General features: G+C 59.5%; 53 protein-coding genes, 2 tRNA genes and 3 pseudogenes. 26 read left to right on the top strand and 32 right to left on the bottom strand.

Translation table 11 applies throughout. The annotated features are described in order from the left end of the window. Positions 1-339, top strand: a pseudogene (locus ACIP8I_RS07975) (hypothetical protein); the annotation flags it as partial. Between the two features lie 165 nt (positions 340-504). On the opposite strand, the gene ACIP8I_RS07970 reads toward ACIP8I_RS07975, so the two are convergent. From ACIP8I_RS07970 to ACIP8I_RS07950, 5 genes and pseudogenes are all read right to left on the bottom strand, one after another. Next, positions 505-777: a type II toxin-antitoxin system RelE/ParE family toxin gene (locus tag ACIP8I_RS07970; RefSeq protein WP_367082510.1), complete on the bottom strand. Its 273-nt coding sequence runs from the start codon at positions 775-777 to the stop codon at positions 505-507. Beyond that, on the bottom strand, positions 777-1220 hold the full coding sequence (locus ACIP8I_RS07965) for a hypothetical protein (RefSeq protein WP_367082512.1): 444 nt from the start codon (positions 1218-1220) through the stop codon (positions 777-779). Before ACIP8I_RS07965 ends, ACIP8I_RS07970 begins: the two co-directional genes overlap by 1 nt. 155 nt (positions 1221-1375) lie before the next feature. Beyond that, a pseudogene (locus tag ACIP8I_RS07960) lies at positions 1376-1675 on the bottom strand (hypothetical protein). 347 nt (positions 1676-2022) lie between these two features. Next, positions 2023-3165: a hypothetical protein gene (locus tag ACIP8I_RS07955; RefSeq protein ID WP_400760046.1), complete on the bottom strand. Its 1143-nt coding sequence runs from the start codon at positions 3163-3165 to the stop codon at positions 2023-2025. Positions 3166-3257: 92 nt separating this feature from the next. Further along, positions 3258-3533 carry a hypothetical protein gene (locus ACIP8I_RS07950; protein ID WP_003220660.1) on the bottom strand — a complete coding sequence of 92 codons (276 nt, stop codon included), beginning with the start codon at positions 3531-3533 and terminating at the stop codon, positions 3258-3260. A gap of 302 nt (positions 3534-3835) precedes the next feature. On the opposite strand from ACIP8I_RS07950, the gene ACIP8I_RS07945 reads away from it, so the two are divergent. From ACIP8I_RS07945 to ACIP8I_RS07930, 4 genes are all read left to right on the top strand, one after another. Next, positions 3836-4339 (top strand): polysaccharide deacetylase, encoded by a 504-nt coding sequence (locus ACIP8I_RS07945; protein ID WP_367082515.1) that lies wholly within the window; start codon positions 3836-3838, stop codon positions 4337-4339. 182 nt (positions 4340-4521) lie between these two features. Continuing rightward, positions 4522-6450 (top strand): ATP-dependent DNA helicase RecQ, encoded by a 1929-nt coding sequence (locus ACIP8I_RS07940; RefSeq protein WP_400760043.1) that lies wholly within the window; start codon positions 4522-4524, stop codon positions 6448-6450. A gap of 207 nt (positions 6451-6657) precedes the next feature. Continuing rightward, positions 6658-7881, top strand: coding sequence for a 3-hydroxyacyl-CoA dehydrogenase NAD-binding domain-containing protein (locus tag ACIP8I_RS07935; protein WP_400760040.1), 1224 nt, complete (start codon positions 6658-6660; stop codon positions 7879-7881). A gap of 30 nt (positions 7882-7911) precedes the next feature. Continuing rightward, positions 7912-8343, top strand: a complete 432-nt coding sequence (locus ACIP8I_RS07930) for an acyl-CoA thioesterase (protein WP_400760038.1) — start codon at positions 7912-7914, stop codon at positions 8341-8343. Positions 8344-8446: 103 nt separating this feature from the next. On the opposite strand, the gene ACIP8I_RS07925 is transcribed toward ACIP8I_RS07930, so the two are convergent. From ACIP8I_RS07925 to fdhD, 3 genes are all read right to left on the bottom strand, one after another. Next, positions 8447-8929, bottom strand: coding sequence for a glycine zipper domain-containing protein (locus ACIP8I_RS07925; protein WP_367082522.1), 483 nt, complete (start codon positions 8927-8929; stop codon positions 8447-8449). Positions 8930-9274: 345 nt separating this feature from the next. Beyond that, entirely contained in the window at positions 9275-11623 is a 2349-nt protein-coding gene (locus ACIP8I_RS07920) for an FdhF/YdeP family oxidoreductase (RefSeq protein ID WP_400760035.1), read from the bottom strand. Next, positions 11620-12459, bottom strand: coding sequence for a formate dehydrogenase accessory sulfurtransferase FdhD (gene fdhD, locus ACIP8I_RS07915; protein ID WP_400760033.1), 840 nt, complete (start codon positions 12457-12459; stop codon positions 11620-11622). Before fdhD ends, ACIP8I_RS07920 begins: the two co-directional genes overlap by 4 nt. Before the next feature lie 188 nt (positions 12460-12647). Between fdhD and lysM the strand changes: the two genes are divergently transcribed. Then, on the top strand, positions 12648-13088 hold the full coding sequence (gene lysM / locus ACIP8I_RS07910; RefSeq protein ID WP_008080501.1) for a peptidoglycan-binding protein LysM: 441 nt from the start codon (positions 12648-12650) through the stop codon (positions 13086-13088). A 102-nt stretch (positions 13089-13190) separates the two neighbouring features. Here the strand turns inward: lysM and yrfG are convergent, their stop codons facing one another. Further along, the gene (gene yrfG, locus ACIP8I_RS07905; protein WP_400760030.1) at positions 13191-13853 is read right to left on the bottom strand and encodes a GMP/IMP nucleotidase; all 663 of its coding nucleotides are present in this window, start codon (positions 13851-13853) and stop codon (positions 13191-13193) included. Between the two features lie 88 nt (positions 13854-13941). On the opposite strand from yrfG, the gene nudE reads away from it, so the two are divergent. Next, a complete protein-coding gene (nudE, locus tag ACIP8I_RS07900; RefSeq protein WP_400760027.1) occupies positions 13942-14508 on the top strand; it encodes an ADP compounds hydrolase NudE in 567 nt (188 codons plus the stop codon). Positions 14509-14519: 11 nt separating this feature from the next. Beyond that, entirely contained in the window at positions 14520-15347 is an 828-nt protein-coding gene (gene cysQ / locus ACIP8I_RS07895) for a 3'(2'),5'-bisphosphate nucleotidase CysQ (RefSeq protein ID WP_400760024.1), read from the top strand. Between the two features lie 84 nt (positions 15348-15431). Here cysQ and ACIP8I_RS07890 read toward each other — a convergent pair whose 3' ends face one another. From ACIP8I_RS07890 to rfbC, 4 genes are read right to left on the bottom strand one after another with little or no spacing between them, the layout of a single operon-like run. Continuing rightward, positions 15432-15887, bottom strand: coding sequence for a YiiD C-terminal domain-containing protein (locus ACIP8I_RS07890; protein WP_400760022.1), 456 nt, complete (start codon positions 15885-15887; stop codon positions 15432-15434). Further along, positions 15884-17269 carry a sigma-54 dependent transcriptional regulator gene (locus tag ACIP8I_RS07885; protein WP_367082529.1) on the bottom strand — a complete coding sequence of 462 codons (1386 nt, stop codon included), beginning with the start codon at positions 17267-17269 and terminating at the stop codon, positions 15884-15886. The genes ACIP8I_RS07890 and ACIP8I_RS07885 overlap by 4 nt, the downstream gene beginning before the upstream one ends. Then, positions 17266-19074, bottom strand: a complete 1809-nt coding sequence (locus ACIP8I_RS07880; RefSeq protein ID WP_400760020.1) for an ATP-binding protein — start codon at positions 19072-19074, stop codon at positions 17266-17268. The genes ACIP8I_RS07885 and ACIP8I_RS07880 overlap by 4 nt, the downstream gene beginning before the upstream one ends. A 42-nt stretch (positions 19075-19116) precedes the next feature. Continuing rightward, the gene (gene rfbC / locus ACIP8I_RS07875; protein WP_007961846.1) at positions 19117-19662 is read right to left on the bottom strand and encodes a dTDP-4-dehydrorhamnose 3,5-epimerase; all 546 of its coding nucleotides are present in this window, start codon (positions 19660-19662) and stop codon (positions 19117-19119) included. Between the two features lie 147 nt (positions 19663-19809). Between rfbC and ACIP8I_RS07870 the strand changes: the two genes are divergently transcribed. The 3 genes from ACIP8I_RS07870 (at position 19810) to ACIP8I_RS07860 (ending at position 24452) form a co-directional block, all read left to right on the top strand. Continuing rightward, positions 19810-22722, top strand: a complete 2913-nt coding sequence (locus tag ACIP8I_RS07870; RefSeq protein WP_400760018.1) for an aminotransferase — start codon at positions 19810-19812, stop codon at positions 22720-22722. Positions 22723-22887: 165 nt separating this feature from the next. Next, positions 22888-23994 carry an agmatine deiminase gene (gene aguA, locus ACIP8I_RS07865; RefSeq protein WP_400760016.1) on the top strand — a complete coding sequence of 369 codons (1107 nt, stop codon included), beginning with the start codon at positions 22888-22890 and terminating at the stop codon, positions 23992-23994. Positions 23995-24239: 245 nt separating this feature from the next. Then, positions 24240-24452 carry a hypothetical protein gene (locus ACIP8I_RS07860; protein WP_007961849.1) on the top strand — a complete coding sequence of 71 codons (213 nt, stop codon included), beginning with the start codon at positions 24240-24242 and terminating at the stop codon, positions 24450-24452. A gap of 173 nt (positions 24453-24625) precedes the next feature. On the opposite strand, the gene ACIP8I_RS07855 is transcribed toward ACIP8I_RS07860, so the two are convergent. Next, positions 24626-26719, bottom strand: coding sequence for a TonB-dependent receptor (locus ACIP8I_RS07855; RefSeq protein WP_400760013.1), 2094 nt, complete (start codon positions 26717-26719; stop codon positions 24626-24628). 253 nt (positions 26720-26972) lie between these two features. On the opposite strand from ACIP8I_RS07855, the gene ACIP8I_RS07850 reads away from it, so the two are divergent. The 6 genes from ACIP8I_RS07850 to ACIP8I_RS07825 all read left to right on the top strand — a co-directional run bounded on the left by ACIP8I_RS07850 (position 26973) and on the right by ACIP8I_RS07825 (position 31669). After that, positions 26973-27641 carry a DsbA family protein gene (locus ACIP8I_RS07850; protein ID WP_400760011.1) on the top strand — a complete coding sequence of 223 codons (669 nt, stop codon included), beginning with the start codon at positions 26973-26975 and terminating at the stop codon, positions 27639-27641. A gap of 296 nt (positions 27642-27937) precedes the next feature. Then, positions 27938-29224 carry an OprD family porin gene (locus tag ACIP8I_RS07845; protein WP_400760010.1) on the top strand — a complete coding sequence of 429 codons (1287 nt, stop codon included), beginning with the start codon at positions 27938-27940 and terminating at the stop codon, positions 29222-29224. A gap of 232 nt (positions 29225-29456) precedes the next feature. Next, a complete protein-coding gene (locus ACIP8I_RS07840) occupies positions 29457-30203 on the top strand; it encodes a 2OG-Fe dioxygenase family protein (protein WP_007961854.1) in 747 nt (248 codons plus the stop codon). A gap of 79 nt (positions 30204-30282) precedes the next feature. Next, positions 30283-30660: a GNAT family N-acetyltransferase gene (locus ACIP8I_RS07835; RefSeq protein WP_003220700.1), complete on the top strand. Its 378-nt coding sequence runs from the start codon at positions 30283-30285 to the stop codon at positions 30658-30660. Continuing rightward, entirely contained in the window at positions 30657-31373 is a 717-nt protein-coding gene (locus ACIP8I_RS07830) for an AzlC family ABC transporter permease (protein WP_003220701.1), read from the top strand. Before ACIP8I_RS07835 ends, ACIP8I_RS07830 begins: the two co-directional genes overlap by 4 nt. Beyond that, entirely contained in the window at positions 31352-31669 is a 318-nt protein-coding gene (locus ACIP8I_RS07825; RefSeq protein ID WP_003220702.1) for an AzlD domain-containing protein, read from the top strand. Before ACIP8I_RS07830 ends, ACIP8I_RS07825 begins: the two co-directional genes overlap by 22 nt. Here the strand turns inward: ACIP8I_RS07825 and ACIP8I_RS07820 are convergent. Further along, entirely contained in the window at positions 31586-32512 is a 927-nt protein-coding gene (locus ACIP8I_RS07820) for a LysR family transcriptional regulator (RefSeq protein WP_007961685.1), read from the bottom strand. The genes ACIP8I_RS07825 and ACIP8I_RS07820 overlap by 84 nt on opposite strands. A gap of 442 nt (positions 32513-32954) precedes the next feature. On the opposite strand from ACIP8I_RS07820, the gene ACIP8I_RS07815 reads away from it, so the two are divergent. The 3 genes from ACIP8I_RS07815 (at position 32955) to ACIP8I_RS07805 (ending at position 34860) form a co-directional block, all read left to right on the top strand. Further along, positions 32955-33464 carry a PBECR2 nuclease fold domain-containing protein gene (locus ACIP8I_RS07815; RefSeq protein ID WP_167797058.1) on the top strand — a complete coding sequence of 170 codons (510 nt, stop codon included), beginning with the start codon at positions 32955-32957 and terminating at the stop codon, positions 33462-33464. Positions 33465-33772: 308 nt separating this feature from the next. Beyond that, a complete protein-coding gene (locus ACIP8I_RS07810; RefSeq protein ID WP_007961687.1) occupies positions 33773-34183 on the top strand; it encodes an MbcA/ParS/Xre antitoxin family protein in 411 nt (136 codons plus the stop codon). Further along, a complete protein-coding gene (locus ACIP8I_RS07805; protein ID WP_400760008.1) occupies positions 34180-34860 on the top strand; it encodes an RES family NAD+ phosphorylase in 681 nt (226 codons plus the stop codon). The genes ACIP8I_RS07810 and ACIP8I_RS07805 overlap by 4 nt, the downstream gene beginning before the upstream one ends. A gap of 311 nt (positions 34861-35171) precedes the next feature. Here ACIP8I_RS07805 and ACIP8I_RS07800 read toward each other — a convergent pair. From ACIP8I_RS07800 to ACIP8I_RS07775, 6 genes are all read right to left on the bottom strand, one after another. Then, positions 35172-35247, bottom strand: a tRNA-Thr gene (locus ACIP8I_RS07800). 419 nt (positions 35248-35666) lie between these two features. Next, positions 35667-36902, bottom strand: a complete 1236-nt coding sequence (locus ACIP8I_RS07795; RefSeq protein ID WP_400760006.1) for a methyltransferase — start codon at positions 36900-36902, stop codon at positions 35667-35669. Next, positions 36883-37572, bottom strand: a complete 690-nt coding sequence (locus ACIP8I_RS07790) for an ABC transporter permease (protein WP_007961692.1) — start codon at positions 37570-37572, stop codon at positions 36883-36885. Before ACIP8I_RS07790 ends, ACIP8I_RS07795 begins: the two co-directional genes overlap by 20 nt. After that, positions 37569-38264: an ABC transporter permease gene (locus ACIP8I_RS07785; protein ID WP_007961693.1), complete on the bottom strand. Its 696-nt coding sequence runs from the start codon at positions 38262-38264 to the stop codon at positions 37569-37571. Before ACIP8I_RS07785 ends, ACIP8I_RS07790 begins: the two co-directional genes overlap by 4 nt. A gap of 77 nt (positions 38265-38341) precedes the next feature. Next, positions 38342-39091 carry an ABC transporter substrate-binding protein gene (locus ACIP8I_RS07780; protein WP_007961694.1) on the bottom strand — a complete coding sequence of 250 codons (750 nt, stop codon included), beginning with the start codon at positions 39089-39091 and terminating at the stop codon, positions 38342-38344. 13 nt (positions 39092-39104) lie between these two features. Continuing rightward, the gene (locus ACIP8I_RS07775) at positions 39105-39878 is read right to left on the bottom strand and encodes an ABC transporter ATP-binding protein (protein ID WP_007961695.1); all 774 of its coding nucleotides are present in this window, start codon (positions 39876-39878) and stop codon (positions 39105-39107) included. A 552-nt stretch (positions 39879-40430) separates the two neighbouring features. Here ACIP8I_RS07775 and gabP point away from each other — a divergent pair. Then, positions 40431-41822, top strand: coding sequence for a GABA permease (gene gabP / locus ACIP8I_RS07770; protein ID WP_007961696.1), 1392 nt, complete (start codon positions 40431-40433; stop codon positions 41820-41822). 96 nt (positions 41823-41918) lie between these two features. Here gabP and ACIP8I_RS07765 read toward each other — a convergent pair whose 3' ends face one another. From ACIP8I_RS07765 to ACIP8I_RS07745, 5 genes are all read right to left on the bottom strand, one after another. Further along, on the bottom strand, positions 41919-42086 hold the full coding sequence (locus ACIP8I_RS07765; RefSeq protein ID WP_179294949.1) for a hypothetical protein: 168 nt from the start codon (positions 42084-42086) through the stop codon (positions 41919-41921). Between the two features lie 44 nt (positions 42087-42130). Then, positions 42131-42583 carry a hypothetical protein gene (locus tag ACIP8I_RS07760; protein ID WP_003220723.1) on the bottom strand — a complete coding sequence of 151 codons (453 nt, stop codon included), beginning with the start codon at positions 42581-42583 and terminating at the stop codon, positions 42131-42133. A 6-nt stretch (positions 42584-42589) separates the two neighbouring features. After that, complete coding sequence (locus tag ACIP8I_RS07755; RefSeq protein ID WP_400760000.1) at positions 42590-43003, bottom strand: hypothetical protein; 414 nt, start codon at positions 43001-43003, stop codon at positions 42590-42592. 28 nt (positions 43004-43031) lie between these two features. Next, positions 43032-44006 carry an alpha/beta fold hydrolase gene (locus ACIP8I_RS07750; protein ID WP_400759998.1) on the bottom strand — a complete coding sequence of 325 codons (975 nt, stop codon included), beginning with the start codon at positions 44004-44006 and terminating at the stop codon, positions 43032-43034. A gap of 67 nt (positions 44007-44073) precedes the next feature. Further along, positions 44074-45132 carry a YhcG family protein gene (locus tag ACIP8I_RS07745; RefSeq protein ID WP_400760240.1) on the bottom strand — a complete coding sequence of 353 codons (1059 nt, stop codon included), beginning with the start codon at positions 45130-45132 and terminating at the stop codon, positions 44074-44076. A 258-nt stretch (positions 45133-45390) separates the two neighbouring features. On the opposite strand from ACIP8I_RS07745, the gene ACIP8I_RS07740 reads away from it, so the two are divergent. Further along, entirely contained in the window at positions 45391-45840 is a 450-nt protein-coding gene (locus ACIP8I_RS07740; protein WP_400759995.1) for a carboxypeptidase regulatory-like domain-containing protein, read from the top strand. Positions 45841-45890: 50 nt separating this feature from the next. Here the strand turns inward: ACIP8I_RS07740 and ACIP8I_RS07735 are convergent, their stop codons facing one another. The 6 genes from ACIP8I_RS07735 to ACIP8I_RS07710 all read right to left on the bottom strand — a co-directional run bounded on the left by ACIP8I_RS07735 (position 45891) and on the right by ACIP8I_RS07710 (position 50625). Then, on the bottom strand, positions 45891-46241 hold the full coding sequence (locus tag ACIP8I_RS07735; RefSeq protein WP_400759994.1) for a hypothetical protein: 351 nt from the start codon (positions 46239-46241) through the stop codon (positions 45891-45893). 166 nt (positions 46242-46407) lie between these two features. Further along, positions 46408-46483 (bottom strand) — tRNA-Phe (locus tag ACIP8I_RS07730). A 103-nt stretch (positions 46484-46586) separates the two neighbouring features. Beyond that, positions 46587-46859: an oxidative damage protection protein gene (locus ACIP8I_RS07725; protein ID WP_003220737.1), complete on the bottom strand. Its 273-nt coding sequence runs from the start codon at positions 46857-46859 to the stop codon at positions 46587-46589. Further along, positions 46856-47923 carry an A/G-specific adenine glycosylase gene (mutY, locus tag ACIP8I_RS07720; protein ID WP_400759993.1) on the bottom strand — a complete coding sequence of 356 codons (1068 nt, stop codon included), beginning with the start codon at positions 47921-47923 and terminating at the stop codon, positions 46856-46858. The genes ACIP8I_RS07725 and mutY overlap by 4 nt, the downstream gene beginning before the upstream one ends. Continuing rightward, positions 47920-50142: an AsmA family protein gene (locus tag ACIP8I_RS07715; protein WP_400759991.1), complete on the bottom strand. Its 2223-nt coding sequence runs from the start codon at positions 50140-50142 to the stop codon at positions 47920-47922. The genes mutY and ACIP8I_RS07715 overlap by 4 nt, the downstream gene beginning before the upstream one ends. A 78-nt stretch (positions 50143-50220) precedes the next feature. Continuing rightward, positions 50221-50625: an acetyl-CoA sensor PanZ family protein gene (locus tag ACIP8I_RS07710; RefSeq protein ID WP_400759989.1), complete on the bottom strand. Its 405-nt coding sequence runs from the start codon at positions 50623-50625 to the stop codon at positions 50221-50223. A 223-nt stretch (positions 50626-50848) separates the two neighbouring features. On the opposite strand from ACIP8I_RS07710, the gene ACIP8I_RS07705 reads away from it, so the two are divergent. The 4 genes and pseudogenes from ACIP8I_RS07705 to ACIP8I_RS07690 all read left to right on the top strand — a co-directional run. Further along, positions 50849-52513 (top strand): OFA family MFS transporter, encoded by a 1665-nt coding sequence (locus ACIP8I_RS07705; protein WP_103368307.1) that lies wholly within the window; start codon positions 50849-50851, stop codon positions 52511-52513. A gap of 273 nt (positions 52514-52786) precedes the next feature. Then, a complete protein-coding gene (gene hisB / locus ACIP8I_RS07700) occupies positions 52787-53380 on the top strand; it encodes an imidazoleglycerol-phosphate dehydratase HisB (protein ID WP_007909204.1) in 594 nt (197 codons plus the stop codon). Beyond that, the gene (gene hisH, locus ACIP8I_RS07695) at positions 53380-54018 is read left to right on the top strand and encodes an imidazole glycerol phosphate synthase subunit HisH (protein ID WP_007961712.1); all 639 of its coding nucleotides are present in this window, start codon (positions 53380-53382) and stop codon (positions 54016-54018) included. The genes hisB and hisH overlap by 1 nt, the downstream gene beginning before the upstream one ends. Then, positions 54019-54207 (top strand): annotated as a pseudogene (locus ACIP8I_RS07690) (DUF2164 family protein); the annotation flags it as partial. It abuts the gene before it with no gap. Positions 54208-54342 lie beyond the last annotated feature (135 nt).

Here is a 54342-nt window from a genome sequence, read left to right as displayed (position 1 = left end):
AGCGGGTTCTGCGAGAACTTCTACCTGTTCAACACCGTATCGACACTCGCAGCAATCCGCTTCTTGTAATTCGTACAGAGGCGCACCTGTCCATCCTAGATCTCAGCCTACGATAGCGGTTCGCTGATCGGTGCCGCCACCGAGCACCTGGACACCATCAACCTCGACGTGCCACTGGCCGTACCGGGCGTTGAAACCAACCTGCTCAACCCGCGCAACACCTGGGCTGACAAGGCTGCCTACGACGAAGCTGCCAAGGCGCTGGCCGGTCTGTTCATCGAGAACTTCAAGAAGTTCGAAGTGAGCGACGCGATCAAGGCGGCGGGTCCGAAGTTGTAAGATTGGTTTGTAGTAACGAGAAAGCCGCCTCTAGAGGCGGCTTTTTTGTGGGTGCTGGTTTAGCTGCCGTTATCGGCTTGACTGCCATTATTCCCGCAGAAGTTGGGGTAAGCGGCCAGAATAATGCCACCTGGGAGCAAGACGCTCCCAGAATCTACTTCTTCTTTATGGCCATCGCCGCTTGGTATGCACCACTCGCAAAATCTCTACAAAATCGTCTTTGATCGTGTAAATGATCATGTAGTTTGGAGTTGCAACTATTTCACGGGTGCCTCCTGCAATCCCCCTTCTATATAAAAACGGACGCTGGCGGGCTCTCTCTCCTTTCAACTCGAAGATCTCATCGAGATCAACTGCTGCATCAGGATTGTCCAGACTGATGTGCTGTAGGATTTCCTCTCGGTCATCAAGCGCCTCTTGGCGCCAGACGAGCCTCATCAACGCACTCGTTGACGAAGTGCTTCACGTTTGGCGGCAAATATTCGACGGGCCTCTTCATCGCTGACACTTGGTCTCGGGTCATCAATGCTGATCTGCACCTGCTTCTTGACCCACTCTTCATAGGCTGCCGCTTCGTGGGCCAGCTTCATTGCGTCGGCACGGTCAGGCCGGGTGTAGGTTCTTATTTGAAGGGGGTCGTAGTCAGAGGTATCCACATCAAAATGCTCGATTCCCAGCTCTCGCAAATAGGCCACCAATGTTTCCAGGCGCTTGAACAGGCGCACTTGGCGACTGCGCTGAGCAGTCAGCACGCTTTCATTACCTCCATGTCGAATCTGTATGGACCATCCACCCGGCTTGGCGGCGATATGAGTGCTGCTTACCGAACCGCTTTCTAAAAGTCGCGACAAAGTGCTGTGGTCGATGGTTTCGGTAGTCATGAAGTCAAGCTCCTGATTGAACAGTGGCTGATATCGTACGCAATCAATAATAGTTTGCAAATTTCAACTCCTAGCTGGATGCCGGATGCCCAGCGTCAATGATGTTTGGTCAGGCAGGTTATTCTCGGTGTCAGTGCGCCTGCTTCAGTGCATTGTCAGGCCGGTGCTTTCCAGCCGAGCATCTGCTGCTGCGCGACCTGCAGCAGGTCACAGCCATCCTGCGTCAGCAGATAGAGGGCGTGGGTGATATGGGGGATGTCTTCGACGTCGGCTTGTTTGAAGCTGAGGCAGTAGAGGGTTTTCAGCAGGTCGCTGGAGGCGCGCAGGCGTTGGACGGCGCATTCGAGGATGTCTTGCGGGTTGGCCGCTGTGTCGATGATCAGGGGCTAGGTGTCGGTGAGGTTGGATTCGAGTGAGCGGTAGCGATCAGCGGGTAATTGATTCCATGTTTTCATTTTGTTGATCCTCAAATGCTTCAAGTGAAGCCACCACATCGTGACCAAGCGACAGGAGGCGACTGTGTTCGGGTTGGTCAACCGGTGAGGATCGTGCGCAGATCCGGCACACCCGAAGGTGTCCCAAACACAGCCACCATAAAACTGCAGGCAATTGAGTGCCGGCAGCATACAGCGGACGCGTATGCACGATCCATTCAGGTGACCAAGCCCGAGCCGCTGATTTGCCAGCGACATTCTCGACTATAGATCTGTGCCCTCAAGCCGCGATAGGCGACAAAGAGTCGTGGCGTGTAGGAACGGGATGAAGATTTCATCGGATGTTCCTACCGGTCTTTCATCATTTTTCAACGCAAATGCTGATACGCCGAAATATCCAGCAAGCTGGTTGCCAAACCGGTCGCCGGCTTGTAGATCTCGCCCTTCACGCTGGTGAACGGTACACCTTTGCTGCCCAGCGAAACGTAGCGCTCGCCTTGGTCCAGCTCGGTGAAGTAGGTGTAGGAATGTTTGTGCATCAGTGTGTATTTGGCTTTATCGCGTGCGATGCCGTTGGTGAGGTTTTCCAGATCGGCCTGGGTCAGATTCAACGTTTTTTGCAGTTGCACGCCCCAGCGTTTGAGACAGGTTTCGGCGAGGTGGCGCACGATGCGTCCGGGCTCGGACAGCGTTTTCAGATCATTGGCGCCGGTCGGGACGCCGCCGCTGCTGGTGGCATTGCCGGCCATGGTGGCGTGGCGGCCAGCCATAGGATAGATGTAGGTTTTAGTGCCGGTAGCGGTCTGCGGGATGACGCAGCTGAAACCTTTGGAGCGTTCGTCACGAGCATAGAACGCTACATACTCTTTGACGTTGGCCGCGAGTTTGACCCGCTCTTCCTGAAAGTTACCAATGCCTGGTACGGGATCAAGAGCAAAGATATTGACCGGGATGTTTTTCAGCAGACTGTCCTTGAACATTGCATTGGCCAACATATGGCAACTGATGCCGCCTCGGCTCCAACCGACGAGATTGACTTGAGTAGGAATAACACCATCCTTGCGGTGGGTTTTGATAATTCCTTCCTGTAATTGCTGCTGGGTAATGCTGCGATTACCATAATTATATTTGCGCCAGAACCAGGAACCCTCGGCTTTTACATCTTCGATCGGAATGCCGGCCGCTTTCAGCCGATTGTATTCGGCTTCAGTCAGTTGCTCGCGTTGCCAGTCGCACTTGCCCTTGATGATATTGAGCGCATGCAACACGTTTTCTTCCCAGCCCTTGCCGAACAAGGTGCCGCTCATGCCGTATTCCTTGGTCTTGGTGAATAGATCGTCGGCCTGCATGTTGCCGCTGCCGGGGCCATCGACCACGATCCATTCGGCGAACTCGTAACCCGTATGATTGGCAGCCAAGGTGGAAATCAGTTCGCCGTCCCAGAAGTTTTCGTGGGTAACGTCGAATTTATTGGAACCAGTGCCGCAAAAAAATATAGTTAAAACAGTCATTGTGTTGCTCTCGGTTGAAGTAAGAGTCAACAACTTAGGTCTTCTTGGATTGTTTATTAAAGCATTCTGTTGTTTCTGGATTTTAGTTGTTTTCAGTGTGGGTCTGGTTGTTGCGGTTTATGTTTTGCTACTTCGAGCAAATCACAGCCGTCCTGCACTAATAAATAAAGAGCATTAACGATGTTAGGTATATCTTTAACATCAGCCTGTTTGAAACATAAACAGTAAAGGGTTTCCAGCAGATCGCTGGCGGCACGCAGTCGCTGGTCAGCGGCATCAAGCAGATCGCGATGGCTGGAGTGAGTATCGATGACCAATACGGGATTTTCGTTGTAGCAAGTCTTCAAGGGGCGATAGCGGGTAATCATGGTGAGGCTTGTCCTTTACAAAGGCACTCGGGCGGGGCTGATTCAGTGGTCAGTCGCGCCGGCCACTATAGAAGTGCGTGGCGAGCACTCACAAGAGCGCCGCAATGGACGGCGTTCGTAGGGGATTTTCCGAGGGCCGGGCATATGCCCTACAAGGTTTTGCGGCTTTTTTGCGGTGAAACCCCTAGCGCAGAAATTTCCCACTGGATTCACAGGCGTTTCTTGGCAAATCTATGTATGGTGCGCGCCAGAATTTGTAGGACGTTTCCAAGCGTCCGATACGCGCTTAAAGGGAATTGAGTATGCAGTGGCTACGTATGGCCTCGATTTTATTGCTGTGGGCCAGTGGTTGCCGTTTGGCCATGGCGTCTGATGCCGGCAACGGCTGGATGTTTGCCGACCTTGAACGCACCGGTTGGCCCGATGCGCTCTCCAGCCAGACCGGCATCGATACCGCCTCGCGCGCCGAGGTGTTGATGTTCGGCAGGGCCTTGCTCGCCAGTGAAGCGCTGGACGAGGTGGGGCTGGAGCAGCGACTGGGTGTGCCGCATGTGCAGCTCAAGTCAATCAGGCAGGTGCGTGACGGTCTGTGGGATCGTTTGTTGAGCACCTATCGCAACGCCAGTCTGGACTGTGACGGACAACCGTTCTGCCCACGCGTGCGCAGTGTCGCGGAACTGCGGCAGTTGGCGGCAGCTTTCACCGGTGACATCAGCCCGGCCCATGCAACGTGGGCGAGCAAGAGCCAGGGCGTGCATGAGCTGGTGTTGAACGAGCAGTTGCGAGTGGCGGTTTTAAAGCCGTGAATTGTTTGTTTTTGTTTTGTTCTACGGGGCCTCTTCGCGAGCAGGCTCGCTCCTGCAGTGGACCGAGTTGTCTGCGCCATTGGCTGTATCATCCCGAATTGAATTGACCCCGGCCTTTTCTCGACTCGCTGCGATCGCCCGCTAGGCTGTTGGCATCACAGCGGTCAACGGAGTGACAGCGCATGCACAACACCCTGGAACAGGTTTTCGGTTATCCACAGTTTCGACCCGGGCAGGAAGCCGCGATCAGCGCGGTACTGGCGGGACGTTCGGCGGCAGCGATTTTCCCCACCGGGTCCGGCAAGTCGCTGTGCTATCAAGTGCCGGCGCTGTTGCTGCCGCATCTGACCCTGGTGGTCTCACCACTTTTGGCGTTGATGCAGGATCAACTGGCATTCCTCAAGCATCACGGCATCAGTGCCGGCAGCATCGATTCGGCACAAAGCCGCGATGACGCCAATGATGTGATGGCGCGCGCCCGTTCGGGTGAATTGAAGATTCTGATGATCTCGGTGGAGCGCCTGAAGAACGAGCGTTTCCGCAACTTTTTGCAGCAGGTGCCAATCTCGCTGCTGGTGATTGACGAAGCGCATTGCATCTCGGAATGGGGGCACAACTTCCGCCCTGACTATCTGAAACTGCCGGACTATCAACGCCAGTTCAACATCCCGCAAACCCTGCTGCTGACGGCCACGGCGACGCCGAAAGTCATCGCCGACATGCAAGCCAAATTCGCCATCGCCGCCGAAGATGTGGTGATCACCGGTTTCTATCGCCCCAACCTCAATCTGCTGGTGGAGCCGGTGCGTGGCCTGGACAAGCGCCGGCGCCTGGTGGATTGGATGAGCGAGCGCCCGGGCCAGCCGAGCATCGTCTACGTCACGTTACAGAAAACCGCCGAGCACATCGCCGAGCATCTGGGGCGCAACGGCATACAAGCCGAGGCTTATCATGCCGGGTTGCCCAACGATCAGCGCGAGGCGATCCAGAAGCGCTTCATGGCCGGGCAGTCCAATTGCATTGTCGCGACCATTGCCTTCGGTATGGGTATCGACAAGAGCGACATCCGCAACGTGGTGCATTTCGACCTGCCGAAATCCATCGAGAACTACAGCCAGGAGATTGGTCGCGCCGGACGGGACGGACAGCCGTCGGATTGCCTGGTGCTGGCCAACCGCGACAGCCTCAACGTGCTGGAAAACTTCGTCTACGGCGATACCCCGGAGCGCGAAGGGATTCGTTGTGTGCTGGAGGAAATGCAGGCTGCCGCAGCCGAAGGGCAGTGGGAGTTTCTGCTCGGGCCACTGGCTGATCAGAGCAACATTCGCATGCTGCCGCTGAAGACTTTGCTGGTGCAAATGGAGTTGCGTGATTTGATCGCGCCGCGCTATGCCTATTATGCCGAGTACCGTTTTAAATACCTGCTGGAACCGGAAGCGTTGCTTGAGCGTTTTGAAGGTGAGCGCAGGGATTTTGTCGCAGCGATCATCCAGACTTCCAGCCGCGCACGTACCTGGGCCACGGTGAATTTCGAGGCGATGTACACGCAGTATTCGGCTGAGCGCAATCGGGTGGTGACGGCGCTGGATTATTTTCAGGAGAAGGGCTGGGTCGAGCTTGAGAGCAAGCAGATGACCGAGGTCTACAACGTGCTGCACAGCGATTTCGACAGCGCTGTGCTGAGCGCCGAGTTGCACGAGTACTTCACCCGGCATGAACAGACTGAAGTCGCGCGGATTCACGCCATGCTCGAACTGTTCGCCACTGAGCGCTGCCTGGGTTATCGCCTGGCCGAGTACTTTGGCGACCACAATGCGCCCGAGCTCTGCGGGCACTGTTCGGTGTGCCACGGTAATGTCGCGCGGCTGCCGGCACCTCCCGGGTTGCCAGCGCTTGTGGATAAGAACTTCGCGGCGTTGTGCGGTGATTTTATCCACAAGCACCAGCAGCACACCGGCAGTTTGCCAACGGCCGAGCGCCTGACGCGGTTCCTGTGCGGAATCAGTGTGCCGTTGTTTACAAGGCTCAAGGCGCGGACGATTGGCGGGTATGCGGCGCTGGAGGAGTATCCGTACGCGCAAGTCCGCAGTTGGGCTCAAGAGCATCTCTGATCTGTCTGCAGGAGCTGCCGAAAGCTGCGATCTTTCAAAATCAAGATCAAAAGATCGCAGCCTTCGGCAGCTCCTACGGGGAGCGGTCTCAGGGCGATCAGGGCTTATCCATGCGCTGAATGCCGATCATCACGGTAATAAACTTCAAAAACGTCCAGTGCCTGACTATGGTGAAGGCTGTCTTCGGATCGCCAACAAGAGAACAACATGAGCCAGACAACTTTCGATATTCAGCGAGCTGCCGTGATTGGTGCGGGCACCATGGGCCGTGGCATTGTCATGTGCCTGGCGAATGCCGGTATCGCCGTGCAATGGGTCGATAACAATCCACAGATGCTTGAACAGGCGCTGGGCACGGTGGCCGACACGTATGCACACAACGTGCGCCAGGGCCGGATCGATCAGGCCGAGGCAGACGCGCGTATCGCGCGGGTCAGCGTGGCGGCGGATTACGCAGCGATCCGCAATGTCGATCTGGTGATCGAAGCGGTGTACGAAAACCTTGAGCTCAAGCAGAAGATCTTTCGCGAGCTGGATGGCCTGCTCAAGCCTGAGGCGTTGTTGGCAAGCAATACGTCGGCGCTGGACATCGACGCGATTGCCGCCGCAACCAGACGTCCATCGCAAGTGCTCGGCCTGCATTTCTTCAGCCCGGCGCACATCATGAAACTGCTGGAAATCGTCCGTGGCGCGCAGACTTCACCGGCGGCGCTGGAAGCAGCCCTGGCGCTGGGCAATCGCATGGGCAAGGTCAGTGTGGTGTCGGGCAACTGCCACGGCTTTATCGGCAATCGCATGTTGCATCCGTATGTGCTGGAGGCGCGCAAGATGTTGCTCGAAGGCGCTTATCCACAGCAGGTCGATGCGGCCTTGCAGGGCTTCGGTTTCGCCATGGGGCCGTTTCGCATGTACGACGTGGTTGGCATCGATCTGGAATGGCGAACCCGTGAGCTGGCCGGCAAGGGGCAGGATGCGCCAGAGGTTCAAGTCGACAACCGGTTATGCGAGTTGGGGCGTTTCGGGCAGAAGTCCGGCAACGGTTACTACCACTACGAGCCGGGCAGTCGCCAGGCCGAGCATGATCCCGAGGTCGATGCGCTGATATTGCGCGTCACCGAAGGCCTCGGCTTTCAGCGCCGGGAGATTGGGTCCGAGGAAATCCTCGAACGGTGCCTTCTGGCGCTGGTCAACGAGGGCGCGAAAATTCTGCAGGAAGGCATTGCCGATTCGGCGCATGACATCGATCAGGTTTACCTCAATGGCTACGGCTTCCCGGCGGACAGGGGCGGCCCGATGGCCTGGGCGGACGATCAGGGGCTGGCAGCCATTCACCAGCGCTTGCTGGCGCTGGAGGCGCGACAGGGCGATCAATGGCGGCCGGCGCCACTGATTGGCGAGCTGGCGGCGCGAGGCAAAGGTTTTTACCTTTAGACTGGGCAGAAACTCAAGGAATCGACACCGATGTCCAGCACCATGGCGCAACGCACCGACTACCCGCATTTCCAGCCGATCACCACCCGCTGGCACGACAACGATGCTTATGGGCACATCAACAACGTTACCTACTACAGCTTTTTCGATACCGCGGTGAACACTTACCTGATTCAGGTCGGTGGCCTGGATATCCACGACGGCGAGGTGGTGGGTTTCGTCGTGAGTTCATCTTGCGATTATTTCGCCTCGATCGCGTTCCCGGACCTGATCGAGATCGGTCTGCGGGTCGGCAAGCTGGGTAACAGTTCGGTGCAATATGAACTGGCGGTGTTCAAGGTCGGTGAAAGCGAGGCGTGTGCGGCGGGGCGTTTTGTTCATGTGTTTGTGGATCGGACGAGCAATCAGCCGGTACCGATTCCTGGCCGGTTGCGTCAGGCTCTTGAGCGTTTGCTGGTGTGATAACGCAAAAAAGATCGCAGCCTGCGGCAATTCCTACAGGGTTCGACTGTAGGAGCTGCCGCAGGCTGCGATCTTTTGATCCGTTGCCCGCCAGGCTCAGCAATCAGCGGTGGTTGTAATACCGGTGATGCTTGCGATGGCCGTAGGCATGGCCGCGACCACGGTGGTCGTCGCGGTAGTAGCGACGGTGATCACGATCGCGATCGTAATGACGGTCGTCGTCGTTGCTCTTGTTGCCCATGTAGTTGCCCAGCGCGCCACCGGCGCCGCCACCTGCTGCGGCGCCGATCAGGCTGCCGGTGGTGCCGCCCATGCTGCGGCCGACCACGTTACCGCCGGCTGCGCCCAACGCACCGCCAATGGCCGCTTCGCCACGGCTGTGTTTGTTGGCGCCGACCGCGCTACCACCCGCGCCGCCCAGGGCTGCGCCAATGGTTGAACCTGTGCTGCCGCCTAAAGACTGACCGACGACCGAGCCAAGAACCCCGCCCAATGCGCCGCCCACACCTGCTTCGGTGGTGCCTCCGGCAGAAGCGAAGCCACTGACCAGGCCAAGGGACAACAAGAGAATCGAGGAGAACTTCATAGAGGAGCCTCAAAGGGATGACGGCGCGATCCTGAGGCTGTGTAACAAGGCTGACAATCGAAATCCGACGAATAACACGACTTGTATACAATTATGCAAGTTACTGTTTTGTATGCGGAACTTAAGCGATTTTCGCCGGTCTTTAGCTGCTTCGGACAGGCCGCTTTGTTAAAAAGCGGCCTTTTTTGTGGGCGTTTGAAAGTTTCAGGAAACAGAGACTCAACACAAATTCTGTGGCGAGGGAGCTTGCTCCCGCCGGGCCGCGAAGCGGCCCCAAAAAATGCAAACGGAGGCAGTCCTGCGGCCTCCAGCGGGAGCAAGCTCCCACGCCACAGGGCAGCGTCTTTAAGCGGACTTGGCCATGATCAACCCGGTCTCACTCGCCGCCTCAAGGCGGATCGCAATGAACTTCGATGTCGGCGTATGACTGCCATCCCCGGTGCTTTCCAGCGGCACCAGCGGATTCACCTCAGGGTAATAAGCCGCGGCCTGCCCCGCCGGGATATCAAACGCGAGCAAGGTAAAGCCCTTCACCCGACGCTCACGACCATCGTCCCAGATCGACACGATGTCGGCCTTCTGTCCCGGGCGGAAGCCCAGGCGAATGATGTCGGCCTCGTTGGCAAACAGCACATCGCGCTGACCCTTGACCCCACGATAACGGTCGTCGAGACCATAGATCGTGGTGTTGTACTGATCGTGGGAGCGCATCGATTGCAGGATCAGATCCGGCAGTTGCCCGGTGGCGCGGGTGCGTTCATGCACCAGATCCTTGGGCAGCAGGTTCGCGCGGAAGTTGGCCCGGCCTGAAGGGGTGTTCCACTTGCGCGCACCAGCGCTGTTACCGAGGTAGAAACCGCCTGGGTTCTTGACCTTTTCGTTGAAGTCCTTGAAGCCGGGAATGGTGTCGGCGATCAGGTCGCGGATGCGCCCGTAGTCGGCCACCAGCCAGTTCCAGTCCACCGGTTTGCTCCCCAGCGTGGCGGCGGCGATGCCGGCGATGATCGCCGGTTCCGAGCGCATCTGGTTCGACAGCGGCTGCAACTGGCCATTGGAGGCGTGGACCATGCTGAACGAGTCTTCCACGGTGACCGCCTGCGGGCCTTCGGTCTGGATATCGATGTCGGTACGGCCCAGGCACGGCAGGATCAGCGCGTCTTTACCGTGGGCCAGATGGCTGCGGTTGAGCTTGGTGCTGATCTGCACCGTGAGGTCGCAATTGCTCAGCGCCGCGAAGGTGCGCGGGCTGTCCGGTGTGGCCTGGGCAAAGTTGCCGCCCAGACCGATGAAGACCTTGGCGCGGCCCTCGGCCATCGCATGGATCGCCTCGACCACGTTGTGCCCGTTGTCACGCGGGACCTTGAACTGGAAGCGCCGCTCAAGTGAATCGAGGAACGCCACCGGCGGACGCTCGTTGATGCCCATGGTGCGGTCGCCCTGCACGTTACTGTGACCGCGCACCGGGCACAAGCCGGCGCCGGGTTTGCCGACGTTGCCGCGCAGCAGCATCAGGTTGGCGATTTCCTGGATGGTCGGCACCGAGTGGCGATGCTGGGTGATGCCCATCGCCCAGCACATGATCACGTTCTTGCCTTTGGCGTACATGCGCGCCGCTTGCTCGATCTCGACCAGGGTCAGGCCGGATTGCGCGACGATTTGCTCCCAAGGCGTGTCATCGACCACGCCGAGATACTCCAGCACGTTGGTGCTGTGGGCATTGAGAAAGTCGTGATCGAACACCGCAGGTTCACCGGCCTTCTGCGCATCGCGCTCCCACTGCAGCAGGAACTTGGCCATGCCGCGCAGCACCGCCATGTCGCCGCCCAGTGCTGGACGGAAGTACGCGGTGTTGGTCGGCTTGTCGCCGTTGGTGAGCATTTCGATCGGGTGCTGCGGGTGTTGGAAGCGTTCCAGACCGCGCTCTTTCAGCGGGTTGATGCACACCACTTGCGCGCCGCGCTTCACCGCTTCACGCAGTGGTTCGAGCATCCGTGGATGATTGGTGCCGGGGTTCTGGCCCCAGACGAAAATCGCGTCGGCGTGTTCGAAGTCGTCGAAGGTCACGGTGCCTTTGCCGACGCCAACGCTTTGCGCCAACGCCACACCGCTGGCCTCGTGGCACATGTTCGAGCAGTCGGGGAAGTTGTTGGTGCCGTAGGCGCGCACAAACAGCTGATACAGGTATGCCGCTTCGTTGCTGGCACGGCCCGAGGTATAGAACTCGGCTTGATCGGGGCTCGACAACGCTTGCAGGTGTTTGCCGATCAGGGCGAAGGCATCGTCCCAGGCGATGGGTTTGTAGCGGTCGGTCTCGGCGTCGTAGACCATCGGCTCGGTCAGGCGGCCCTGGTATTCAAGCCAATAGTCGCTCTGCTCCAGCAACGACGTGACGCTGTGTTTGGCGAAGAACTTGCCGTCCACCCGACGCTTGGTCGCCTCCCAGTTCACCGCTTTGGCGCCGTTCTCGCAGAACTTGACCATGCCGCTCTCCGGCGAATCGCCCCAGGCGCAGCCCGGGCAGTCGAAGCCGCCGTTCTGGTTGGTCTTGAGCATCATGCGCAGGTTCTTCAGCGCGTTGTCGCTGGTCAACCACGCCTGGGCCACGCTGATCAGCGCACCCCAGCCGCCGGCTGCACCTTTGTAAGGTTTGTAGCGCGGGACAGGTTTCTGGTCGGCTTGATGATGTTGGCTCACGCTTGATTCTCCATCGCTGGGCTGTAGACCCGCGGCGCATTCTTCTGCGGCAGGTGGATGAGATTGAGGTTGTGGCGACGGGCCCATTGCACGGCAAGGCCCGTGGGCGCGGACAGGCTGACCAGGGTCTGGATGCCGGCGCGTAAAACTTTCTGAATCAATTCGAGACTGCAGCGACTGGTGACAATCGCCAGACCGCCTTCGGTGGAAATCTTCTGGCGGATCAGCCCGCCGATCAGTTTGTCGAGGGCGTTGTGCCGGCCAATGTCTTCACGGCCCAGCAGCAATTCACCGCTGGCGTTCATGAACACCGCCGCGTGGACCGCGCCGCAGTGCTGACCAAGCGGCTGGAACGCGCCGATGCGCTGGCGCAGGCCGTCGAGCCATGCGGCGGGCGGTAACGGTGCTCCGGGCAGGACGTTCAGATCGGGCAACGCTTGCTCGACGGCTTCAACGCCGCACAATCCGCAGCCGCTGGTGCCGGCCAGTTGTCGGCGCTGCTGCTTGAGGTTCCAGAACGCGCGGTTGGCGATAGTCACTTGCGCGTATTGCGCGGAGCCTGCGCCGGTCAGTTGCAGGTCATAGATGTCGCTGGCGTCTTCGATGGTGCCGCTGCCGAGGCTGAAACCGACGATGAAATCTTCCAGATCCGTCGGCGTTACCAGCATCACCGCCTGACTGATGCCGTTGTAGGCGATTGCCAGCGCGACTTCCTCGGCGAGCGCGGTGTTGGCCGATTCCACAAGGGGCAGGTCACTGTAACTGTAAGTCTGGCTGGCGGCGGGCGCGGGCGTTTCGAGTGCAGGCGCCGCGCAAGTTGGGCGCTTGGCGTTCATGGCATCACCGACGGATTGATCAACGCTAAGACTAGGCGCGGCAACTTGTCGCGTCTAATCGGTACTGTCGATCTATTGATAGATGGCGTCGATCAAGCGGCTACCGGGTCATTGGTCGGCCCGGAACCGGGTTGCTCTGGTGTGGTCTAGGCTTGGACGTCTGGAACCCAAATCAAGGAGTGTGCGCTATGAGTCTGTTGAGCTTTGTGAAAGAAGCCGGTGAAAAGCTGATCGACCTGCTGACCCCGGGCAATGCCAATGCCAGTGAGCAGTTGAAGGAACATATCAGCAAGGTCGGGTTGGGCAACCCGAATGTTCAGGCCACCGTGGACGGCGACAAGGTGACGGTCACCGGTGAAGTCGCCAGCCAGGAGGAGAAGGAAAAGATTTTGCTGGCGGTGGGTAATATCGAAGGCGTGGGCAGCGTTGATGATCAGATCACCGTGACCGGGCCGGTGGTGGCCGCCGCGCGTTTTGTCGTGGTGAAAAAGGGCGACACCCTCAGCGCGATTTCCCTGGCGGTGTATGGCAACGCCAACCAGTACAACAAGATCTTTGAGGCCAACAAACCACTGCTCAAGGATGTAAACAAAATCTACCCGGGCCAGACCCTGCGTATCCCCGAGTAACACATAACCCGTGTAGGAGCTGCCGCAGGCTGCGATCTTTTGATCTTGTTTTTTTAAAATCAAAGTCAAAAGATCGCAGCCTGCGGCAGCTCCTACAGGGAGTCAGAGGCCGACAATCAAATCGCGGTAGTCTTCAACCGCCGCGAACTCGGCCGTGTCCTTCGGCCCCTTGCGACTGTCCGGCTCCTTCACCGCCAACAGATGCGCCACGCCGAAATCCCGGGCGCTGCGCAGAATCGGCAACGTATCGTCGATGAACAGACTGCGCGCCGGATCAAAATCGATATCCGCCTGCAAAGCATCCCAGAACTGCGGATTCTCTTTAGGGAAACCGTAATCGTGTGAGCTGATCAGCCGCTCGAAGTACGGCGCCAGTTCGATCCGTTCCAGTTTCAACGACAGTGAATCGCGGTGGGCGTTGGTGATCATGATCACCCGTTTGCCGGCTTTTTTGATCGCCTGCAGAAAGGTGTCGGCATCCGGACGCAGCGCGATCAGGTGCGCGGTTTCCAGTTTGAGTTCACGCACCGAGAGCTTCAGCTCGGCACTCCAGAAATCCAGGCAGTACCACTGCAGTTGCCCGGCATGGCGCTCGAACAGCGGCTGCAATTCCATCTCGGCCATGGCCCGGCTCACACCGTGCAGTTCGGCGTAGCGTTGCGGCAGGTGTTCCAGCCAGAAATGGTTGTCGAAGTGCAGATCCAGCAGGGTACCGTCCATGTCCAGCAGGACGGTATCGATGTCAGACCACGGTAAAGAAGGCATGGCAACGTCTCGAGCGGTAGAAAGATATCCGACACAAACAATCGGGAAAGCCGCGTTATAGTAGCGCGTTCACGCCAAGGAGCTTTGCATGCGCCAGAAACCCACTGTACTCGCCCGCGAGATCGTCGCCACCAGTCGTCTGTTTTGCGTCGAAGAACTGAAGCTGCGTTTTTCCAATGGCGTGGAACGCACTTACGAGCGTCTGGTCGGCAAAGGCGCGGGTTATGGCGCGGTGATGATTGTGGCGATGCTCGACAGCGAGCACGCGGTGCTGGTCGAGGAATACTGCGGCGGCACCGACGAATACGAACTGTCCCTGCCCAAAGGCCTGATCGAGCCGGGTGAAGATGTGCTGGCAGCGGCCGAGCGCGAGCTCAAGGAAGAGGCCGGTTTCGGCGCGCGCCAGCTGGAACATCTGACCGAGTTGTCGCTGTCGCCCGGTTACATGAGCCAGAAGATCCAGGTGGTGTTGGCCACCGACCTCTACGAGGAGCGTCTGGAGGGCGACGAGCCGGAGCCGATGCGCGTTGACAAGGTCAACTTGGGTGAGCTGGCGGCGCTGGCGCAAAACCCGCAATTTACCGAAGGCCGTGCCCTGGCGGCGCTGTATCTGGCGCGTGATCTGCTGACGCAGCGCGGGTTCTTTCGGTCGTGAGTGAGATATCGATGAAGTTTCCGCATCCGTTGATGGCGCCAGTGGTTGAGCTGGCATTGCAGGCTGGCGAGGCGATCCTGCCGTTCTGGCGCGCTGACGTGGCGGTCACCGCCAAGTCCGATGACTCACCGGTGACGGCGGCGGACATCGCTGCGCACCATGTGATCGTTGCTGGGCTGACCGCGCTGGACTCCAGTATTCCGATTCTGTCCGAAGAAGATGCCGACATCCCGCAGAGCGTGCGTGCCGGGTGGCAGCGCTGGTGGCTGGTGGATCCACTGGATGGTACCAAGGAGTTCATCAGCGGCAGTGAGGAATTCACCGTCAACATCGCCCTGATCGAAAACGGTCGGGTAGTGTTTGGCGTGGTGTCGATGCCAACCAATGGGCGTTTCTATGTCGGCGGAGCCGGTCTCGGTGCGTGGCGTGGGGACAAAGGTGGTTCGCCGGTGGCGATTGAGGTGCGTGAGGTGCTCGCGCCCGGTGAAGCGTTCACCGTGGTGGCGAGCCGTCGGCACTCGAGTCCGGAGCAAGAGCGGCTGCTTGCCGGTTTGAGCGCCAGCCTGGGCGAATTGCAACTGGCGAACATCGGCAGTTCGCTGAAGTTTTGTCTGTTGGCTGAAGGGGCGGCGGATTGCTATCCAAGACTGGCGCCGACTTCGCAATGGGACACCGCGGCCGCGCAGGGCGTGCTCGAAGGTGCCGGCGGCGAAGTGCTGGATCTGCAGGGCGAAGCGTTCTGTTATCCGGCGCGGGAATCGCTGCTCAATGAGTTCTTTCTGGCGTTGCCGGCGAAGGCGGCGTGGCGTTCAAGATTGCTGGAACTGGCGCGCTCATAAGATCAAAAGATCGCAGCCTGCGGCAGCTCCTACAGGGAAATGCGAATCCCGTGTAGGAGCTGCCGAAGGCTGCGATCTTTTGCTTCAGCGGTGCAAAACGTACTGCCCGCTGAACGTCACCGCATCCTCATCACTTCCGGCATTGACGATCCGCGTGTTGAGCGTCAATCGCGCCCGCCCATAACGCTGATACATCGCCAGAAACTTCTTCCAGACCGCCGCTTCCGGTGCCGGGCAAATCGCCGTGGCATCACCGGTCACGGGCAGCGGATAGCTGATCTGGCCTTCCTGAATCACGATGTGCCCGTCTTCGATGCCTTCTTCCTTCAGGCGCAGATGCAGCCAGCCCCAACCCGCCAGCACCGCGCCGCAGTAGAGACTGCCGCCGAACATGGTGCTTTTGTGATTGACGTTCGGCTCCAGCGGCAAGTGCAGGCTTAACTGTTGTTCGTGCCAGGCGAGGACCTTGAGGCCCATCTCGCGGGTCAGGGGAATGTCGTGATGCAGCACCGATTCCAGATAGTGACTGTCGCGGCTCATTCGGCTTCGTCTCCATGGGCGCTACTGTCGGCGAAATTCAAGCCGTGCTTGCGCAGTTTGTCGTGCAGGGTCTTGCGCGGAATACCCAGGGCTTCGGCGAGGCTGCGCACCGAACTGTGCGAGCGCGCCAGCTCGGCGGCAATCAACGACTTCTCGAAGTTTTCCACTTGCTCGCTGAGGCCGCCACTGATGACTTCCACGCTGGTGCCGCCGCTTTCGCTTCCACTGTTATCCAGCGCCAGTTCCAGACCGAGGGCGAAACGCTCGGCAGCGTTCTGCAGTTCGCGCACGTTGCCCGGCCAGGTGTGGCGCAGCAGCAAGGCGCGTTGCGCCGGTTGCAGTTCGTGAGGCGGCAAACCGTGGCGGGCGCTGGCTTCATCGGCGTAATGCTGGAACAGTACCAGCGCATCCTCGCCGCGTTCGCGCAGTGGCGGAATGCGCAGCGGTGCAACGTTCAGGCGGTAATACAAGTCGGCGCGGAATCGTCCCTGATCAGCGGCCTGACGCAAGTCTTCCTTGGTCGCGGCGATGACGCGGATGTCCAGCGGGATCAACTGATTGCCACCCAGACGTTCGACCACACGCTCTTGCAGCATGCGCAGCAGTTTCACCTGCACGTCCATGCTCATGCTTTCGATTTCGTCGAGGAACAGCGTGCCGCCGTTGGCGAACTCGAACTTACCGATCCGGCGTTTCTGCGCGCCGGTGAACGCGCCCGGCTCATGCCCGAACAGCTCGCTTTCGACCACCGATTCGGCCAGTGCCCCGGCGTTGATCGCCACGAACGGGCCGTTTCGCCGGCTCGACAAATCGTGAAGCGCACGGGCCACGACCTCTTTACCGGCGCCGGTTTCACCGAGGATCAGCACGTCGGCCTTGGTCGCCGCCAGCGCGCCAATCTGCTCGCGCAGGCGCAACATCGGCGCCGAGTGGCCGACCAGTCGTGCGCTCAGTTCGTTGCGATCGCTCAAGGCCAGGCGCAGGCTGCGGTTGTCCAGCACCAGCCGGCGCAGGGCCAGGGCGCGGCGCACGCTGTCGAGCAGCGCGTCACTGGCGAACGGTTTCTCCAGAAAGTCATAGGCGCCGGCACGCATTGCCTGCACCGCCAGCGGCACGTCGCCGTGGCCAGTGATCAGCAGCACCGGCAGCTCCGGGTCCTGAGCGTGCAATTCGCTCAACAGCTCGAGGCCGTCCATGCCCGGCATGCGGATGTCGCTGACCACCACGCCGGGCCAGTCACGCTCCAGTTGCCCGGCCAGACCTTTGGCTTCGGACAGCGGGAGGATTTTCAGCCCGGCCAGATCCAGGGTCTGGCCGAGGGCCTGACGCAGGTGCGGATCGTCGTCGATCAGCACCACCTGAATGCGATTGTCGATGGTCATGCACTTCGATCCTCGGACGGTTGCAGGCTGACCCCGGGCGCGCCGGCGCGCAGCCGCAGGGTGATCAAGGCGCCACCTTGCTTGTGGTTGGCGAACGACAGTTCACCACCGAAGGCGCGCATCAGGGTTTCACAGATCGCCAGCCCCAGGCCAAGGCCCTGAGTACGGGTCTTGGTGGTGTAGAAGGGCTCGCTGGCGCGGCCGAGGGCTTCCATGCAAAAGCCCGGGCCGTTGTCGCGAATGTACAGATTGACGCCCTCGGCCGTGGATTCGGCACTCAGCCACAGTTTGCGCGGCGGGCCTTTTTCGGTCAGCGCATCGAGGGCGTTGGCCAGCAGGTTGCCGAGCACCTGACGCAGACGGGTTTCCCCGGCCTCGACCCACAGCGTAGCGGCGGGCATGTCGCGGATCAGTTCGACCTCCATGCTGCGGCGTCGCTTGGCCAGCAACGCCAGCGCATCGTCCAGCGCCGGTTGCAGGGCCACGCTTTCCGGGGCATGGCGGTCGCGGCGGGCGAAGGCCCGCAGGTGGGCAATGATCGAGGCCATGCGCCCGGTCAGTTCGCTGATCAGTTTGAGGTTGCCACGGGCGTCGTCGGTGCGTTGATGATCGAGCAGCACTTCGGCGTTTTCCGCGTAACTGCGAATCGCCGCCAGCGGCTGGTTGAGTTCATGGCTGATGCTCGCCGACATCGTACCCAGCGCCGAGAGTTTGCCGGCCTGGACCAGATCGTCCTGGGCGCGCACCAGTTCCTGCTGAGCCTGTTCGCGCTCCAGCACTTCCTGCTTGAGGCGGCGGTTGAGGCCTTCCAGATCGCTGGTCCGCTCGGCCACCCGACCTTCCAGTTCACGACGGGCCTTGGCCTCGAAGGCGATGCGTTCCAGGTAATGCCGACGGCGCTGCATCATCAGCCCCAGCAACAACATCACCACCAACAGTGTGGCGCCGCCGATCGCCACCACGGTGCGCACCGGACGGTCGATCAGCGTGCGCGGGGCAAGAATACTGACGCTCCAGCCGGTTTCGGCGATATCGACGGTTTGGGTCAGCCAGGCGCTGTCGCTGAGGTTCAGCGGACGTGGCTCGCGGGTCGGATAAGGCAGGATGGCGGTGATCGCCGAGCGCTCGGTGTCGGTCAAGATACGGGTCGAGCGAAAGCGCCATTCCGGGCGCGAGGTGAGAATCACCACGCCGTTATGGTCGGTCACCAACAGTTGTTCCGGGGTTTTGCCCCACAGGCTTTCGGTGTGGTCGAGATCGACTTTGATCACCAGCACGCCGATGATTTTTTCGCCGTTGCGCACCGCCGCGGCGAAGAAATAACCGCGTTTGGCCGAAGTAGTGCCGAGGCCGAAGAAGCGGCCCAGACGCCCGGCCATGGCTTCGCTGAAATACGGACGGAAAGCGAAATTGCGCCCGACGAAACTGTCATGTTTGTCCCAGTTTGACGCCGCGAGAGTCTGGCCGCTGGTGTCCATCAGGTACATGACTTCGGCGCCGGTCTGTGCGGCGATGTTTTTCAGCAGGCGGTTGGCGTTGCCTTGGGTGACGCCGTCGTCTGGTGCCCCGAGCACGGCGCGCAGGGCCGGCAGGTCGCCGAGGATCTGCGGCAATACTTCATAACGGTGCAGGGTGCCCAGCAGGTTGGCGACGTAAAGATCGAGGGTCTGGCGGTTTTGCCCGGCCAGTTCACTGCGGTAATAGCGCTCGGCCAGATGCTCCAGCGGCCACAGCAGCGGTGCCAGGCACAGCGCCAGCAGGGCGAGGCTGCGCCAGCGGGGTCTGCGGGGTAGAGATGGTTTCATGAGCCGGATGCGCCTGAGTGAACAGGCGCATTATGCCTAGGCTCAGGCGAAGACGTCAGCGTCCTTGAGCAGCGCACCGGCCTGATCCTTGGCCGACAGTTTCGGCGCTTCGTCCAGTTGCCAGTCGATGCCCAAGGCAGGGTCGTCCCAGCGAATGCTGCGTTCGGACGATGGATCGTAGTAGTTGGTGGTCTTGTAGAGGAATTCGGCGAACTCGCTCAGCACCACGAAACCATGGGCAAAACCTTCCGGAACCCACAGTTGACGGTGGTTCTCGGCCGACAGGCGTACAGCAACCCACTTGCCGAAGTGCGGCGAGCTGCGACGGATGTCCACGGCTACATCAAGCACTTCGCCGGCGGTCACCCGAACCAGTTTGCCCTGGGTATTTTGCAGCTGGTAATGCAGGCCGCGCAGCACGCCTTTCTGCGAGCGCGAATGGTTGTCCTGAACGAATTGAGTGTCCAGACCGGTCGCTTCCTGAAAGGCCTTGGCGTTGAAACTCTCGTAGAAGAAACCGCGCTCGTCACCAAATACCTTGGGTTCGATGATCAGAACACCGGGCAGATCGGTGGTGATTACATTCATGAGTTTTTTCCGGATAGATGTGAGTGGCCGACATTCTTGCGCAAAGCGCTGATGGATGCGAGCGCTCGAATAACGGCAGTCAGGGGGTTGCACAACCATCGGTGCAATGGCGATATAGGCGCCTGACAAAATTTCAGGGGTCGTTCCATGCCGCTCGCCACGTTGATTCATCGCGCCAGTTTGCCCAGCCCGCAGGTCTCTGAGGCACTGGCCCGGCAGTGGCTGGCGGAGCATTACGGCCTCAGCGGCACGTTGCAGGCGCTGGGCAGTCAGCAGGACCTCAATTACCGGGTAGACAGCGAGCGTGGGCGCTTTGTCCTGAAAATCTGCCGTGGCGATTACGCGCTGGTGGAACTGCAGGCCCAGCATGCAGGCCTCAAATACCTTGCCGAGCATTCATCGATACACGTACCCAAGGTGATCCCGGCCAATAACGGCGAGGACCTGTTATCGCTGCAGGCCAACGGCGAGCCGGTGCACGTGCGGCTGCTGGAGTACATCGAAGGTCAGTCGCTGACCCAGCTCGAGCATTTGGGGCATGACGTGGTGGCCAGATTCGGTCAGTTATGTGGCGAGATGGATCTGACGCTGGCCGGCTTCGACCATCCGGGTCTTGAGCGCGCGCTGCAATGGGATGCGCGCCACGCCAGTGCGCTGATCAACCACCTGCTGCCGGTGATCAAGGATGAACGCCAGCGCGCACTGATCGCTGATGCTACCGAACAGGCCGAACGCCGCTTGCAGCCGTTGCAGGACAAAATGCCGGTGCAGGCGATTCACATGGACATCACCGATGACAACGCCGTCTGGCAACGCGATGCCACGCGTCATTGGCAATTGCAGGGCGTGATCGACTTCGGTGATCTGGTGCGCACCTGGCGTATCACCGATCTGTCGGTGACCTGCGCGGCGCTGCTGCACCATGCCGGTGGTGATCCGTTCGTGATTCTGCCGGCGGTGCAGGCCTATCACGCGGTCAATCCGCTGCAACATGAGGAGTTGCTGGCGTTGTGGCCGTTGATCGTGGCGCGGGCGGCGGTGCTGGTACTCAGTGGCGAGCAGCAGGTCAGCATCGACCCGGGCAACACCTACAGCCGCGACAATCTTGGTCACGAGTGGGAAATTTTCCACGTGGCGACTTCGGTGCCATTGGCGCTGATGGAAGCGGCGATCCTCACGGCGGTCGGCCAGCAACTGCCGGCCATTGGCAGTGAAGGGTTCGCGCCGCTGCTGCCGGAACTGGTCGGGCGTGAATTCGCGCTGATCGATCTTGGCGTTCTGAGTCCGCATTTCGAGGCGGGCAACTGGGAGCAGGCGGGCATCGATCAGCAGCTGCTGACTGAAGCCGCCGCCGCGCATGGCCTGGCGGCCAGTCGTTACGGGCAATACCGCTTGTCGCAGACGCGAGTGGACAGCGCGGTCGAACCGGAGACCTTCCCGCTGCACGTTGAACTGCGCGTGCCACGAGGCACGGTCGTGGAAGCGCCGTTTGCCGGTGTGCTGCATCACGCGGCGGACGGTGTGTTGCAGCTCGACGGGCCGCAGCTCAGCGTGCGTTTGCGCGGTGTGAACGCCTCGCTGCACAGCGGCGCGGCGCTGGTCAAAGGTCAGGTGTTGGGTGCGGTCAGCGGCCCGTTGATTGTGCAGTTGAGCCGCGTTGCATCGCTGGATGCGCCGTTGTTCTGCAGCCCTTCGCGCGCTGCCGCGTGGCAGGCGTTGTGCCCGTCGCCGGCAGCGCTGCTCGGGCTGGCCTGCGATGCCGAACCCGAGCTGGACGCGAAAACCTTGCTTGAGCGGCGCGACGCCAGTTTCGCCCGCACGCAAAAACACTATTACGTCGACCCGCCGCGCATCGAGCGCGGCTGGCGCAATCACCTGATCGACATGCAGGGCCGCTCCTACCTCGACATGCTCAACAACGTCGCGGTGCTCGGTCACGGTCATCCGCGCATGGCGCAGGTGGCAGCGCGACAGTGGTCGCTGCTCAACACCAATTCGCGCTTCAACTACGCGGCGGTGGCGGAGTTCTCCGAACGCCTGCTGAAGCTGGCGCCGGAAGGCATGGACCGGGTGTTTTTGGTCAACAGTGGCAGCGAAGCCAACGACCTGGCGATCCGTCTGGCGTGGGCCTACAGCGGCGGCCGCGACATGCTCAGCGTGCTGGAGGCCTATCACGGCTGGACGGTGGGCGCCGATGCGGTGTCGACGTCGATCGCCGACAACCCGCGAGCACTTGAAAGCCGCCCGGACTGGGTGCACCCGGTGACCGCGCCGAACATCTATCGCGGTGAATTCCGTGGCCTCGATTCAGCGCCGGATTATGTGCGCAGCGTCGAAGCGCAACTGGCGCATATCGCCGCGCAGGAGCGTCAACTGGCCGGGTTCATCTGCGAGCCGGTGTATGGCAATGCTGGGGGCATCTCGCTGCCGCCGACGTATCTGAAACAGGTTTACGCATTGGTACGTGCCCAAGGCGGGGTGTGCATCGCCGATGAAGTACAGGTCGGTTACGGACGCATGGGCCATTTTTTCTGGGGTTTCGAAGAGCAGGGCGTGGTGCCGGACATCATTTGCATGGCCAAGGGCATGGGCAACGGTCAGCCGCTCGGCGCCGTGATTACGCGTCGGGAAATCGCCGAAGCGCTGGAGGCCGAAGGCTACTTCTTCTCATCCGCTGGCGGCAGCCCGGTGAGTTGCCAGATCGGCATGGCGGTGCTGGATGTGATGGAAGAAGAAAAACTCTGGGAAAACGCCCAAGTGGTTGGCGGGCATTTCAAGGCGCGGCTGGAGGCCTTGATCGATAAACATCCGCTGGTGGGTGCGGTGCACGGTTCCGGGTTTTATCTGGGCGTGGAGTTGATCCGCAATCGCGAAACCCTGGAGCCGGCCACCGAGGAGACCACGTTGTTGTGCGATCGCCTGCGCGAGCTGGGGATCTTCATGCAGCCGACCGGAGATGACCTGAACATTCTCAAGATCAAACCGCCGATGGTTACCTCGCGGCGCAGTGTGGACTTCTTTGTCGACATGCTGGATCGAGTGCTCAAAGAAGGCCTCTAAACCAGACCCCTGTAGGAGCTGCCGCAGGGATTCAGATTTATATCGATAATTGTTGTGAGATTTTAGATGTTCGGTTGGTTGTCAGCTTTTAATGCCGATATTTATCGGTTATAAAGTCGCCATTGCTTTGCAACCCTTCGACGGTTCCCCAGGAGTCCTGTGCCGATGACCACTTTGAAAAGTACCCCGCGTGACGATGGCTTCTACATGCCGGCCGAGTGGGCGCCGCAGACCCAGACCTGGATGATCTGGCCTGAGCGTCCGGACAACTGGCGCCTGGGTGGCAAGCCGGCGCAGGCCGCGCACGTTGCAGTGGCCAAGGCCATCGCCCGTTTCGAACCGGTGACCGTTGCCGTTTCGGCCGGCCAGTACGAAAACGCCCGTGCGCGCCTCGACGTGCCGAATATCCGTGTGGTCGAGATGTCCAGCGATGACGCCTGGGTGCGTGACACCGGGCCGACGTTCGTCATCAACAACAGTGGCGAAGTGCGCGGTGTGAACTGGGACTTCAACTCCTGGGGCGGTTTCGAAGGCGGTCTGTATTCGCCGTGGAACCGTGATTCGCAGGTCGGCGGCAAGATCCTTGAAATCGAGCGCAGCCCGCGTTATCGCACCGAAGGTTTTGTGCTTGAAGGCGGTTCGATTCACGTCGACGGCGAAGGCACGCTGATCACTACTGAAGAGTGCCTGCTCAATCACAACCGCAACCCGCACCTGGGCCGCGAAGAGATCGAAGCGGTGCTGCGCGACAATCTGTCGGTGGACAAGATCATCTGGCTGCCGGACGGCCTGTTCAACGACGAAACCGACGGCCATGTGGATAACTTCTGCTGCTACGTGCGCCCGGGCGAAGTGTTGCTGGCGTGGACCGACGATCCGCAGGACCCGAACTACCCGCGCTGCCAGGCCGCGATGAACGTGCTGCAAAGCAGCACCGACGCCAAGGGTCGCCCGTTCACGGTGCACAAGATGCCGATTCCGGGGCCGCTGTATGCGACCGAAGAAGAGTGCGCCGGTGTCGATCCGGTGGACGGTACGCAGGAGCGCAACCCTTCCGTGCGTCTGGCCGGCTCCTACGTGAACTTCCTGATCGTCAACGGCGGCATCATCGCGCCGAGCTTCGACGATCCAATGGACGCGCCTGCGCGGGAGATCCTGCAGAAGCTGTTCCCGCGGCACGAAGTGGTGATGGTGCCGGGCCGTGAACTGTTACTGGGCGGCGGCAATATCCACTGCCTTACCCAACAACAGCCAGCCCCGCACAAAGAGTGAGTTGAGACGTAACAGCTTGAGTTGATTCATAAATCGGCCGGGCAACAATTAGCTTGCTACACATTCAAACAAGCCCGCGGCCCTGTTGGACCGCGGGCTTGTTTGTATCCGCCTGTCGACAAATCGGAAACCTTGGCATAGCTCTTGTATCGGTCACAGCGCACTAGGGAGAGGGGGGAACTTCAACAGTTCTGTCACATACCTTGGATAACTTAGCCGCTCACGAACGGGGAGAGAGCGCTGAAATGAACGCCGAAGTGAACGTAGTCAGCGAGCGGACTTTGCATCCCATGGCCGTCAACGGTGAATCGCTCCAGATTGTCGCGCACTTTTTGAAATCCAACGGAACGCGTCAGATCAGGGAACCTGATCCGCGCCGGATGATGATCGAGCGCTACCCCGCTGGCCTGTTCAGCGAGGCCGAACTGGAAGCGTTATGGGCTGTAATGGAAGGATAAGAAGAACAACAGGGATTGCTGAAAGCGCTGCCGGGATGGCGGCGCTTTTTATGCACGAAACAAAACCACTGTAGGAGTGAGCCTGCTCGCGATGGCGGAGTAACAGCCAACGAATCTGTTGAATGTTAAATAGTCATCGCGAGCAGGCTCACTCCTACAGGTATTGGGTTGAGTCAGAAAGAATAGGTACCGGTCATCACCACGCTGCGCGGTGCGCCTGGCTGGATCTGATACTGGCTGGTGGCCGAGGCGTAATACTCGCGGTCGGTGATGTTGTTCAGTGCCGCGCGCAAGTCCCAGTCCTTGAAGCGGTAGCCGAGCAGCGCATCCCAGCGGCCATAACCCGGCAGCACGGTGGTGTTGGCGTTGTCGGCGTAACGCTGGCCAACCAAGGTCAGACCGGTTTCGCCGTACCAGCCCATTTCCGGTTTCCAAGTCAGGAACAGGCTGCCGTTGTGTTTGGCCACGTTGTTGACGCGTTTGCCTTCCAGACCGTTGTTGTCCTTCTCGATGGTGGTGTCCTGCACGCCGACGCCACCGCGCATGTACCAGTTACCGACCAGTTTGCCGGTGGCGGTCAGCTCGACACCCCGAGAGCGCTGAAGACCGGTCATGACGGTCAGGGTCGGATCGTTCGGATCGCTGGTGCGACGGTTGTAGAGTTCCAGGTCGTAGACCGCCAGCGTGGTGCTCAAGCGATCATCGAGCCAGTCGCTTTTCACGCCGATTTCTTTCTGTTTGGTCAGCTCCGGGCTCAAGTCGTTGGTGTTGCCGGCAGCGCCCGGAGTGATGCCGATCAGGCCGCCACCCACTGGCGAGAAAGTCTTGGACCAGGAGGCGTAGAACGAATGGTTCTGCAGCGGCGTCCAGACAATCCCGAAGCGCGGGCTGGTGCTGTGGCTGTCGCGATCCTCAGTGATGTTCTTGAGCTTGTTGGTCGACTCGATATCGAAGGTGTCGTAGCGCAGGCCGGCCAGCAGTTGCCATTGATCATTCAGGCGCAGTTGATCCTGGACGTAGACCGCGCGGCTTTCGACTTCGGTGTGGCTGTCGCTGAACGTTTGCATGCTGCCGGTGTGGCGCAGCTCGCGGTTGGGGTTGAACAGGTCGAGCGACGGCACCGGTTGTGCGCCGGGTGTCTTGCCGGTGGCGGCGTTGTACAACTTCGGATCGCGGCGCTGGCTGCCGATCTCGACGCCGGTCAACAGGCGATGCTCAAGGCCAAAGGTATCGAAACCGCCTTCCAGTTCGAGGTTGTTGTAGACGTTGCGGGTGGTCAGATCCTGCTGCCAGTGCTGGCGCGCGACCTTGTTGGTTTTCGGGTCGAAGCCGGTCAGATAGGTGTTGTCGAAATCGCTGTCGAGCTTGAACACACCGAGGGTCTGGCGCAGTTGCCAGGCGTCGTTGATCTCGTAGGTGAATTTCGAGCGCAGGGATTGCGCCTTGTCGTCGATGAAATCGTGATCGTTGCCGTAGGTGGTGTCACGACCTACGTCTGCGGGACGGCCATTCACCCCCGGAATGCCGCGATCCGGCGTGCGGTTGTAGCGACTGTATTCGTATTGCACCAGCCAGTTCAGGTCCGGAGTCAGCTGCCAGCTCATCGACGGCGCGAACAACTGGCGGTTGCCGCTGACGCCGTCGCGAAAGCTGTTTTCATCCATGTTGCCCATGTTCAGGCGCAGGCTGAGGTTTTCGCTGGGGTCGGTGCTGAGGTCGGCGTACAGGCTGCGCAGGTCTTCGCTGCCGCTCTGGGCCTCGATGGTCGAGCGACGGCCAAACTCGGGCAGCTTGCTCACGCGGTTGACGATCCCGCCCTGGCTGCCTCGGCCATAAAGTACGGCTGCCGGACCTTTGAGCACTTCGACCCGCTCGATATTGTGCAGGTCGCGCTTGTACTGGCTGTCGTCGCGAATGCCGTCCAGATAGAAGTCGTTGCTGGCGTCGAAGCCACGGATGCGCAGACTGTCGAAGCGCGTGTCGGCGCTGCTGCTGACGTTGGGAATCCCGCTCAGGGCGTCACCGATGTCATTGGTGCCGTAGTCGGCGACGTTCGAGGTCTTGATCGAGTCGATGGCCTGCGGCACATAACGCACCGGGGTCGAGGTGCGAGTCGCAGTGGTGCTGATCTTGACGCGCGGGTCCTCGGCTTGTTCTTCGGCGCTGATCGCCGTGGCGGGAAGTTCAGTGGCGGAATAAGCAAAACCGCTGGACAGAACGGCAGACAATCCAAGGGTGACGGGCGTGAGGCGGAACGGGGCAGGCATGGAAAAGCGCATCCGAAAGGGTAAGGAAATTCAAACGCGCGAATGGTAATGCTTTGCATTTGCTGCCGTTATTTATTCCTGAGAAGTTCCCCTGTCAGATTGTTTCAATTTATGTCGATTTCGATACAACCTGATCAGGTAATCCATTCGACCGATTCTCGGAACAGTCTGAGAGCCATTCCGGCGTTTTTCCCCAACACGCGTAGGCATAGTCTGCCGCCATCGATTTTTCATTGTCTGCCGGAGTCCTCCCATGATCCTTCACTACATCTACGACCCATTGTGCGGCTGGTGCTACGGCGCCAAACCGTTGGTGCAAGCGGCGCAGCAAGTCCTGCCGGTCATTGCCCATGCGGGCGGAATGATGAGCGGCGCGAGTCGTCAGCGCGTTTCGCCGCAACTGCGTGATTACGTCATGCCCCACGACCGGCGCATCGCCGAATACACCGGGCAACCCTTTGGCGAGGCGTATTTCGAAGGTCTGCTGCGTGATCACTCGGCGGTCTTCGATTCGACGCCGCCGATCGCAGCGGTGATGGCGGCAGAGTCCATCGACGGCCGTGGCCTGCAATTGCTTGGGCGTTTGCAAACGGCGCATTACGTTGAGGGACGGCGGATTGCCGATGAGTCCGTACTGTTCGAACTCGCCAGTGAGTTGGGCTACGCCGAGAACACCTTTGCGGTTGCGTTTAAATCCGTTGATACGACAGCGCATGTGAAAGCCAGCCGCGCACTCTTGGCGCAACTGGGCGGCCAGGGTTTCCCGACATTGGCGCTTGAGCAGGACGGGCAATTCACCTTGATCGACATCAGCCCATGGCTTGGCAAACCGCAGGCTTTTGCCGACTGGTTGGGACAAGCGGTGGTCGCGGTTGAGCCGGGGCTATCCGCCGCGCAATGCGGTCTCGGTGGCTGCGCGTAATCGCACTGGATTCACTGGCTGAGCGCATTTCCGAGCAATGCGCTATCGCAAAATTTACGATTCTTAGACGATTTTTACCTATTTAAAGACGATTCTTGAAATTGACACATTATTGAAGGCGCGGCTACGATTCGGCCCAACGCCTGTGGCCAACCGCCATGACTCAAGAATAATGAGCAGGCCCGCCATGACTCAGTCATGGGCGGGTCTTTTTGTTTCGGGGTGAAAAAAGAGTGCAATAGCGCCGTTTCAGCCGTTCGACACAGCGCGTTTCAACCCGTAATAAGGAAAACAAAATGTTGAACAAGCGAATCAGTCTGATCGCACTGGGGATGTTGAGTGCTACACAGGCCATGGCTGACGGCCAGGCCGAGTCCAAGGGTTTTGTAGAAGACAGCAGTCTGAAAGTGCTGCTGCGCAATGCCTACATCAATCGTGATTACAAAGACGGCAACGCGGACAAGTCCGAGTGGGGCCAAGCGGCCATCGGTACGTTCTCGTCCGGCTTCACCCAAGGCACCATCGGTGTCGGTGTCGATGCTTTCGGCCTGTACGCCCTGAACCTGGAACGCAGCGAAGATCGCAGCGGTGCCGGCGGTATCGACTTCTTCAAACGTGGCGACAGCGGCAAGCCGGCCAACGACCTGTCCAAAGGCGGCGCTGCGGTCAAATTCCGTCTGTCCAACACCGTGCTGACCTACGGTGACCAGATGCCGGCGCTGCCGGTGCTGAACTACGACAATTCGCGTCTGCTGCCGGAAAGCTATACCGGTACCTTGATCACTTCCAAAGAGATCAAAGGCCTGCAACTGGACGCCGGTCGTTTCACTGCCGAATCGCGCAAAAGCGCTGAAGGCCGTGACAGCGGTGGTCTGAAGGCTATCAACGTATTGGGCGGTAGCTACCAGTTCACCGAACGATTCAAGGCGGCGCTGTACGCTTCCGACGTTGAAGACGTGCTGAAGAAGCAGTACGTGAACGCCAACTACGTGTTCCCGATCGACAAGGATCAGTCCCTGACCCTGGACTTCAACGGCTACCGCACCAAGCTCGACGACTCCTATGTTCGTCAGAGCGGTGCTACCGGTGACGACAACAAGATCTGGAGCCTGGCAGCGACGTTCGCCACCGGCCCGCACTCGTTCACCGTGGCGCACCAGCGTTCCACCGGCGACAGCAACCTGGGCTACGCCTACGGCGGCTATCAGAAAGAGCAAGGTCGTGTCGGTGACGGTGGCAACACCATCTACCTGGCCAACTCCTACTGGTCGGACTTCAACGCTGAAGACGAGCGCAGCTGGCAGTTGGGCTACGGCCTGGACTTCGGCGCATTCGGCGTACCGGGTCTGAGCTACAACTTCGCTTACGTGCGTGGCGACAACATCACCACATCCACCAGCGAAGGCGGCACCGAGCGCGAGATCTTCAACCAGGTCAAATACGTCGTACAAAGCGGTCCGGCTAAAGATCTGAGCGTGAAATTGCGCAGCTCGATCCTGCGTGTGTCGCAGAAATCCAGCGAGTACAACGTCAGCGGCAACGAGCTGCGTGTATTCGTGGACTACCCGATCAACATCTTCTGATGAACGATCCGGTGTAAGAAACATGAGAAAACCCCGACTGACCTCGGGGTTTTTTTTCGAGGTCTTTTGTGCAAAAACCGTAAAAAACCCGTGTTTTTGTCATGTAAAAGTTGTTTTAAAGCGTCTTCAACTACCGTTTCAAACAGGGCTTTAAATGCCTGAAATTCTTTCTCATGGACGCAAATTCTCCACCTAATAGATTAGGCCGCTCAACGCAGCGGAGAATTTGGTAATGATCGTTTTGAACAGAGAAGTGGGCGAATCGCTACGGCGCGACAAATATGTCAACGTCCAGGGTGGTGACTTCAATCTCTACGGTCATTTTGCCGACTTCGTCAGACTGACCAAAAGTTGGGAAAACATGGAGCCTGACAGTTACTACGGTCAGGCCGAAGCCGGCATGCGTTACCGTCGTTACAGCGACTTCGAGTACAACCCGAAAACACGTGAATTGAAGCAACTCGAGCATCGCGCTTACGTGCAGTCGAAAGAGAACAATGCCTATGTGGGTGGTGTTGTGCGGCACTTTCAGGACTTCTCCGATGAAGTGATTACTTCGCCGGTGATGCGCAGCCTGATCGACACCGATTTTGAAGTGTACAAAAGCGTGCTGCCGGAAGAATTGCACGATGAAATTTGGCAATGCCAGATTCATCAGATCCGCATCGAGATCAAACCCGGCAAGCAACTGGAAATCACCCCGGAAGGGATTCACTGCGACGGTTATCCGTTCAGCGGCGTGCACTTCTGGGGGCGCAACAATGTCGAGGGTGCGGAGAGTCGTCTTTACGATATCCACGAGCATCAATTGGCGTCGACCACCTACCAGGAAATTCTCGACACCACCTACTTCCTTGATCGCGATATGCGCCACTACGTGACCCCGGCCCGCAATACGCACACTCATGCCATGGCGTACCGGCAGATTCTGGCGATTTCCTTCTCGCGGCCCGGGACCGCTTTCGACATTGTTCGCTAATCAGATCACCCCAATCGATGGCGTCGAGTGCTCGACGCCGGTGGTGCTGCGACGCGCCACCGCCAAGGACGCGCAGCGCATGGAGCGCTTCTTCCGCCAGTTCGACGAAGTGTCGTTCTGTGAGTGGCAGGACGCCAAATGCCTGCGCGGTGTATTGATCCAGAAGACCACCACGGCCTATCTGGCCTTCGACGTCGAAGGCGAAATCGTCGGTGCGGTGCTCGGCGGCATGCTCGGCAGCCGCGGCACCATCAACCACTTGGCGGTCAGCCCGCGCTATCGCAGCCAGGGCGTCGGTCAGCGGCTGGTGGAAGCGGCGTCGTCCGACATGAAGCGGGTCGGTGTATTACGGATGTTTCTGTTCGTCGACGATGCTAACCTCGCGGGCAAGCGATTCTGGACTGCCCAGGGTTTTTGCGAACCCCACGGCGAGCGGACATTTGAGAGGGATCTATGAATGAAACGTCCGGCAGTGCGCCGCTGATGGCTGCCCATCAGCCATCGCGCACGTTTGCCGAAGCCAGCCCGGTGGTGGCCGGTTATTTCACGGTGTCGTTCGTGTTCGGGCTGATGGCGGTCAACGCCGGGCTGCCGATGTGGCTGCCGGTGGCGATGTGTCTGTTCGTCTACGCCGGTGCTTCGCAATTCGCCGCGCTGGCGCTGATCTCCAGCGGCGCGTCGCTGACCACCATCGTGCTGACCACGTTTCTGATCAACGCGCGGCACATGCTGATGTCGGTGTACATGGCCAAGGCCCTGCGCGCATTGGGGCTGAGCCGCATGGAGCGCTGGGCTTACGCTGGTGGGCTGACCGACGAGTCCTTCGCGTTTCACAGCGTCAAACTGGGCACCGGCGCGCCGGTCAACATCCGTTACCTGATCGGCTTCAACCTGTTCTGCCACACCTCGTGGGTACTGGGCGGATTGCTGGGCGCTGTCTGCGCGCAATATGCGTCGCACCTGATCAAATATCAGCTCGACTACGCACTGACCGCGATGATGCTCTACGTGCTGGTGTCGCTGTGCAACACCCGCAACAAACTCATCGCCGCTGCGGCAGCCGTGGCCTGCATGGGCGCGCTGAGCCTGGTTGGCACATCGCCATTCAACGTATTCATCGCCACGTTTGTGGGCTGCGGAGTGGGTGTATGCCTGACCAAACGTTCCTGATCCTGGTGGTTGCGCTGATGATGGCCGTGACCTTCCTGCCACGCGCGCTGCCGCTGCAGGTCAACACCGAGCACTGGCCGCCATTCGTTGCGCGGGCGCTGGAGTACCTGCCGGTGGCGATCGTCGCTGCGATCAGCCTGACACCCTTGTTGATCAAGGATCAGCACCTGCAGCTCGATCGCCCGGAATTTTATGCAGCCATTCCGACGTTGCTATGTGCGTATTTCAGCAAAAACCTCTTTCTCAGTGTGGCGGTTGGGACGGCTGCGTACATTGCGCTCGGCTCGTTCATGTAGCGGCAGATCGACCACGTCGTTCAAGGCTTGGCCCGACAGGTTCGGGTTATTCACCGCCAGACGCACTTCGAGGAAATCCTCGAATCCGGGGAAAATTGTCAGGCCGTTCTTTTGCGCGGCCTCACGAGAAACCATACCCACTGCGTCCATCTGCGTGATCAACGACAGCGTCAGGGTCTCGCTGCAGGAATAGACCATGCGTTGACCGTTCTCGTGATTGCCCAGTCCGGCGTCGAGAAAACGCAGGAAACTGTGGGAATACGGACAATCTTCCGCAGGACGCACCTGAAACTTGTTGCCCAGCAACGTCAGTGGATCGTTTTCCTGCCCGCAATGGGCACCGACCACCTGCACCTGCACATCCGGCAGGACGATACTCGGCAAACCCGGCCGCTGCGGGCCGATCAGCACCGCGAGGTCAAAGTCTTCGTTCTTCAGCTTGCTGAGGTTCTCCATCGACTCGGCATAGCTGAATTCCATCTGGTAATCGGGAAACACCTCGATCAGGCGTCCGATCATTCGCCGGTTGAAGTCAGACGACAACGTGTTGTTCAACGCGACCTTCAACGTGCGCTGGCCCGGCACCTTGAGCGCCTCGACCTTTTCTTCCATCTGTCGCGTGGCAATCAGCACTTTGTCCATGTAGGGCGTCAGCTCAGTGCCTTGCGGCGTCAGCGTCAGCCCTTTGTTGGAACGTCGAAACAAGCGGAAACCGAACTGCTCTTCGACCTTGTTCAACTGCGCGGCCAAGGCCTGCACAGTCAGGCACGAATGCTCGGCTGCGGCCGACAACGAGCCGGTCTGCACGATGCGCATGAGGTTGCGTAAGGTTCTGCTATCCATGGGTAATGCCCTCTGAAGTGGGCTGGGTATTGTTGTTTACGAGACGGCCGATCCGGCGTCATATGCCGGCTATATTCCAGCACCTGAGCATAGTTGTCGCGGGTTTAGTAGCGAATTGATGTCCCCGCCGATGGCTGGAAGCTGACACAGGATCGGGATTTTTGATGACGTGGGGGTGATTGGGGTCAAGAAAAGTGCCCGATTCGGACGAGTCGGGCATTTTTTTACGTCTCGGGACTACAGCTTTTTTGAATGTTTCCCACACCGAAACGCCACTGTTTTCCACCGTTGTCGGAAGCCTCCTATAGAAAAGAGCGAACGGGCTTATTTACCGCCCATGCACAAGTGGCTGAAATATCAGGTAGTTATTTTCGGGACTTTTGGTCCGAGGCCATGGATTTCCAGGCAATGCCGGCATCCGCGAAGCTAGCGAGTCGATGCCATGAGTTTGCAGGGCAGCAGGGCGTTACCCGATCAAAAAAACTGGAAAGATCTGGGCTTACCGGATATTCGCGATATTGACCCCGGCCTTCTGATTTCTGCGGTTAGAGAGCTGCCAGGTGAACTGAGTCTTAATGCAGCGTGGGAGCAGGTTGCAAGAGGCTTCGGACTTGATCATGGTCTTGATGCTGTTCTGATCGAAACGCCATATGTGCCGATTTTGGTGAAGCGCGAGCATTTGCTTCATACGGTGGAAAAGCGCCCGAATGCCCGTGAGCGGTTCACCGAATTTGCGCGAGATACCCTGACGAGGCCGTTAGAGATATGGCGGGTTTCCTACGATGACGCCTCGTTTCGACTCTCTTTCATCGGTGCTTACAACGCGAGATACCAAATGCTGGTGGTGGTTCATGTTGAGCGCGGCAACGTACTCTGGAATTTCATGAACTGTGACAAGAAAGGCTTGAACAAGCATCGGCATGGTGAGCTGTTGTATCGACGTTACCGGTAGCTCAAACGAAAAAGGGCAGCCTTCTCAGGCTGCCCTTCACATGAATGTTGCTTGATATTGTGCTCCCTCAAGCAGGGGAGAAGAGGTCTCACCCGAGCGCTGATTTTCAGGTCATCAACGGGGTTCCTAACGCCGACTATTGCCACCTGAAGGCAGTCGGTTTCGCGCTCTTGAGCCGGATTCTCTGCCACCGAACATTGAGATGTCAACTTGGGTTTTGAGGATTTTTATTCGTATACGAATAACTCTATTGAAAATATTCATATCTGTACTACGCTTAGCTTGCGGACCTGCGAAGAAGGACAATCATGCCTACCTCATCCCCAGCCCTCACCCCGCGTGAACAACTCGACGTTCCCGAGGCCGGGCGCGTCGCGCTGAAGTTTTTCTTCAATCTCATGGAGCGCTGGGGCTGCAACGCCGAGCAGCAGCGCACGCTGCTTGGCGGCGTCGGCAACACCACGTTCTACAAGTACAAACACCTGCCGCCGAACATTCGCCTGCCGCACGACACGCTGGAGCGAATCTCGTATCTGATGGGCATTCACAAGGCATTGAGCATCATCTTCAGCAACAGCCGCGAGCGCGCCTATACGTGGGTCAGCAGCCCCAACACGGCTGCGCCATTCAATGGTCGAACGGCGCTGGATTACATGCTGGCGGGGAGGGTGGTCGACATCGCCGATGTGCGCCGCTACCTCGACGGGGTGCGCGGTTGAAGGCCCCTCCGCTGGCTGAGCCGCAATGGCCGAAGGCCTACCGGATCGTCAACAGCAGCTTCCCGCCGATTTCGCTGTTCGAAGACGTGCTCGACCCCGAAGACCTGGAAATCGCCTACGCGCTGGAGGCGCTGACCAACGATCGCCTGATCGAACAGGCCGGCGTTCTGGCCCGCGTGCGCCCCGAAGATCGACTCTCCGGCCCCGGTTCCACCCCGGTCATGGCGGCGTTTACCCACATCGGCAAAAGCAGCCGCTTCACCGATGGCACCTTCGGCGTCTATTACGCCGCCAGTAGCCAGGCCGCCGCCATCGCCGAAACCTGCTATCACCAAGAGCGTTTCCTCGCGGCCACCAACGAGACGGATCTTGAGTTGACCATGCGTACTTACGTTAATCGCGTGGTTAAGCCGCTGCATGATGTTCGTCACGACTTTCCAGATTTGCATCAACCCGATCCAGACGCCTATGGCCCATCCCAGGTGTTCGCCCGACAACTGCGTGAGTCTGAATCGTGGGGGATGCTCTACAACAGCGTGCGTCTGTCGGGCCATGAATGCGTCGCCGCATTTCGGCCGCCGGCGGTGTCGATTCCGAAGCAGGGCAAGCATTTGCGATATGTGTGGAGTGCGAGTCAGCGCAGGATTTCGTATGTGTTTGAGATCAGTCAGGTTTGAAGCGCAACCTTATTCGACGAGCCTGTTCGTAGCCGACCTTAAGCAACCGAATGAAAAAACTCATTAATGCTCAATGAATTGGAACAATTCCGGAAGGACTTGCTGGAATCTGTACGTCAGATGAAGACCGGTAAAGCTGCACGTGTAACCGAGGTTGCCGCGCCTCGCACCGGCAGAAGCACGTCCCTCGGTGACCAGCCATCCAGATCAATGACGATTTGGGACTTCACAGGCTTGAGGCAGTGTGGACGTAATGTGGACGTACCAGAAACAACAAAGCCCCTGCATTTCTGCAGGGGCTTTGTTTTGTATGGTGCCGGCACCAGGAGTCGAACCCGGGACCTACTGATTACAAGTCAGTTGCTCTACCAACTGAGCTATACCGGCGTGTGGGCGACGATTATAGCGATTGGGTTGGTTCTGTAAACCCCTGAATTCAGACTATTTTTACGCAGGCGCTTGATCGGGCGCGGCATGAGCTGTGTCGCCGGGTTTCAGGCCGCAAAATCGGGCTGTTCGACGTCAATCCAGCATGAGAGTGTTGGCAGGATTTCTGCACTATTCAAGCACCGATTTCAGCCGTTTATGTCCTTTTGATTGGAAGCTTATGCACAACGGACGGGCGCCACGGCGGCGTTGCAGGGGATTTTTTGGACACGTTCTCATTTTGTGCGCAAATGCCTGTTTTACAGGTTTTTTATCTATATGAACAAAAAATGACCAATGCAGTTTCGGCTGCGTAACAGCCGTAGATATTGGATCCAGTGGAAAACCATCAACAGAGTTATCCACAGGCTGTAAAGATTTCAAGCGCGCTCGGCCAGCAGCAGAAAATTACGCGGAGTCAGAGGTGCGTCGCAGAAGGTGCCGAGGCGTACGACGTATCCCTGTTCGGCGAGGAAAATGGCTCGATCAAGATTCAGCCAAAGCTCCAGCGGTCGTCGGAACAGTCCGCGCAGTAATTCCAGGTTGCGAACTTCGGCCAACCGCTGCCAACCAGCGGCTTCCAGTGCCTGCCAATCTGGCGTGCCGATTGTGGATAACTCCTTCAATGCAGCCAGATCGCGGCAGTAATCGGCGAAAGGTTTGTCCAGCCAGGCGCTGGGCAGGGACGGGGTGGGCAGGTATTCGTCTACTTCACGTACCTGCCGTTGCAGCAAATCGAAAGCCAGGCGTCGGGCCATGGAGGTGTCGCGCTGACGTCGGACTCTTGCACCGGCGGTGATGGTTTCGCTCATTGGCAGTGCCAGATCTTCGAGCGGGAGCTGTAGGGCGGATCGCAAACCCGCTGAGGACAAGGCCTGGTACTCGCTGCGATCGATCCGGTTGTAACAGCACGGGGCGATGGCCATCTGCTGACATCCGGCCGCGCTCGCCAGTTGCATCAAGCGCACATGCAGATCGCCGCAGGCATGCAGGGCGACCGGGGTGTGCTGAGCACTTATAACGCTCGCTGCGTCTGCCGCCAGCACATCCTGCTCGACATGCATGGCGTGCAAATGATGACGCTGACTCAGGGCCTGACCGCTGGCGACCAACGCCGGATCGTATTCGACACAAGTCAGCTGTTGTCCCGTACCCAACAGACGCCGACCCAAATGCCCCTTGCCGGAACACCAGTCCAGCCAATGTGTCGGCGGCGAGGCGAAAGATAAACGACTGGCGAAGGCTTCGATCTGCTGCCACTTGCGCCCCGGCACATCGACATTCAATCGGTGACCTGGGGTTTCCAGCGCATGCTCCGGCAACTCACCGACCGCGCTCAGCTCAATCGACAATGCCGCCAATGAGGCGAACGGCTCCGGGGCATCGGCGAGATCGGCGGGATGATTATGTGCACGCTCTGCATCTTCCAGCGATCGCCCTCGCAGCCACAAAGCCAACTCGGGGTAGGCGGTTTCCCATGGAAGCGAACGATGAGTGAATGGACGAGGTTTCCACAGCGCCTGATGCTCAAGCAAAAAAGCATCCAGCGCGGTGAAGCGGGCGAGTAGGGTCTCGCCCGTCAGCACGTGGGAAGTTTCAACGCCCTTGGCAGGCATCGACGCGCAGCCAGCGCTCCAGCAGCTTGAAGCCGCGCACCAGCACGTAGGACATCAGCAGATAGAACACGCCGGCGGCGAAGAAGATTTCCACCGGCAGGTAGGTGCGCGCGATGATCGTGCGGGCCATGCCGGTCAGTTCCAGCAAGGTCACGGTGCTCGCCAGTGCGCTGGCCTTGAGCATCAGGATCACTTCGTTGCTGTAGGCCGGCAGACCGATGCGCGCCGCTCGCGGCAACATGATGTAGAACATCGCCTTGGGTTTGGACATGCCCAACGCCCGCGCCGCTTCGATTTCGCCCGGCGGAATCGCCTGGATCGCACCGCGCAGGATCTCGGCGATGTACGCCGCCGTGTGCAGGGTCATGGTCGCAGTCGTACACCAGAACGGATCGCGCAGGTACGGCCACAACGCGCTGTTACGAACCGCGTCGAACTGCGCCAGGCCGTAATAGACGAGGAACAGTTGCACCAGCAACGGCGTGCCACGGAAAAAGAAGATGTAGGCGTAGGGCAAAGCGCGCACGTACCACAGCTTTGAGGAGCGGGCGATGCCCAGCGGAATGGCCAGCAACAGGCCGGCAATCACGGCAATCGCCACCAGTTCCAGGGTCAGGGTCGCGCCCTGCGCCAGTTTCGGCAGCCACTTGATGATCACTTCCCAGTTCATGAAGCGCTCCTCGCAAAGCCGCGAGCGGCGCGTTTTTCCAGGAAGTGCATGCCGGTCATCGCCAGCACCGTCAGACCCAGGTACATCACTGCGGCCACCAGATAGAAGGTGAACGGCTGTTTCGAGACGGTCACGCCGATCTGCGCGTGACGCATGATTTCTTCCAGACCGATCACGGAGACCAGTGCGGTGTCCTTCATCAGGATCATGAACAGGTTGCCCAGACCGGGCAGGGCGATGCGCCACATCTGCGGCATGATCAGCTTGGTGAAGATTCGCCATTTCGACAGGCCAAGGGCCACGCCAGCCTCACGATGGCCCTTGGGAATGGCGAGGATCGCGCCGCGAAACACTTCCGTGGCGTAGGCGCCGAAGCACAGGCCCAGCGCAATCACGCCGGCAGCGAAGGCGCTGAGTTGCAGGTCGGGGTTGCCGAAGAACTCACCGAGGCTGCGCATCAGGTTGACCGTACCGAAGTAGATCAACAGCACCCAGAGCAATTCCGGGACGCCTCGCACCAAGGTCGAATAAGTACCGCCAAGCCATTGCAGCGGCTTGTACGGGGAAGTCTTGGCCAAGGCGCCGAGCAGACCGAGCACCAGTCCCAGGCACAGGGCCGTCAGCGCCAGTTTGACGGTCATCAGCGCACCGGCGGCGAGGGCCGGGCCGAATCCGTAGAGGTCGATAATCATGGATTTCTATTCAAATCGCGGCAGGCAAGGCCGGGAGCCGGCGCCGTCGGATCACGGCGCCGGTCCCGCAGGTCAGATCAATAGATGCTGAACGGGAAATACTTGTCGTTGATCTTCTTGTAGGTACCGTCGGCGACGATTTCCTTCAGGGCGGCGTTCAGCTTCTCACGCAGCGGATCGCCTTTGCGCACGGCGATGCCGATCTTGTCGCTTTCCACGACAGGGTCGCCCTTGAACTCGTAGTTCTTGCCGGCGTCGCTTTTCAGCCAGTCATAGTTGGCGTACTTGTCGGCGAGGATGGCATCGACACGACCGGAGGTCAGGTCCAGGTAGGCGTTTTCCTGGGTGTCGTAAAGGCTGACCTTGATATCGTCACCATAGGTGTCCTCCAGCCAGGTACCGGCCAGCGTCGCACGCTGCGTACCGATGGTTTTGCCCTTGAGCGAATCCTTGTCGGTTTTGAAGTCGACGTTTTTCGGCGCGATGAACTGCAGCTTGTTCGAGTAGTACGGGTCAGTGAAGTCCACCGCGCCCTTGCGCTCTTCGGTGATCGACAGCGAGGAGACCAGGAAGTCGAACTTCTTGGCGTTCAGTGCCGGGATGATGCCGTCCCAGTCGGAGGTGACCACGCTGCACTCGACCTTCATCTTGGCGCACAGGGCGTCGCCGATGTCTTTGTCGAAGCCGACCACGTTGCCGCTGGCGTCTTTGTTGTTGAACGGCGGGTAAGCCGCTTCGATGCCCATCTTCAGGGTCTCGGCCATGGCACCGGCGCTGAAGGCGAGGGTGACGGCGGCGGCCAGGAAGACCTTTTTAAAATTCTGCATGCATGTTGCTCCGTTAGCGGTTGCTGGACATGAATTGTTTGCAGCGCGCCGAAAGCGGGTTTTCGAACACCTGCTGAGGCGATCCTTGCTCTTCCACCAGCCCCTGGTGGAGGAACACCACTTCGCTGGAGACCTGACGGGCAAAGCCCATTTCGTGGGTCACCAACAGCATGGTACGGCCTTCTTCGGCCAGTGCGCGGATGACACTAAGTACTTCCTGAACCATTTCCGGGTCAAGGGCGGAGGTGGGCTCGTCGAACAGAATCACCTTCGGCTGCATCGCCAGCGTGCGGGCAATCGCCGCGCGTTGTTGCTGACCACCGGACAATTGCGCCGGGTAGGCATGGCGCTTGTCGGCGATGCCGACCTTGGCCAGCAGCGCTTCGGCGACTTCGATGGCCTCGGCTTTGCTCTGGCCGAGCACGCGGCGCGGGGCTTCGATGATGTTGTCGAGCACGCTCATGTGCGGCCACAGATTAAAGTTTTGAAATACAAAACCAATCTCGGAGCGCAGGCGGTTGATCTGTTTGCCATCAGCGGCAACCAGTTCGCCATTCTTGGCGGGCTTGAGCTTGAGTTCTTCACCAGCCACCAGAATCTGACCCTGGTGCGGGTTTTCCAACAGGTTGATGCAACGCAGGAACGTGGACTTGCCGGAACCGGAGGAACCGAGGATCGAGATCACATCGCCGTCGCGGGCGGTCAGCGAGATGCCTTTGAGCACCTCAAGCTGTCCGTAGCGTTTGTGCAAGTTGCGGATTTCAAGCGCGGGCGTGGCCTCAGCCATGTGCGTTCCTCATATATGTTGCGCTCCTGCTGTTGGCGGGCCTTCCTGGCGAGGCGGCCAAGCTAGCATAGCGTTTCAATGGCAGCCAACAGCGCTACGGGCGGTAAGCGGATGGCGTGTGGCAGGTTGTCGCATCGGCACAGCAGACTGTCGCCCCATCAACAACCGAACGGGTGTTTGATCGTGAAAACCCGAGGGCGTTGCGTAAAAAAAGGCGCGATGTTGCCAGCTTTGGCGGGGTGTTGGAAGCGCTATCCGGCTGAACGTACACGATTCGCCCTTTAATTGTGCATCCCACACTTTTTCAGTGTGTTTCTGGTGCGCTGATTCGTCTGAAAAGTGAGTCGCAGGGTAACGCTCTGGCGAATAGCCATTAATCTCAAGGACTTGCGATGACTGTCCGGTCGCGCGCAAAGCCGCGGAGCAGAAGAGTTTGAAACATTTTGGCGCATTTATTGCGTGCAGAATCTGGAACGCCCCGTTGGTTTCTTTTTACGAGAAGGAAAACCAGACAGGACGGACGCAATCGCTTTCCTCGCAAAGGTAGTTTCGATGAGCAGTACCCCAAGCTCCAATGGCCTCGAACAGGGGCTCAAACCGCGTCATGTGACCATGTTGTCGATCGCCGGTGTTATCGGCGCCGGTCTGTTCGTTGGCTCCGGCCACGCGATCGCTGCCGCCGGCCCCGCCGTGCTGCTGGCCTACGCCGCCGCCGGTACCCTGGTGGTGCTGGTGATGCGCATGCTCGGTGAGATGGCTGTCGCCTCGCCCGACACCGGCTCGTTTTCGACATACGCCGACCGTGCCATCGGGCACTGGGCCGGTTTCACCATCGGCTGGTTGTACTGGTGGTTCTGGGTATTGGTGATTCCGCTGGAAGCCAACGCCGCTGCGACCATCCTCCATGCCTGGTTCCCGGGGATCGAGATCTGGGCCTTCGCCTTGATCATCACCATGCTGCTGACGGTCACCAACCTGTTCAGCGTAAAAAACTACGGTGAATTCGAGTTCTGGTTCGCCCTGATCAAAGTCCTGGCGATCATCGGCTTCATCATCCTTGGCCTCGCGGCAATCTTCGGTTTCCTGCCGAACAGCCAGGTCAGCGGCGTGTCGCACCTGTTCGACTCCGGCGGCTTCCTGCCCAACGGCATGGGCGCGGTACTGGGTGCAATCCTGACTACCATGTTCTCGTTCATGGGTACCGAGATCGTGACCATCGCGGCAGCGGAATCGAAGAACCCGGGCAAGCAGATCTCCAAGGCGACCAACTCGGTGATCTGGCGGATCGGCCTGTTCTATCTGGTATCGATTTTCATCGTTGTGGCCTTGGTGCCATGGAACGATCCTACGCTGGCCAACCTCGGTTCCTACCAGACCGTGCTTGAGCGCATGGGCATTCCGAACGCGAAAATGATCGTCGACATCGTAGTGCTGGTCGCGGTCACCAGTTGCCTGAACTCGGCGCTGTACACCTCGTCGCGCATGCTGTTCTCCCTTGGCAAGCGCGGTGATGCACCGGCGATGTCGACTCGGGTCAACAAAAGCGGCACGCCTTACTGGGCCGTCATGCTGTCGACCGGCGCGGCGTTCCTCTGCACCTTCGCCAACTATGTAGCCCCGGCTGCCGTGTTCGAATTCCTGCTGGCCAGCTCCGGCGCCATTGCACTGCTGGTGTACCTGGTGATCGCGTTCTCGCAACTGCGCATGCGTAAACAACGCATGGCCCGCGGCGAGAAAATCGTCTTCAGCATGTGGCTGTTCCCGGGCCTGACCTACGCGGTGATCATCTTCATCGTCGCGGCACTGACCATCATGCTGTTCCAGGAAGCCCACCGCGTGGAAATCCTCGCAACCGGTCTGCTGAGCCTCATGGTAGTCGCCGCCGGCCTGCTGGTAGCACGCCGTCGCAAGCTGGAAAACCGTGGTGCGGTGGTGTTGAACTGATCCGCAACGCGTAATGCAAAACGGCCGCTGTCAGTGATGACGAGCGGCCGTTTTTGTTTGTGCTGCAGGTGGCGAAACATCGCCACATATCCGTAATCAGCTTTGTTCTCGCAAGAGCATAAAGTCTGAGCTGCCTTTCTCTTCGTCGAACCATTCATCCCAAGTTGTTTCCTTGGGAGTTTTAACGGTTTTGCTTTGAAGGGTCGCAGCTGAGTCTTCTGATTTCGGCAATTGTCCATCCTTGCATGAAGCTGTCTTCTTCACCTGACCTCCTTTTTTGATCGTGCGTGAATGTCAGGTGCAAAAAGTTACTCGGCTTTGGGGGCGCTGTCCTCCAGCGACTTGCCATAAGTATCCAGCGCAATCCCGAAATCGGTGATGAACTGTGGCTCGGTCAGCCAGGCCTGGGCGGTTTCGATGTCCATGCCGTCGGCCCACATGCGGTAGTCGATCAGCATGTCGGCGGCCAGGTGAGTGGCGGCCATGCCTTCGTTCTCGGCGTTTTCCATGTCCAGCAGCTCTGGATGGTCAACGATGATGAACGCCAGTTCGCGCAGCAGGGTCAGCAGCATTTCGTTGCGGCTGACGGCTTCGGCATCGCGCATTTTGCTGAACATTGCGAGGGTGTATTCCGGGATCGGCTCGTCCAGATGCCCGAGGTTGTCGTCCTGGTCCAGCGGCTTACGGCCGACCATGCGGATGTGCTTGGCTTTGGCCTTGGCGCGTTTGGCGCGTTTCTGTTGCTTGTTCAGGGATGCCATGGGAACTCAGTTCTTCTGTTGGGTGTGTGTGGCGATTGCGTCGGACGCCGCCACATAGTCGGCCTGGAAGGCTGGGGATTCGATCCACGCCAGGGCGCCGGCTTCGTCGGTTTCTTGCGACCACTGGCGATACTCGATCAGCGCGGCGAGGATGAAATCCATCGCGCCTTCTTCGCCTTCCTGCTCGTAAACCAGTTCCAGCAGCGGGTCTTCGAGGAACGTGGTGCACATGGCTTGCTGGCTGATCTTCTCGGCATCGATCATTTTCTTGAACAGCTCGGTCAGGTCCACCGACTCGAAGTCGATGCGGTCATCGTTCGGGTCCAGTTCGACCGGCGCCTCGGCGCGTTTGCTGCGGTTCTGCTTGGCCTTGGTCTTGGCCCGGGCGGCGCGTTTTTGCTGCTTGTTGGCGGAGGCCATGGTGTGTTCCGTGGTGCGTTGAAAGGGCTCAGCTGCTTGGCACTGGCCGCCCGGGTGTGTCGGGGGCCAGCTCGCCGGTTTGCAGCCAGGTCAGAGCGATGGGCCATAGTGTGGCTTGGTATGCGCTGCGAAAAAAGGCGAAATGTCCGACTTGTTGTTCGCCGATGTCCTGCGGCTCGATGCGCAAGTGGGTTTTGTGCGCATGACTGAAGTAGCCGAGCAGGCGTTCGATGGCTGGGATGGTGCCGTACGGGTCGTCGCTAATGCTGATCGCCAAGGTCTTTGCGCGGACATTGGCGAAGGGCAGGCGACCGCTTGCCTTCAGCAGTCGGCGGCCGCTCGGACGCTGCTCGTAGCGCGCGGCAGGCGTGCTCCAGTCGCGTACGACGCCGGCGGGCGTGTCCTCCAGCCAGCCGAGGCGCTTACCCGGGAAATAGCCACAGATGCGCGTCAGCAGCGGCATCAGCAAATGCCATTTACCAAACATGCGCCAGCGCTGTTCCGGCGCGTAGTCGCGCCAGTAAGCGAACTGCGCGCCGACCGTCACCAGCCGACGAATGACCTGCCCGGATTCGCCAAGTCCCGCCGCGCAACCGCCGAAACTGTGGCCGACCACATCGACGGGCTGGCCGGGGAATTCCCGTTGCGCGCGCCTGAGCATCGCTTCGAAATCCAGCGCGCCCCAGTCGGTCCATGAGGCTTCAAGACCTTTCAGGATTGCCGGGCGCGATTCGCCGATGCCTCGGTAGTCGTAGGTGATCACGTCGAAGCCGTTGGCGAACAGGTAATCGGCGAAGCGCGAGTAATGTCGGCAGCGGACTGAGGTGGCGGCGTTGATGATGACAACCGGTCGCTGGATGTCGGGCGGGGCGTGCCGCCAGGTGAAACCGCCGAGCACAAAGCCATCGGCGGCGACTTCCTTGAAGGCCTCACCTTGTTTGCCTGTCAACGCCGGTGACGGTGACTGCATGTCTTGCATTGCTGGGGCATCCTGACAGCTCATCGCTTTCGACCCTTTCGGGGAGCTGTCAACAATAGCCTTCGCGCCACACGGGAACAATCCGCCGTTTCTATTCAGCGGATTGCAGGAGCAGGCGCTCTTCGATCAGGGCCTGTTCCCGATTGAGTTCGGCGCGCAGTTCTTCCTCACTCGGCAGTATGGTTTTGTAACTGCTGGCGAACAGTTGCTCATTGCCCTTGAGCATCGAGTAACGCGCGACCGAGTCGTTGCTCTCTGCACACAGAATGATCCCGACTGTCGGCTTGTCGCCTTCGCTGCGCTTGAGTTCGTCGTACATGCGCACGTACATGTCCATTTGTCCGACGTCGCGAGCGCTGAGCCTTCCGCTCTTGAGCTCAATGATCACGAAGCATTTGAGCAAATAGTTGTAGAACACCAGGTCGATGTACAGATCTACATCATGAGTACTGAGGCGTGGCTGGCGAGCGACAAAGGAAAATCCCTTGCCGAGCTCAAGAAGGAAGCCTTGCAAGTGTTCGATGAGAGCCTGTTCAAGAGCATCCTCTCTGATCTTGCAGGGCGCAGGCAGCCCGAGAAACTCAAGCAGGACGGGGTCGCGAATGAATTCGCGTGGATTGTTTTTCATCGCCTCAATGTTGATCGAGGCTTCTTCAACCACATCGGCCTTGTCTCGACTCATCAGGAGCCGCTCGTAGTAGAGCGTATTGATCTGGCGATCAAGCGCGCGGCTGGACCAGTTCAGGTTGGCGGATTCTTCCACGTACCATTGACGTGCTTTTGCGTTTTCGACCCGTAACAGCCTGCGATAGTGAGTCCAGCTCAATTCGAGACGCAGTGCGTCTCGAATTGGGAATGACTGATAAAACAGGCGCATCTTGCGAAGATTGGTTTCATCAAACCCCTTCCCGAACTGCGCCGTCAGATCCTTCGCCAACAAGGCCAGCAACCGCTTGCCATACCCCGCCCGCTGCGCCCCTTGCTGTTCAAACTCGACAATATGCCGGCCGATCTGCCAGCAGGTCTGGACTTGAATCGTATCAACCGCACGCAGCACTTTTTGCCGCGCCTGGCGGATCAGTTCGCCCAACTCTCCCAGCAATGAATCGATTTTCGGGTCTTGCGCATCATCAGTTTTTAACGGGTTCATCGGGTCTTCCGCATCATTGGAAACAGACGCAAAAGCATGCCGGGATTCACCGCTCGGCGATGTCGGGCGAGCTTGTGAAGTCAGCAGGAAGGCGGGATGGGTCGTGCAGGACGTTGCCGGCAAAAGGCGTATTGATAGCAATGGTCTGTAGTCCATTTCGTACATGCGCCAAGTACCAATCAATCTAAAACAAGCCTTGCGGTGCCAAATCTAAAAAAGGGTAACGATTGGGTTCTTCAGAACCCGGGAGTCGCCATCATGAAAAACATTCGTTCATTCATGCTGCCGCTCGCTGCTGTCGGTTGGCTGCTGTTGCCTGGCATGTCCCAGGCCGCCAACCTGGAACCGGTCGACAGTGCCGGCGTGCAAATCCAGCAACAACAGCAAAACGGCATCAACTACCTGTCCGGCGGGATTGGCCTGGACGAGTCAAAAGCCATTCAGCAAACCCCCGGTTACAACCTGCACATGACGTTTGCGGTGGGCGCGCAAGACCAGTACACCGCGGATGTCGATGTGACGATTCAAAAGGCACCGGGGCAAACCGTGCTGACCCTCACTCAAACGGGGCCGCTGGTGTACGTGCAATTGCCACCCGGTAAATACACTGTGCTCGCCACACGCAATGGCGAAACACGGCGTGACGTGACAGACGTTGGCAGCGGCACTGCGCGCAATCTGGTGTTCCACTGGAATGACGCTGGATAACGTCGGGCGTATTGAAAAGTCGAGGCGCGGGTACAATCCCGCGCCTTCCTTTACCCCCGCGTACGCTTGGCCTTCTGCTTGTCGCCGGGTTCGCGCGCCATTCGGTGAATCCACAATCCAATCCAGCCGACGGCTATCAGGAACAGGGTGCCAACGCACTGCGACACGATCTCGAACCAGAACATTCGGGGTTGCTGCGCCAGGGTGTAGGTATGCCGGGGGCCGGTTCGGTTCCAGGTCGTGATGGAGCCGCTGATCAAGCTGTGGACGATAAGATAAATCGACGCGCCGATGAGGAAGGCGATCAATACGCCGACCAGCACCGTCAGCCAGAGTGCAATCCGGCTCTGGCGATAGGGTGGTGGATGGGGCAGGGGCACGCGGGTTCTTTTCTGGTTCATCGGGCGGATGACCCTCTTCCATAAGGTGCGGCCAAAGTAGCGCGGATCGCCTTTGTTCGAAACCCGTCGCGCATTTGCGCAGCCCAGGAAAAAGGCTGGAATGAGCCGTCATCAAATCGCAGGCATAAAAAAACCCTGAATCTTGCGATTCAGGGTTTTCGGTATTTGGTGCCCAGAGACGGAATCGAACCGCCGACACGGGGATTTTCAATCCCCTGCTCTACCGACTGAGCTATCTGGGCAACGGGGCGCATTAAAAGGGTTTTTCGGATTTACGTCAACGACTTTTTTAAAATTTCTTAAATTAATTCCGTCGCTTACGATTCGCCCCCCGATTTTGCGGGTTTACTCCGCAGGCGGAACGTAGCCTTCAGCTTTGGCGTAATCCTCGCCGGAGAAGTACTTGTCCATTTCGCCCTGAAGATATTTGCGGTCTTCGGCATTCATCATGTTCAGACGTTTTTCGTTGATCAGCAGGGTCTGGTGCTTCTGCCAGTCGGCCCAGGCCTTGGCCGATACGTGGTCAAAAATATCCTGACCTTTGGCACCCGGGAAAGGAGCGCGTTCCAGCGCGGGCAGTTCTTCTTTGTACTTGCGGCACATGATGGTGCGGGTCATGACGACTCTCCTGCGTTCAATACGGCGGCCGCGCGTTCGAGCAAGGTTTTGACCGGGGCGGCAAGGCCCAGGCGCGGCGGGGTGGCGAGGTTATACCAGAGCCAGTCGGCCTCGGCCACGTGGTGACCGGCCTCTTGCACCTGAACCAGCCAGGGTTCAATGGACAGCTGGAAATGGCTGAAGGTGTGGATGAGGCTTGGCAGCGCCTGCTGCTCGCCCATGGTCAGCGAGTGCTGGTCGGCCAGATGTTGCAGGTCGTCGAGATCGTCGAGTTCCGGCAGGCTCCATAAGCCGCCCCAAAGCCCCGTGGACGGGCGGCGATAAAGCAGAATCGCGCCTTCGCCGTTGGCCAGCAATGGCATCAGCGTGCGTTTCTGCGGGATGGCCTTGCGCGGTTTGGGGATCGGGTAGCGCGTCTCCAGGCCGAGCATGTGCGCCTCGCAGCCCTTTTCCAGCGGACACAGCAGGCAGCTCGGTTTGCTGCGCGTACACAGCGTGGCGCCGAGATCCATCATCGCCTGGGTGTAGGCGTTGACCCGATCGTGCGGCGTAAAACGCTCTGCATTGGCCCACAGCTGTTTGGTGACCTTCGGTTCCCCCGGGTAACCCTCCTGCGCGGTAAAACGCGCCAGAACGCGTTTGACGTTGCCATCGAGGATCGGCGCGCGCAGGCCCATGCTGATGCTGGCGATAGCCCCGGCGGTGGACAGGCCGATCCCCGGCAGATCCGTCAGCTTTTCGACGTCCCGCGGAAACTCGCCGTCGTACTGGCTGACGACGATCTTCGCGGTTTTTTGCAGATTGCGCGCGCGGGTGTAGTAACCGAGCCCGGTCCACAGGTGCAGCACTTCATCCTCCGGCGCTTCGGCCAGCGCTTGCACCGTTGGCAGCGCGGCCATGAAGCGGTCGAAGTAATTGAGCACGGTGCTGACCTGGGTCTGCTGCAACATGATCTCCGACACCCACACCCGGTACGGATTGATGTCTTGCTGCCAAGGCAAATCGTGGCGGCCGTGGCGGTCGAACCATTCCAGCACCGCCGTGGAAAACTGCTCCGCTCTCATCGCTTGAACAGCCCCTTCAATGCGTTTTTCAATTCCGGGCTGACCTTGTCGCCGAGTTTTTCATCGATCTTCTCGCTGAGTTTGTCACCGGCCATTTTGGTCGCGACCTGGCCGAGACGTTCGTTATCCACACGGCAGGCCTTGGCGCCCAGCTCCAGCGGGCCACGGCAGCGCAGCGGCCACTCGATGCCGACGAATTTCTCGCCGACCTGACAGGCCGGATCCGGCATCGCGCTGGTGTCGCCTTCGACGATGATGCCGACGCGGTAATCCATGCCCAGCACGCGCAGGTCGATGTCGCCATCGCCGTTGACGGTCATGCCAGGGATGCGCACTTTCAGGTCCGGGTTGCTGGCGATACCGTTGCGGAAGGTCAGGTTGCCCTTGAGTTCCTGAAACGGCGTGTCCTTGCCCCGCGGCTCGCCGCTGAGGGTTTTGCGGTTGAGGGTGGCGATGCCTTTGCACAGTTGCTGTTCAAGGTTGGCGTTGAGCAGTACACCGTTGTTGATCACGAAACTGGCGTTGCCGTTGAGGGTTTCGATCAGCGCCTGTTGGCTGTTGCCGCTGCCGGTGAGGCTGCTGGTCAGTGTGACCAGTCCTTTGACCGGCGGATTCTTGCCCTGGCTTTCGAGGATTTTCTCGGCCGGCACGCGGTTGATCCTGGTTTGCAGGTTCAGCACCGGCGCACTTGGGCGAACGTCGAGTGTGCCCTTGGCTTCGAAGTCGCCGTTGTACAGGCCGCCCCGCAGGTTCTCCAGGGTCAGCAGGCCGCCCTGGCCAGTGGCTTTGAGCGCGGCATTCTGAATCGGCAGTTTGTCGAGGGTCAGTTGGCCGAAGGTCAGGTCGGCATCGACGTCGAGTTTGGCCAGACGCTCGACCGGTAGCAGGCGCTCGGTGCTCCAGGCGCTTTTGCTTGGCTTGTCCGGCAGCGGTGTGCTGCCGGCGCCGGCCATGGCATCGGCTTCGGTGCTGGCGACTTCGGCCTGACGCACTTGCGTGGCGTTTTTGGCTTTTTCCGATTTCGGCGGCAGGTAGCGGTCGACGTCGAACGTGTCAGCCTTGAGGATCGCGCGCAGCGACTGCTTGGCGAAATCTTCCACGGCAATGCGCCCGCTGAAGCTGCTGTCGTCGAGTTTCAGGTTGATGTTGTCGAAGGCGACGCTGGTTGGCGTGGCGGCCACGCGGCTGACCAGTTCGACCTTGCTCAGGCTGCCGGGCGCCATGGCTGGCAACGTCTGGCCGATGCTGTCGACAAATTTCGCCAGATCGAACTGGGCGATCGAGATTCCGCCAGTGATCTGCGGGGTCTTGTCGAGGTCGTTGGCTTTCAGCTCACCGAGGGCACGCAACTGGTTGGCGGAGATCTTGATCCCGGTCCATTCGGCGACGTTCGCTGCCTTGTCCAGGGAAATCTGGCCTTGGGCGGAGAAGGTCATGGCCTTGCCCTGTAGTGGGTCGCCGGTCAGTTCGCCGGACAGTTTCATGTCTTCGAACTTGTAGCGCTGCAAGGCTCGCTCGATGCGCAGCTCGCCGTTGAGTTCGGTACGCACGCGCAACACAGGCTGATTGGTGCTGAGGAACGCCGTGGCTTTCAGCGGAATGTTGGTCGAATCGTGTACCGCACCGGTGCTCAGCTGGATGCTTTCGGCACTGTACTGTTTGCCGGTCTGCTCGTCGTTGTATTCCACCCGGGCGTTGTTGACGGTCAGGCTGTCGATGTCGAGGCGGATCGGCTGCGGCGGTTTTTCCGGCTGGGCGGCCTCTGCAATAGGCGGGCTGGCAGGCGTCGGGCTGCCGGCAGGCGTGGCGGGAGGTGGCAGCTTGCCGATGTCTTCCCAGTTGCCGTGGCCGTTCTTGTCGCGTTTGAGGCGCAGGTTCAGGCCTTCGACGCGCACATCGCTCATCTGCACTTCGCGGCGCAACAGCGGCAGCACGCGCACGGACAGGCCGAGCATCTGCAGGTCGGCATACGGTTCGGTCGGGTTGATCAGGGTGGCGATGCTGGCCTCATGCAGTTCCAGGCCGAGCCACGGGAACAGGCTCCAGCCGATATCGCCATTGAGCGTCAGCTCGATGTGGGCCTTGTCGCGAGCTATCTGGCGAATCTCGTCTTTGTAGTCGTTGGGATCAAACAGGTGGGTCAGGGCGAAGCCCGCCGCCACAATGATCAGCAACAGCCCGAGAAGTACCAGACCCAGGATTTTGCCGAACGCTTTCATGGGCGAGTCCTTGTAGTTAGTCGAATTCGTAATTTAGCCGGGGAGTATAGCGCTGCATCCGCCCGGTTCGGGGCGCTGTCATGTCGCGATGACGTCCAGCGGCAATTGCAATTTGGTAGCCAGCGCCTGAGCTTCAAGGTGTCCGGCCGGTGCCAGCAGGCGCAGTTGGGCTCCCGCTTGCGACGCCATTTTCTGTGCTTGGTTCACCAGCCGCTCGGCTACCCCACGGCGCCGGGTGACTTTTCGTACACACAAATGTGACAAGTACCAAACCCTGTCGTGCCTTGTCAGGCGTGCTGCACCGAGCAGGCGATCGTTGAAACGTCCTGCAATCAAAGAGCCGTCAGCCAGGCTGTTTTCGATCAGTTGAGCGTCCCCGGAATACGGTGCGAATAGCCATTGCGGAGCGTCACGATAGATTTTTTGCAGGTCCTGTTGATCCTGGTAACTGGCATCGTTCAGCGCTTGGACAGCGATCGGCATGGCTTTTTCCTGTGGGGACGAGATCAGATGACACGAAAAAGGTGATATCAGTTTGGTTTTTCTGTCACGTGCAAATGGTAACCTTCGCCGGTTCGTCCGTCCTTCTGCGACTTAACGTCGCGCCTTCAAGGAGCTTCACCCGAAAAAACGGTCATGCCTGCGTGCATAAAGGCCGAGGGTGAGCAGTGGCTGGCGAACCATACTAATAATTGGGGGATACACAATGAGCACGAGCATCACGGCGGACGGCCTTCGCGCCGACCAGCCTGCGTTCCTGTCCAAGGAACGCATCATCGCCAAGCCCGGTTTCAACCGCTGGCTGGTTCCACCGGCCGCTCTGGCCATCCACCTGTGCATCGGCATGGCCTACGGTTTCTCGGTGTTCTGGTTGCCGCTGTCCAAGGCGCTGGGCGTCACCGCTCCGGTGGCTTGCGCACCGGACATGAGCTTCATCGCTCAGGTCTTCTCTTCGCAATGCGACTGGCCGATCTCCATGCTCGGCTGGATCTACACCCTGTTCTTCATCTTCCTCGGCTGCTCGGCAGCGATCTGGGGTGGCTGGCTGGAACACGCCGGGCCACGCAAGGCCGGTGTGGTATCGGCACTGTGCTGGTGCGGCGGTCTGCTGATCTCGGCACTGGGGATTTATACCCACCAGATCTGGCTGATGTGGATCGGCTCTGGCGTGATCGGTGGTATCGGTCTGGGCCTGGGCTACATTTCGCCGGTCTCGACCCTGATCAAGTGGTTCCCGGACAAGCGCGGCATGGCAACCGGCATGGCGATCATGGGTTTCGGTGGCGGCGCGATGGTCGGTGCACCGTTGGCGACTGCGCTGATGAGCCACTTCGCTTCGCCTGCCGGTGTCGGTGTGTGGCAGAGCTTCGTGGCCATGGCCGCGATCTACTTCGTGTTCATGATCGGTGGCGCCCTGGCTTACCGCGTGCCACCAACCGGCTGGAAGCCTGAAGGCTGGACCGCTCCGGCAAAGAAAGCCTCGAACGCGATGATCACTCACCGTCACGTGCACGTGAATGTGGCGTGGAAAACCCCGCAGTTCCGTCTGGTGTGGCTGGTGCTGTGCCTGAACGTATCGGCCGGTATCGGCATCCTCGGCATGGCTTCGCCACTGCTTCAGGAAGTGTTCGGCGGCAAGCTGCTGGGCGTCGACGTGCCGTTCGGTCAACTGGACGCCGGGCAACTGGCTTCGATCGCCGCGATCGCTGCCGGCTTCACCGGTCTGCTGAGCCTGTTCAACATCGGAGGCCGCTTCTTCTGGGCTTCGTTCTCGGACTACCTGGGACGCAAAAACACCTACTTCGTGTTCTTCGCCCTCGGTTTTGCCCTGTACGCGCTGATCCCGAACATGGGCCATCTGGGCAATGTTGCGCTGTTCGTGGCGGCGTTCTGCATCATTCTGTCGATGTACGGTGGTGGTTTCGCGACCGTTCCGGCGTATCTGGCCGACCTGTTCGGTACGCAGATGGTCGGTGCGATCCACGGTCGCCTGCTGACTGCCTGGGCCGCCGCCGGCGTGCTCGGTCCGGTGTTGGTGAACTACCTGCGTGAGTATCAGCTGAGCATCGGCGTTGAACGCGCCGCCGCTTACGACATCACTCTGTACATCCTCGCCGGCCTGCTGGTGCTGGGTTTCCTGTGCAACCTGCTGGTGCGTCCGGTGGCCGACAAGTACTTCATGACTGACGCTGAACTGGCTGCCGAACAGGCGCTGGGCCACGACAAAGGTGCTGATGCGAGCACCGTGCTGGAGTGGAAAGCCGCACCGGGCAGCAAGCCGCTGGCAATCGCTGCATGGCTGGTGGTGGGCATTCCGTTGGCGTGGGGTGTGTGGGTGACCCTGCAGAAGACGGCGGTACTGTTTCACTAAGGTGTTAGCTGGATAAACACCGAACCTGTGGGAGCGAGCTTGCTCGCGAAGGCGCAGTGTCAGTCGACATCAGTGTTGGCTGAACTACCGCATTCGCGAGCAAGCTCGCTCCCACATTTGTTTTCGGGGTGCCTGTAATGGCTTGTATGGACATGTCTACCCGCGACAGCCGGGCGTTCTATCCGTCAGGCATCTCACGTCGCGTGTTTCTGTTTCGGCCCCGCGTGCCTATAATGGCTGCCTTTTTCGCCCAATGATTTTGCGGAGCTGGTGATGGCCGAACGTAAGGCGTCTGTCGAGCGCGACACTCTGGAAACCCAGATCAAAGCCTCGATCAACCTTGATGGCACCGGAAAGGCCCGATTCGATATCGGAGTTCCTTTTCTTGAGCACATGCTGGATCAGATCGCCCGTCACGGGTTGATCGACCTGGATATTGAATGCAAGGGCGATCTGCATATCGACGACCACCATACTGTGGAAGACGTCGGTATCACCCTCGGCCAGGCCTTCGCCAAAGCCATCGGCGACAAGAAAGGCATCCGTCGCTACGGTCACGCCTACGTGCCGCTCGATGAAGCGCTGTCGCGCGTGGTGATCGACTTCTCCGGTCGTCCAGGCCTGCAGATGCACGTGCCTTACACCCGCGCCACTGTGGGCGGCTTCGACGTCGATCTGTTCCAGGAATTCTTCCAGGGCTTTGTCAACCACGCCTTGGTCAGCCTGCACATCGACAACCTGCGTGGCACCAACACCCACCACCAGATCGAAACCGTGTTCAAGGCTTTCGGCCGCGCCCTGCGCATGGCCGTCGAGCTGGATGAGCGCATGGCCGGGCAAATGCCATCGACCAAAGGCGTTCTGTAATGCAGACGGTTGCAGTTATCGACTACGGCATGGGCAACCTGCACTCGGTGGCCAAGGCCCTGGAGCACGTCGGCGCCGGCAAGGTGCTGATCACCAGCGATGCCGACGTGATCCGCGAAGCCGACCGGGTGGTATTCCCGGGCGTTGGCGCGATTCGCGATTGCATGGCAGAGATCCGTCGCCTCGGTTTCGATTCGCTGGTACGTGAAGTCAGCCAGGATCGTCCGTTTCTCGGCATCTGCGTCGGCATGCAAGCCCTGCTCGACAGCAGCGAAGAGAACGACGGCGTTGACTGCATCGGCCTGTTCCCGGGCGCGGTGAAGTTCTTCGGCAAAGACCTGCATGAAGACGGCGAGCACCTGAAAGTCCCGCACATGGGCTGGAACGAAGTGCAGCAGAAAGTCAGTCACCCGCTGTGGCACGACATTCCGGACATGGCGCGTTTCTACTTCGTGCACAGCTACTACATCGCCGCCGCCAACGCGCGGCAGGTGGTGGGCAGCGGTCATTACGGGGTCGATTTCGCCGCAGCGCTGGCCGAAGGCTCGCGTTTTGCCGTGCAGTTCCACCCGGAGAAGAGCCATACCCATGGCCTGCAATTGCTGCAGAACTTCGCCGCGTGGGACGGTCGCTGGTAAATGGCCGCCAAGAAGTCCAAACCGCCGATCCTGACCCTCACTCCCGAACAGGAGAGCGAGGCCAATCGCAAGATTCAGCGGTTCATGGAAGACCGTTTCGAACTCGACCTGGGTTCGTTCGAAGCGGCGGAAATTCTTGAGCTGTTTACCCGTGAAATTGCTCCGCACTATTACAACAGGGCGATTTTTGTGTTGGGGAGCCGCCGCCGAGTGGGGGGGGGGTGGGGGGGGTGGGGTGGGGGGGGGGGGGGGGGGGGGGGGGGTGGGGGGGGGGGGGGGGGGGGGGGGGGGGGGGGGGGGGGGGGGGGGGGGGGGGGGGGTGGG

It is taken from the genome of Pseudomonas sp. NPDC088414 (genome assembly GCF_044753325.1).
Taxonomy (GTDB): Bacteria; Pseudomonadota; Gammaproteobacteria; order Pseudomonadales; family Pseudomonadaceae; genus Aquipseudomonas.
This window is presented reverse-complemented; position numbering and strand designations above follow the sequence as displayed.

What these genes read in the sequence shown, in the direction of transcription:
- ACIP8I_RS07970 (WP_367082510.1), bottom strand. Translation starts at nt 777, where the DNA reads ATGAGGCTCGTCTGGCGCCAAGAGGCGCTTGATGACCGAGAGGAAATC.
- ACIP8I_RS07965 (WP_367082512.1), bottom strand. Translation starts at nt 1,220, where the DNA reads ATGACTACCGAAACCATCGACCACAGCACTTTGTCGCGACTTTTAGAA.
- ACIP8I_RS07955 (WP_400760046.1), bottom strand. Translation starts at nt 3,165, where the DNA reads ATGACTGTTTTAACTATATTTTTTTGCGGCACTGGTTCCAATAAATTC.
- ACIP8I_RS07950 (WP_003220660.1), bottom strand. Translation starts at nt 3,533, where the DNA reads ATGATTACCCGCTATCGCCCCTTGAAGACTTGCTACAACGAAAATCCC.
- ACIP8I_RS07945 (WP_367082515.1), top strand. Translation starts at nt 3,836, where the DNA reads ATGCAGTGGCTACGTATGGCCTCGATTTTATTGCTGTGGGCCAGTGGT.
- ACIP8I_RS07940 (WP_400760043.1), top strand. Translation starts at nt 4,522, where the DNA reads ATGCACAACACCCTGGAACAGGTTTTCGGTTATCCACAGTTTCGACCC.
- ACIP8I_RS07935 (WP_400760040.1), top strand. Translation starts at nt 6,658, where the DNA reads ATGAGCCAGACAACTTTCGATATTCAGCGAGCTGCCGTGATTGGTGCG.
- ACIP8I_RS07930 (WP_400760038.1), top strand. Translation starts at nt 7,912, where the DNA reads ATGTCCAGCACCATGGCGCAACGCACCGACTACCCGCATTTCCAGCCG.
- ACIP8I_RS07925 (WP_367082522.1), bottom strand. Translation starts at nt 8,929, where the DNA reads ATGAAGTTCTCCTCGATTCTCTTGTTGTCCCTTGGCCTGGTCAGTGGC.
- fdhD (WP_400760033.1), bottom strand. Translation starts at nt 12,459, where the DNA reads ATGAACGCCAAGCGCCCAACTTGCGCGGCGCCTGCACTCGAAACGCCC.
- lysM (WP_008080501.1), top strand. Translation starts at nt 12,648, where the DNA reads ATGAGTCTGTTGAGCTTTGTGAAAGAAGCCGGTGAAAAGCTGATCGAC.
- yrfG (WP_400760030.1), bottom strand. Translation starts at nt 13,853, where the DNA reads ATGCCTTCTTTACCGTGGTCTGACATCGATACCGTCCTGCTGGACATG.
- nudE (WP_400760027.1), top strand. Translation starts at nt 13,942, where the DNA reads ATGCGCCAGAAACCCACTGTACTCGCCCGCGAGATCGTCGCCACCAGT.
- cysQ (WP_400760024.1), top strand. Translation starts at nt 14,520, where the DNA reads ATGAAGTTTCCGCATCCGTTGATGGCGCCAGTGGTTGAGCTGGCATTG.
- ACIP8I_RS07890 (WP_400760022.1), bottom strand. Translation starts at nt 15,887, where the DNA reads ATGAGCCGCGACAGTCACTATCTGGAATCGGTGCTGCATCACGACATT.
- ACIP8I_RS07885 (WP_367082529.1), bottom strand. Translation starts at nt 17,269, where the DNA reads ATGACCATCGACAATCGCATTCAGGTGGTGCTGATCGACGACGATCCG.
- ACIP8I_RS07880 (WP_400760020.1), bottom strand. Translation starts at nt 19,074, where the DNA reads ATGAAACCATCTCTACCCCGCAGACCCCGCTGGCGCAGCCTCGCCCTG.
- rfbC (WP_007961846.1), bottom strand. Translation starts at nt 19,662, where the DNA reads ATGAATGTAATCACCACCGATCTGCCCGGTGTTCTGATCATCGAACCC.
- ACIP8I_RS07870 (WP_400760018.1), top strand. Translation starts at nt 19,810, where the DNA reads ATGCCGCTCGCCACGTTGATTCATCGCGCCAGTTTGCCCAGCCCGCAG.
- aguA (WP_400760016.1), top strand. Translation starts at nt 22,888, where the DNA reads ATGACCACTTTGAAAAGTACCCCGCGTGACGATGGCTTCTACATGCCG.
- ACIP8I_RS07860 (WP_007961849.1), top strand. Translation starts at nt 24,240, where the DNA reads ATGAACGCCGAAGTGAACGTAGTCAGCGAGCGGACTTTGCATCCCATG.
- ACIP8I_RS07855 (WP_400760013.1), bottom strand. Translation starts at nt 26,719, where the DNA reads ATGCCTGCCCCGTTCCGCCTCACGCCCGTCACCCTTGGATTGTCTGCC.
- ACIP8I_RS07850 (WP_400760011.1), top strand. Translation starts at nt 26,973, where the DNA reads ATGATCCTTCACTACATCTACGACCCATTGTGCGGCTGGTGCTACGGC.
- ACIP8I_RS07845 (WP_400760010.1), top strand. Translation starts at nt 27,938, where the DNA reads ATGTTGAACAAGCGAATCAGTCTGATCGCACTGGGGATGTTGAGTGCT.
- ACIP8I_RS07840 (WP_007961854.1), top strand. Translation starts at nt 29,457, where the DNA reads ATGATCGTTTTGAACAGAGAAGTGGGCGAATCGCTACGGCGCGACAAA.
- ACIP8I_RS07835 (WP_003220700.1), top strand. Translation starts at nt 30,283, where the DNA reads ATGGAGCGCTTCTTCCGCCAGTTCGACGAAGTGTCGTTCTGTGAGTGG.
- ACIP8I_RS07830 (WP_003220701.1), top strand. Translation starts at nt 30,657, where the DNA reads ATGAATGAAACGTCCGGCAGTGCGCCGCTGATGGCTGCCCATCAGCCA.
- ACIP8I_RS07825 (WP_003220702.1), top strand. Translation starts at nt 31,352, where the DNA reads ATGCCTGACCAAACGTTCCTGATCCTGGTGGTTGCGCTGATGATGGCC.
- ACIP8I_RS07820 (WP_007961685.1), bottom strand. Translation starts at nt 32,512, where the DNA reads ATGGATAGCAGAACCTTACGCAACCTCATGCGCATCGTGCAGACCGGC.
- ACIP8I_RS07815 (WP_167797058.1), top strand. Translation starts at nt 32,955, where the DNA reads ATGAGTTTGCAGGGCAGCAGGGCGTTACCCGATCAAAAAAACTGGAAA.
- ACIP8I_RS07810 (WP_007961687.1), top strand. Translation starts at nt 33,773, where the DNA reads ATGCCTACCTCATCCCCAGCCCTCACCCCGCGTGAACAACTCGACGTT.
- ACIP8I_RS07795 (WP_400760006.1), bottom strand. Translation starts at nt 36,902, where the DNA reads ATGCCTGCCAAGGGCGTTGAAACTTCCCACGTGCTGACGGGCGAGACC.
- ACIP8I_RS07790 (WP_007961692.1), bottom strand. Translation starts at nt 37,572, where the DNA reads ATGAACTGGGAAGTGATCATCAAGTGGCTGCCGAAACTGGCGCAGGGC.
- ACIP8I_RS07785 (WP_007961693.1), bottom strand. Translation starts at nt 38,264, where the DNA reads ATGATTATCGACCTCTACGGATTCGGCCCGGCCCTCGCCGCCGGTGCG.
- ACIP8I_RS07780 (WP_007961694.1), bottom strand. Translation starts at nt 39,091, where the DNA reads ATGCAGAATTTTAAAAAGGTCTTCCTGGCCGCCGCCGTCACCCTCGCC.
- ACIP8I_RS07775 (WP_007961695.1), bottom strand. Translation starts at nt 39,878, where the DNA reads ATGGCTGAGGCCACGCCCGCGCTTGAAATCCGCAACTTGCACAAACGC.
- gabP (WP_007961696.1), top strand. Translation starts at nt 40,431, where the DNA reads ATGAGCAGTACCCCAAGCTCCAATGGCCTCGAACAGGGGCTCAAACCG.
- ACIP8I_RS07760 (WP_003220723.1), bottom strand. Translation starts at nt 42,583, where the DNA reads ATGGCATCCCTGAACAAGCAACAGAAACGCGCCAAACGCGCCAAGGCC.
- ACIP8I_RS07755 (WP_400760000.1), bottom strand. Translation starts at nt 43,003, where the DNA reads ATGGCCTCCGCCAACAAGCAGCAAAAACGCGCCGCCCGGGCCAAGACC.
- ACIP8I_RS07750 (WP_400759998.1), bottom strand. Translation starts at nt 44,006, where the DNA reads ATGAGCTGTCAGGATGCCCCAGCAATGCAAGACATGCAGTCACCGTCA.
- ACIP8I_RS07745 (WP_400760240.1), bottom strand. Translation starts at nt 45,132, where the DNA reads ATGAACCCGTTAAAAACTGATGATGCGCAAGACCCGAAAATCGATTCA.
- ACIP8I_RS07740 (WP_400759995.1), top strand. Translation starts at nt 45,391, where the DNA reads ATGAAAAACATTCGTTCATTCATGCTGCCGCTCGCTGCTGTCGGTTGG.
- ACIP8I_RS07735 (WP_400759994.1), bottom strand. Translation starts at nt 46,241, where the DNA reads ATGAACCAGAAAAGAACCCGCGTGCCCCTGCCCCATCCACCACCCTAT.
- ACIP8I_RS07725 (WP_003220737.1), bottom strand. Translation starts at nt 46,859, where the DNA reads ATGACCCGCACCATCATGTGCCGCAAGTACAAAGAAGAACTGCCCGCG.
- mutY (WP_400759993.1), bottom strand. Translation starts at nt 47,923, where the DNA reads ATGAGAGCGGAGCAGTTTTCCACGGCGGTGCTGGAATGGTTCGACCGC.
- ACIP8I_RS07715 (WP_400759991.1), bottom strand. Translation starts at nt 50,142, where the DNA reads ATGAAAGCGTTCGGCAAAATCCTGGGTCTGGTACTTCTCGGGCTGTTG.
- ACIP8I_RS07710 (WP_400759989.1), bottom strand. Translation starts at nt 50,625, where the DNA reads ATGCCGATCGCTGTCCAAGCGCTGAACGATGCCAGTTACCAGGATCAA.
- ACIP8I_RS07705 (WP_103368307.1), top strand. Translation starts at nt 50,849, where the DNA reads ATGAGCACGAGCATCACGGCGGACGGCCTTCGCGCCGACCAGCCTGCG.
- hisB (WP_007909204.1), top strand. Translation starts at nt 52,787, where the DNA reads ATGGCCGAACGTAAGGCGTCTGTCGAGCGCGACACTCTGGAAACCCAG.
- hisH (WP_007961712.1), top strand. Translation starts at nt 53,380, where the DNA reads ATGCAGACGGTTGCAGTTATCGACTACGGCATGGGCAACCTGCACTCG.